Source organism: Acinetobacter legionensis, from assembly GCF_048552295.1.
Taxonomy (GTDB): domain Bacteria; phylum Pseudomonadota; class Gammaproteobacteria; order Pseudomonadales; family Moraxellaceae; genus Acinetobacter.
The window spans coordinates 1-46,456 of record NZ_JBIMCW010000032.1 but is presented as its reverse complement, the minus strand read 5'-3'; the positions used below and the strand labels follow the sequence as shown (position 1 = coordinate 46,456).

Genomic DNA, 46,456 nt, shown 5'->3' with positions numbered 1-46,456 from the left:
CTCAATTCGAAATCTTAACAACTTAATCAAGTGCCTGATTTATCAGAAGTTTTATTTAACATCACCGCCGATGGATGTGCATTCTACAGCATTCCATAACCAACACAACCCCTTTTTTTAATTATTTTTCATTTTATCTATCACTTGCTTATTTATTCTTCTAAAACAGCACTTTTTCTTTAAAAATCTGCTTTTTTGCATAAAAACACAGCAATAAAAAAACCAATACCCCCATCGTACATTTGCTAAAACAACTAAAACGCCCTCTTGTATGCCCTTAGCATTGTTATAAATGCAATTTAATAGAGATACGGCGATTAAAATCTATATAAGGAGATAGATCACTTTTATCATTGAATAGAAGCATCGAACGATTCCCGATAAAGAGATCAATATCTTGTCCTAACTCAAACAATACTTAGACTCGCTAAAACCAACGCGATAAAACTCACTCTATAAAACCAACTCTATAAAATCGGGTTCTATAAAACCAAGCTCTATTTGTATTTGGATGTATGTCTATATCAGTCGAGTACAATCTATGAATCCCCCTCCCCCCATTAAATAATTTTCCTAAAGTGAATTGGGGTTGGCACCTTGCTCTAGATAAGCCAAGATCATCAAAGTTAATTCTTTTTTTAGCTGCTGTTCTGAAATTAGAAAATTATTATGACTGACATAACGCATCATGGTAAAAAGCGTACTATTGATAATCACAAAGGATTTATTTTTAAGTACTTCAAAACTCCAATGATTAAAAAAACGGCTAAACACATACAATCCCACTTCATAGAAATGCTTTTCTAACACTTTTGCTGCTTCTGAGTCGTTATAGCCATGCCAATGTTTAAGCACTTCAATAAAAAAACCGCCATCGGCTTTCATCATGTCAAAACCGAATTGAAGACTAAGTGGAATGATTTCTTCTAAGCTCAATCCTTCTTGGCTAATTGCAATCTGTTTCAACGCAAGCCCCAGTTGCTCACTTTTACGACTTAAAAGCTCCTGAATAATTTCTTCTTTATTGCCAAAATACTGATAGATAGAACCGACACTGACACCTGATTTTTCTGAAATTTTGGGTGTAGTGACGTTGATTAAGCCATATTCAGCAACACATAATTGAGTTGCTTCTAAGATACTATCTACGACATTCCGAGCACGTTGTTGTTGTGGTTGTTTTCTCATCTTGCGGTTCACTCCAAAATGCGAATTGAATGCGAATAATTATTCATATTAGAGTTTGACTAAACAATAATCAGGTCGTGCTCAAAATGCAAACATTAATTAAGCCACAACGCCTTGCCTCATTTGAGACCATGGCACAAACAAATATGAAGTCTAAGCTTTTTTATTATTTTACAGACCAGCAGTTACAACCCAGTTATGACGAATATCTTTCACTCAATCGTGCCTTACAGACTGGTGATATCGCGATGGACAAAGTTATGAATTGGGTGATGACCAATCCGAGACAAAATAGAAAACTTTTTGAAACAGCCTTGTATCAAGGTTTGGATAAACTTCCCAATGAAATCCCTGAATTAACTGATTTTTTTAAAATGGTTGAACAAGCACCGACTTGGCTTGATCCAGCTAAAATTGAAACGGCGATCAAATTTACTCATCGTTTAGGGACAAATAGCACTTTTATTCTACGTGATGTGGCTTTAATGACGGGTTATCAATACCCTGGTTTTAATCAACCGTTAATTATGACGGGTGCTTTACATAAATATGCTGGAAAACGCTTAGCTGAAACCCACAAATGGTGGCTTGATGTCAATCAACAAGATAGCTTCTCTCGTTTTAACAATGGTTTTACTTCAACCATTTATGTGCGTTTTATTCATTCGTTGGTACGCCATCAACTCAATAAATCCAAAGACTGGGATAACGATATTTGGGGAGCACCGATCAATCAATATGATCAAGCCATGACCAACATTGCATTTAGTGCGGTGTTACTTCTCGGTGTCAGAGCCATTGGCATTTTTCCAAGCAAGACCGAATCAGAAGCCATCATGCATTTTTGGAAATATACGGGCTGGTTAATGGGAGTAGATGAAAAATGGCTAGTCAGCAAAGAGTCTGACGCATGGAAACTACTGCAATGGATGAATTATGCCCACCCTAAGGCCGATGAAAGTAGCAAAGCTTTAGCCATCAGCTTATCCAAAGAGCCTTTTGAACGACACTACAAACACTTCAATTCCTTTTTGCAAAAAAAGGCCTATCAAAATCATTTGGATATTACCCAGTTTTTTATTCGGCAACGTAAAATGAAAAACCTAGGACTCAAGCCACGTACTTTGGCTTGGTATCCGCTTTATTTAATTGCAAAAAATACCCTGCTCTACCGTAGTGCTAAGCATATCGACAAACTGGATCAATATTTACAACAGAATGGTCGTGCAGAACAAGAATATGCACTCAAACTTTATCAAAATGCCGGGAAACAATTAGCAAGTATGCATCAGTAAGATCTACCCAGCAAACGCACTTCATCATCAAATAGAAACACTCGAAAAAATAAGGGGAAGCCAATTGGCCTCCCCTTGTTTCACATTACATGACTTCGCGTCACATTACCCATTGATCAATGAGAATGCGTTGCTTCAGAAGCCGAATGATCCATGTTTGGCATACTTTCATGACTCATCTTAGACATATCATGTTGCTGAGCTGCATTCTGTTTTTGGCTTGGCATATAGTCAGGCTCGTTGGTAATCGCCAAATAGAAGATTCCCATAAAAATACAGCTTAAAATAATTGCGATTATCAGCAATTTCCATCCCCAAAACGATTTTTCAGGTGACAACTTATTACTGTCATTACTCATAGAACATCCTCATATTTCTGTAAAAATTCAGTTTTAAATCAATTAAAATTTCATACTAATACGAGCCCAATAATTACGCCCTGTATTATTAAATTGTTGAGTACCGACTTGACCATCCGCACCTACACCCAATTTGTTTAAATGCTCGGTATAGGTTTTATCTAAGACATTGTCGACACCAACAGCAAGATTTAGATCTTTTTGAATGTTATATGACGCATTCAATGCCAAGGTGGTAAAGCTTTTACTTTCACCAGTGTCATAACCCACGATATTACCTTGATTTAAGCTAATACGATCTTGTTTCGCCACTGCACGCCATAATAAACCTAAAGAATATTTATCTTGAACATAACGTAAATTCAAACGACCTTCTAAAGGTGCAATTTGCGGTAATGGTTTATGTGTATCGGTATTTTCGCCCCATGCATACATTGCACTTAAATCCGCTTGGATCGCATCAGTAAATTGATAACCGATCCCTACTTCAGCACCCGCGATAGTTGCATCGACATTTTTTGCCCCAGCACTGAATGAAGAACCGTGATCATGCCCACCCATTCCAGCTTTTGGATGATTATGATAACTTAATAAAATAAAGTCATTAATCAACCCTGCATATGCTGATGTCCATACACTCAATGCATCATGTTGGTATTGATAACCGAGATCCAACTGTAAAGTTTTTTCAGTGTTTAGATCATTAAACGTCGGTTTAGACATACCAGTATTACCATGTGCAGTACTGAATAGCTCCCAATAATCAGGAACACGCTCCACATAACCCAAACCAATATAAGATTTGGCATTATGCTCAGGATATTGATTTTCTAAACGAATAAATGCACTTGGCAAAGTTTCTTTACGTTGATCATTCAGTTTTAAGGCATCAATTTTAACTTGATCGATACGTGCACCTGTCACCAACTTATAAGCATCATTGAATTGATAGGTCATTTCTCCGAAAGCACCATAAGATTGGAAGCGCATATCCTCTCTAAATGCAACATTCATGGATGGCATGGTGGGTGATGACATACTGCCACCATGTTTGTTCAGCTGAGAATCCACCCCAGTAATTAAACTGAGCTTGTCCCATTCACTGGTCATGGCTAAACGACTATTTAAAGTACGGCGTGTCACCTGCATTGCCATTGGATTCGACACCATTTGATGTGTATTCATATCATGTGTCATTGGTGGTGTACGTAAACTAAAGTTATCCATAATATGGTCGTTATAACTATAGTTCACTTGCCCTTCGAGCTTTTTAATCACAGGGCTTAAATTCTTCTTTTCAACACGTAAGCCTAGGCTTTCACGTGCAAATTGAGAACCATCCATGGTTCGGCCTGCGTATTCAGCCTCACCATCAGCTTTACCACCCGTCAGTTCAACCCATGTATCTTCATCGGGTGTCCAGCCTAAGGCTAAATCGGTATTCCAGCGCTCCCAAGAAGAAGGCACTTTATGACCATCACCATCCTCATAGCTGTTTGACTCAGAACGATTGGCATTGATACGCATATATTTTTTACTGTCACCTACAGCAGCTTCAATGTTGTGATCCAAACGTCCAAAAGAACCGACTAAAACACTGGCTTGACCTTGATAATTTTTATCATCTGTTAAGGTTGGTTTTTGACGTTCAAAAATCACCGTGGCTGCTGAACCTGTATTGGCATATTGGACTGTCTGAGGTCCTTTTACCACCGAAATACGGTCAAAACTTTCAGGTTGAATATACGACGTAGGTGCATCCATGCGTGCTGGGCATGCACCTAAATTTTCGGTACCATCCGTTAAAATTTTAATCCGTGAACCAAACATGCCGCGGAATGTGACATCTCCATTGGTTCCACCGCTTTTAATCGAATTAAAGCCTGCAATACTTTGCAAATAATCAGCACCATCTGTGGCAGGTACAGGTTGAATCGGCTGTTTTGGATCAGCATGAATAATCAAACCATTGGCATCATTATTTAACTGTGCTGTAACCACGATTGGAGCAAGTTGAGATGCATGTTCCTGATCGTGTGCAAACGTCGCTGTAGAATAACAAGCAACACAAACCGCAGCCGCTAAAGGCTGTAAAAAGAATTGAGGTTGAGCCATTTTCTTTCTCTTAAATCATAAATTAAACAAGGCTGGAGTCAATGAAGACCCTAAAAATTAAGTTTTTGATTTATGCAAAAAGTGGCGGGGCTCGCCCTTGGGGAAGTAAAAACAAACGTTGCAATACAAAATAGACATGTCGAAATGCTTTTTGAAATGCAACCAGTCGCACTTGAATACGATCTAATATTTCTTTGACTTCAAGTTCAGGAGGTAAAACCAGATTGCCATAGACTGTACAGTATTGGCACTGGTGACCCGCATCATGATGATGTGAACTTGGTTGCTCTGGCGCTGCATGTTCAGCATGGGCCAATAGATGGTCATGACTGGCAGCTTCATGTGCAGAAGATGCAGATTGATGTTGATGATGGGTGCTATGTTGATGCTTTTCGTAGAAATGACTTTGTACTAAAGCTTGAGTAATAGTTTCACAGACCGGCGCAATTTGATATTGCTTCGGTAGCAAAGGCTGTAAAAATACAGCAATCTGTAAAAAAACTGCGGTAAAACCGAGCAGTAAACCTATTCTCAACAAAACGTTCGTCTCAACATTTTCGAGCCAGAGTATAACAAAGCCCAAACAAAATTGGGCTTTGTATTGCAGGAAAATTTTAAAAGTTTTTAAAATTCAACTGACTCAGATCAACGTTTTGCTGGAACTTTTTGCTTTTCACGCTGACGAACCACTTTTTCCACTTTTTCACGCGCACGTTGACGCTTTAAAGGGGATAAGTAATCCACAAATAATTTACCGTTTAAGTGATCCATTTCATGTTGAATACATACCGCCAATAGATCATCCGCTTCGACTTCAAAAGCTTGACCTTCAAGGTTAATTGCTTCAATTTTAACTCGTGACGGACGCTCAACTTTATCGTATATTTGAGGAACAGAAAGACAGCCTTCCTCATAAGATAAGGTTTCTTCTGTAAGCGGTGTTATTTTGGGGTTAATGAACACCATAGGTTGGTCTTTGTCTTCAGACAGATCCATTACGATAAGCTGAATATGCTGATCGACCTGTGTAGCAGCCAGACCAATACCTGGCGCTTCATACATGGTTTCAAACATGTCTGCTGCTAACTGGCGAATTTCATCAGTTACCACATCGACAGGTTTTGCAATGGTGCGTAAACGGGGATCAGGAAAACTTAAAATAGGTAATAAGGCCATACTGTACCCTCTGTTGCTATGCCATTGATCTTAAAACTAAATGAAGAATATGCTTCATTAAAAAAATGTGTGTAATATGCGTATTATAACGCATATAGAGACATAATTTTAGGAATTATGATAATGAAAAAGGTTTTAACTGGCATAACGAACTTTCATGCCAAGGGGTTCAAGAAACAATTACTTGCTGTGACACTATGTTTAAGTGCAGGATTCACTTACATGGAAATCACACACGCAAGTCCAAACACCAATCCGCCCGCACTTAAATCCAGTGCACCCAATGTCTATGTGGTGAAACGTGGGGATACTTTATGGGATATTGCAGGGAAATTTTTAAGCAAGCCTTGGCGCTGGCCTGAAATCTGGGCAAGCAATAAGCATGTTAAAAATCCACATTGGATTTATCCTGGCGATAAATTATTGTTGTGTACTTTAGATGGTCGCCCACTGATTGGTGTAGATGAAGGTGATGGTTGTGATGGAATTATTCGTCGTCATCAAGGTGGGACATCTTTACGCCCTCAAATACGCGTTGAATCCTTAAATAATGCGATTTCAGTGATTCCATTATCAGATATTCAACCATGGTTAGAACACAGTATTGTGGTCAATCCTGAATCTTTACAGAACATCCCTTATACCATCGGCGCTGCTGATAATCGTGTGATTACGGGTGCAGGACAAACCGTTTATGCGCGTGGAAATGGCTTAGTCGTGGGTCAACGTTATGGGATCTATCGTGAAGGCAAACCTTATACTTTCCTCAATGCTGAAGGCAAAAAGTTTAATGCGGGCATGGAGTTAACTGAGGTTGCTTCTGCAACTGCGGCGGCTGGTGAAAATGATGTCACCACCCTTGAGTTAACCAAAAGTTATAATGCTGAAGTGCGTAAAGGCGACTATGTCCTACCAAGCTATGATGCCGAATTGCCAAGTTTGTTCTATCCAACCACCACCAATGAAGTCACCAATGGCGGTAAAGTGGTTCGTGTACAAGGTTCAATTGGTACAGCAGCGCAATATAGTGTAGTCACCATTGACCGTGGGAGCTTACAAGGTGCTAAACCTGGACAGGTCTTTAGTATTTACCAACAAGGTGAAACAGTCCGTGACCCAAAAACCAAAGAGTCTGTGAAATTACCAAGTCAAAAAATTGGTACGCTGATGATCTTTAAGAGTTTTGATCACCTCAGCTATGCCTATATTTTGGAAAGTAATTTACCAATTAAAATGGGTGCTGAAATTAAACCGCCTGCAATTGCAGATAACTAAGTTTTTCATGATGTGATTTAAATATGTTGAAGCAGATATCCAATGACCAATATGATGCCATCAGACTTTGGTATTTGGTTCAACATTCGCTCAGCGCTTTTCGTAAATTAGAAACACACTTTGGTTCTATCACAAAAGCGCTGCAAGCTGAAAATTTAAACCGCTGGTCTGAAGCCAAAATTCATAAAAACCATCTTGAAAGAGCCAGTGAATTTTTCACTGCGCTTGGGCAATCCAAATTTCAAGTTTGCTTCGATAAAATTCAACAACATACAGATTTTATTCTTTTAGATACCGACCCTCATTATCCTCAACAACTGTTACCTTATCCTGATCATCCGCCAATTCTATTTGGTAAAGGTGCATTTCAGAATCTAAGTCAACCGCAAATCGCCATCGTGGGTAGCCGAAAGCCTAGTCCGCATGGCAAACAAGTGGCTTATGATTTTGCTTACTATTTGAGTGAAAAGGGCTTTTTTATTACCAGTGGCCTAGCACTGGGAATTGATGCCGCTGCACATATGGGTGGGCTAAAACACCATCGAACCATCGCGGTGATCGGCACAGGCTTAGATCTGGTTTATCCTAGTCAAAATAAACAGTTACAAGAACAAATTTTGCAGCATGCAGGAACAATCCTGACTGAATACCTACCAGAAACTCAGCCTATTCAGCGCAATTTTCCCTATCGAAATCGAATCGTGAGTGGTTTGAGCTTAGGTGTTGTTGTCGCAGAAGCACAACTGGGTAGTGGTTCACTGATTACGGCGCAAGCTGCCGCAGAACAAGGTAAAGTGATTTTTGCAATTCCAGGGCATATTTATGGAGAGCATCATCAAGGATGTCATCAGCTCATTCGTGAAGGGGCCATTCTGGTTGATCATCCAGAACAAATTGTTGAAGATTTAGCACTTCCCACCCAATGGCATTGTGCACAACAGTCTGAATCACGTTCCCCAATGCCAGAAATTCCCGAGCATTTATTTAAGCTGTATCAGTTACTGGATTGGATTGGGCAAGACTTAGATACGCTTGCTCAAAACGCAAATTTAGACATTGCACAACTCACAAGCGATCTTATGGAATTAGAACTTTTGGGTTACTGTATTCAACAATCTGGGCTGTACTTACGTTGCCGAGTCAGTTATTAAGGTTCACAATAGTAGCTTATTCCACGAAATGGCAAGGTAAACATAGATGATTACAACCTCAGTTGCTGAAGCTGCACAAATTCTTCAACAAGGTAAAGTCTTGGCTTATCCAACAGAGGCAGTATGGGGTTTAGGCTGCGATCCGTTCAATGAACAGGCTTTTTTAGAAATTTTAAGGCTTAAACAACGCCCTATAGAGAAAGGCGTGATTTTATTGGCAGGACAACTCTCACAAGTTGAGCATCTATTAACAGAAATTGACCCTATTATTCGTGAACAAATCATTCAATCATGGACGCAACGCTCTAGAACAGAACGGGCAACAACTTGGCTACTTCCAGCTGATGATAAAATTCCACAATGGATTAAAGGCCAACATGCTCAGGTTGCAGTTCGTGTAACCAACCACCCTTTGTGCATTGCCTTATGTAATGCCTTTAATGGTTTTATTGTGTCGACCAGTGCAAATTCGGCAGGTTTAGAACCGGCAAGATCTTTACAACAAGCCAGTCAATATTTTGGTTCTGAATTGAATTATTTAAATGGTGATCTTGGTTTAAGTCGCGAGCCAAGCAAAATCATTGACGCATCTACAGCACAAGTGATTCGCGCTTAAGCACTTTAAAATATTCAATCAATCATGAACTTAAATATTGCCAATAAAAAGGCAAAAAAAAACTCAGCCACATATAGGGTTGGCTGAGTATAAAAAAGGATGCGTTAAACACATCCAGAGGGTATGAAAAATTCAGTGTAGAACAATTTAATTAAGAAATTCTTAATTCGCTACGATGAAAATATTATCCTATAAATTTTTTTTGAATACAAATATATTCTTCTGAACAAGATCTGTTCATTTAAGTGAATTGCAAATAACTGGAATTTCAATAATAAAACTAAGTGTTTAAATTTGTTTTACTATTTGCATTTTTAACAGGTAAATCACTAATTCAAAAACAAATTTTGCTCAGATTTAATACTTTAAAAGGGTAAAAAATAAGTTTTTAAATGAACATTTTTCACCCAAAATACTTTGAATTTTAACTCAATAATGTACTTTTTTTGACACTAAGTGACTTTTTTTGTGCCAATGCAATTCCCACTAAAATGACAATACCACCGATGGTATGCGACATCGTCCAAGCCTCATGCAGCCAGAAGTAGGCAATGATTGCAGTAAATACTGGCATTAAATTCATAAAAATGCTGGTTCGATTTGGACCTAGATATTGTACAGCCATCATCCACAATAAAGGCGCAACAAGAGAAGGTAATATACCCGCATATAAAACGCTGGCGACATTGCCTTGGTTAATCGCATCAATGCCATAATAAAGCACAAACGGTAAATGGTAGACCAAGGTCAACGCAATTTGCACATAGAGGCTCAGCAGTAATGGAACTTTCAATTGCCATTTTTTTAGAAAGACCCCATAAAAAGCATAAAAGAACACGGCCAAGACCATGATCAAATCACCAGAGTGCCCTGCCAATTGAGTCAAGTTGCTAAAATCCCCTCGGCCAATCACATACAGCAAACCGAGAAAAGACAAGATACTGCCGACAACAGCGAAGCGATTGGGAATTTCACGTAAAATAAGGATCGAAACAAAAATGGTAAATACCGGAATAAAGGCGTTGATAATGCCCATATTGGTTGCTGTGGTGTAATGCGCTGCACTATAGGCCAAGCCTTGATACAAGAACATACCAAAAGCACTCAGCACCACAAATTGCATAAAATGTTGTTTAACCAAATGACGTTGCTTCCACACTTGGGGCAACATAAATGGAGTCAAAATAATAAATGCCACTAACCAGCGATAAAAGCTAATACTGACAGGTGAAATATAATCCGAAACATAACGTGTAACTGCAATATTCATTGACCAAATCAATACTGCAATGATCGGTAAACTGATTGCCCACCACATGGGTTTTGAATTGCTATACATAATTTTGACTGTCGAATAGGATCTGAAAATGATTATCGATGAAGTCGGAATAAATTTAAATATGGCATTTCAGACATCTATAGGGCTTTTCAGACAAATGCTATTTTATGCGTTTTTAAAATTAGAATAATTCCCAAGTTTTGATTGCTAAAGTCACCACACTTTGTAACTGTTCAGCACTAACCCCATCACGGGCTTGCATGGTTAAACCTTGGATCACCGTTGAATAATAATCTGTCATCGCTTGAATATTGGCGTGTGGGTTTAAGTCACCTTCTTTGACACCCTGTTGCAAACGTTGGTAGATATTTTCTTTGACTTGTTGTCTTTTGAGCAAAAGATCATGCTGAATCGGTGCATGTTCTTGTGAACAATTCATGGTTGCGGTCACCAACATACAACCTGTCGGTTTATTCTGTTGAACCAGTTTTTTGAGGTTTTCATACAAATAAATTTCAATAGCGATTTTTGCTGTTTTGGCTTGTTGAAAAATAACTTCCAAAGGACATGCCTCATGCTTTAAGTAGTATTCCAAACAGGCATGAAACAGCTGTGATTTATCACCAAAACTACTGTAGATACTGGGTGCAGTAAGATTTAAGGCTTTGGTTAAATCGCTCATCGATGTGGATTCATAGCCATATTCCCAGAACAACAACATGGCTTTTTGTAGCGCTTGTTGTTCATCAAAACATTTAGGACGACCACGCCCACGCTTAGGTGCTTGTTTTTCAGCGACTAAAGCATGTTTTTCAGAATCAGCCATAACTTTCACATATATTTTTATAACGAACATTATTAAATTAATTGACAACACAAAATTAATCAAATATTTTATTTTTATAACGATCGTTAATGAATTAAAAAATACCTCCATATGCTTTCGCTTTACAGCAGGAATATATCTTCATGAATATGATGCAATCAGAAGTTTCTGAACCACAGCCCTCTGAGATTCCCCCCAGTAGCCAAGGGAGCTGGTTGGCGCTATTAACCGTTGCAATTACTGCTTTTGCTTTGGTCACCAGTGAGTTTCTCCCAATCGGTGTACTCAACAATATTTCCAGTGATTTGCATGTATCTGTTGGTACAGCAGGTTTGATGATCACCCTCCCAGGCATCATGGCCGCCATAGCAGCACCACTCCTTCCGGTTCTAGTCAAAAATTTAGATCGGCGTTACTTACTTCTGGCACTGTCTGCAACGATGGTGTTTGCCAATGCCATCACTGCAATTGCATCAACTTTTGAAATTTTATTGCTGAGCCGTTTCATTCTTGGATTTGCGATTGGTGGATTCTGGGCGACTGCGATTGCCTTAAGTGGTCGTTTAGCACCAACCCATTTACCTATTGCGAAAGCAACAGCAACTGTCATGGCTGGGGTAACTTTAGCCACTGTTCTTGGTGTACCGATTGGGACATGGTTAAGTGATGCATACGGCTGGCGAACATCATTTGGAATTACCTCCGCCATCGGCTTCGTTGTTTTACTATTGGGAATTAAATTTATCCCGAGTTTAAAACCAGAGTCTGCCATTCATTTTAAAGACTTACCTGCATTGCTAAGAATCAGTAAAGCCAGACAAGGTTTGATTATTATTTTGTTGATTGGTTTAGCTCATTTTTCATCATATAGCTATCTGACCCCGTTCTTTAAAAATTCAGCAGGCTTTGACAGTGCTACCATCAGTTCACTACTGTTATTATTTGGTATCGCAGGTATTTTTGGGAATGCTTTTGCTGGTTATAGCGGTAATTTGAATGTGCGCTATACCTTTGCATTCGTTGCCATCTGTTTTGCGGTTGTATTCTTTGGCTTTCCTCTATTTGCCATTCATCCATCAGGCGCCTTCATTCTTACAGCGCTTTGGGGTTTTGCATTTGGTGCATTTCCAACCACTGCCAATATTTGGATGTTCTTACACGCCCCTCAAGCCGTAGAAAAAGGCATGCCCTTATTTGTTGGTTTCTTCCAAGTGATGATTGCAACAGGTGCTTTAATCGGTGGCTATGTTGTTGACCATTTTAATGCCAACATTTTATTGTATAGTGTACTGAGTTTTATTCTTTTGGCCTTTATTTCAATCTTCACGTTGAGTCGTGGATTAAATAATCCCAAAGCTGAAAACACTGCCATCCAATGTGAGAGTTAAGTCTTTTCAACTATGTATTCAGCGCTGATTTCTGTAGAAGAATTTTTCTACCAAAAGCATGATGTAGTGACACCCCATTCAAATTTATGGGGTGATTTTAATTTGAGTTTAAATGGGACTTTAGAACTCAATGTCGCAGAACAAACCTATCTGTCTCCACCAAGTTATGGTTTGTGGATTCCACCGCAAACCGAACATTGTTGTACAGCTGTGGATGATCAACTGACGCATTACATCTGTATCCGTATTCATCCTCAGCTTTGTCAAAGCTTATCCCAAAGCACAAAGACTTTAAGTATTCGCCCCTTTTTACGTCATACCATTGAAGAAGTTTTAGAGCAGCAGAAACAAGGGATTCCATCATCTCCCTATTATCAACACTTATTAGAACTGTTGGTCGATCAAATCCAAAATAGTGTGTGTTATGAGCATTATTTACCGCAAACCAACCACCCCACACTCAAGCCTATTCTTGAGCATTTGTCGGATACAACACGCTTTCCCCAAAGCCTTCAAGAAATACTCGATACTTTCCAAATTACTGAACGGCACGCACTTAGACTTAGCCAAGAGCACCTTAAACTTTCGCTGTCTGAATGGCGTAATCGCGCCAAGATTATTTATGCAATTTCATTGATCCAACAAGGCATTTCAATTAAAAAAATTAGCTTAGATCTCGGCTATCAACACACGTCTAGCTTCATTGAGTTTTTTAAACGTTATACCCATCAAACCCCAGCACAAATGCGAAATCTTTAAGATTAGGACATTTTTCAAACAATCTATTTCCACTTTATTGATAAGTTTATATACAAAAATACTATGGAAAATTGCCTTAAAATTGTGCATTTTGCATCTTATGCTCTAGATTAAGCATATAACTTTTTGAATTTGTATATATTACCGTCAAATTCATAAGAATTTTAAATAATGAAGGGTTCGAATAAATGAAAAAATTACTACTAGCTACACTATGTGCTTCAGCGTTTGCTTTAACTGCATGTGATAAAAAACCAGCTGATTCAGCTTCAGGAACTGAGAGCAAACCTGCTGCAGCTGCGGTTTCTTTAAGTACCAACAATACTGCTGATATCAAAAGCGATTTAACTGCACTTCAAACAATGTCTACAGCGAAAGCTAAAGAAGCATTGAACTTCCAAACAGAAGTGATGCAAGCTGCACAAAAGGGTGATAAAGATGCACTGAAAGGTGTTGTCGATAAAATGAAAACTTATGTGGACGGTTTCAACAAAGATCTTGATGGTTTAGCACTTAAAAGTACTGAAGTTGCATCTGTACGTGACAAAATGAAAGAGTCAAATAACCTAGGCGTTGAAATGTCTGAAGCTGGTTTAGCGACTTCACCAGATCCACAAAAAATCATGGAACTACAAAAGAAAGGTACTGAGTTACAACAAAGCCTGTTAACTGAAATGCAAGCACTTCAAGCCAAAGCAAACGCTGCACCATAATCGATTAAATTTGATGCAGTTTTTAAAAGCAGATCCCATGATCTGCTTTTTTTATTACACTTATATACAAATGTAACTTGCTGAAATCTTGGAATATCGCTAAAACATTAGACATATTTCTAATCACTGTCTTTTGATTTTTAAGGATACCCCTATGAGCAATTCCGTTTATGACATCCCAGTCAATACCATCAAAGGTGACGCGACAACCTTGAATCAATATCAAGGTAAAGTTCTTTTAATCGTTAACGTTGCATCTAAATGTGGCCTTACTCCACAATATGAAGGTTTAGAAAAACTATATACTGAAAAGAAAGATCAAGGTTTAGAAATCCTCGGCTTTCCGGCAAATAACTTTCTTGCGCAAGAGCCTGGAACAAATGATGAAATCGAGCAATTTTGCTCTTTAACTTACAATGTCGACTTCCCACTTTTTGCTAAAATTTCAGTTGCAGGTGATGATAAGCATCCACTTTATGACAGCTTAATTCATGCAATCCCTGAGCGTATTGGTGAAGGCCCTTGGTGGAAAGACTTAGTCGATTATGGCCTAACACCAAACCCAAAACCTGAAGTCCTTTGGAACTTTGAAAAATTCTTAATCGGTAAAAATGGTGAAATCGTGGCACGTTTTGCACCAGATATCACTGCTGATGATCCACGAATTACATCTGCGATTGAAGCTGAATTAGCAAAATAGATTGAGCATTAAAAGCACTATGCTTTAAATAAATTTTTATATTTTGCAGTTTTGATCGAAAATTTTATATTTTCGATCAAAATCCCTCTAGCTTTATTCACAATTTAAAATTTCAACCATCTTCAATAGCGTGCTAAAAATGCATTCTTTTTTGCTTTTGCTTGAGTAGAAATGAATCTCTAAAGTTACAGACTGTATGCCCTTTGCAACAATCCTCAATCTCTACACTTTTGCAAATTATAGTGAATTCATAACCGATTAAATTACTTTTGGACAACGATGAAAAAGCTTTTACAAGGTGCGGTTTTGCCTTTTGTTATTTTTATTTCTGGCATGTTACTGCTAGGCTGTAATCAAGCCGCTGAACAATCACGTCAACAAGATGGCGCTCAAGCGATTGAAACTGCGCAAATGAGTGAAAATACATCCGACTCAAATAATAATAATCAATCAACAGCAAAAAGCACTGAGGATTTAAAACAAGGCAATATGTTTTATATCGCACGTGATGTTGCCAACGTACAGCTGAAAACTGGTGATTATGTTGAAAAATTACAGCAGACCCAAGCTAATTTACAACAAGCCATACAATCACAAAATCAAGCTGAGCTGCAACAATCTGTCAAAACATTGACTCGTGAACTACAAGGCTTTAACACAACATTGATTTCATTAGATTTAAAAAGCCAAGAGATTGATGGTATCCGCCAACAAGTGCTACAAGCCAATAAGCAAGTGCTTAACTCAGCACTGTTAAACGGTGATTTAGACATTTCAAAAGTTGATTTTAAGAAAATCGAACAACAAATGAATACCATCCAATTAGATATGCTTAAACTCGCAGGCATGATGATTCCTGGATCAAATACAGAGCAAGCCACTGAACAGCGTTAATTAGATTTGAACAGATCAGCCTTGGCTTGGCTTAGCGACATTACATGATCGATCTTGTCCTAGCGCGCGTTTAGCATCTAACTTAAAACGAGCTTGAGCAGACTTATAACTTGCGGGTAAAAATAGCGTTAAACGGGTTTTATTCTTTCCAATGGATTCCACCAAGGTTTTTGATAAATACGCCCCACCCTCTGTACGGGTAAACAAGGTTCCCATTTCTAAATCTCGTTCTAGTCGATTGTCGGTAAAGACAAAATCTTTTTCGCCAGTAAAGGCAACACATTGCCCATAGGCCACTTTCAAATTTTTAAATGCGACAACATAATCGATATCTAATTCTGTTTCTAAACCATTTGCCACTGAATTTGCCACCAAACTTGCTTCAGTGGGTGCATTTGGTGTAGTGACAAATTGACTTTGACATGCTGAAACAGCACTCAGTAGAAGTATTGAAAATAAATACCGACATTGAACTAATTTTTTCATTTTAAGTTTATTGGTTTTCTACAACAATGAATGGATTGTAGCAAAGTTCATGAACATGATTTAATAGCAGATTAAGCGTATTTTTGTAGTGTTTCATGCAACTGATTTTATTCACAGGCGTACAAGCTTCGGGTAAATCTACTTTTTATCAACAGTATTTTTACCATACACATCTACGTATCAATCTCGATATGCTAAAAACACGCCATCGTGAAAAGATACTGTTTGAAGCAGCTATAGCCTCTAAAACCAAAATCGTGATAGATAACACCAACATAAGCAAAGCCGATCGAGCCCGTTATATTCAACTTGCCAAAACTGCTGGCTTCGAGATCATTTCATATTATTTTGAAACGGATCTAGACAGCACTTTACAGCGTAATGCACAACGTGAGGGTAAAGCCAATATTGCTGAAAAAGGCGTTAAAGCCACCTTTTATAAATTAGAAGTCCCTAATTGTTCAGAAGGTTTTGATGCGCTGTTTAAAGTAAATATGATAGAAAATAATGGCTTTTCAATTACTCTCATAATTGAATAAAAAATTTAATCTTGAGCCAACCGCCATGTTTTAAATGCGGTTTGCATCTGTTGTTGTATTTCTTTAGGTACCTTACGAGCGGCTATATTGGAAAAATCTCCACGATAGGTTTCAGCCACAATTGAATTTGCCAAATCTTCGATCGCAATTCGACCTTTGTTCTGATACGCCAGAATTTCTACTTCGGTTAAATAAATATCCCAACATGAAACAACAGAACTCATATCTACGGCTATACTGAGATAGTAGTCATCTTGCGTTTGATACAGTTCCCAAAATTGCGCTTGTTGGTCAATGAGGTGCATTGTCTTCTATATATCCTTTTTTATTGTTTAGATTATGCTAAAACTAGTCAGTGATGAAATATAACTTTAGCATGAGAACAACGAAGAAGTTTAACCATGAGATTTGATGATCTAGATACACGATTACGTGTTTATGAAACAGCTTATGATTTCTGTGTACCACCAGAACAATATATCGTTGTGCGTTTGGATGGACGTGGCTTTACCAAACTCACCAAAGATATTTGGAAATTTGAAGCGCCCTTTGACCTTCGTTTTAGGGACTTGATGGTCGAAACAACAGCTCACTTAATGCAATGTGGTTTTAATATTATTTATGGCTATACACAAAGCGATGAAATCTCCTTACTGTTTCATTTAAAAGATGACAGCTTTAATCGTAAAACACGAAAAATTATTTCTATTTTAGCCGCAGAAGCCAGTGCAAAATTCAGTGTATTACATGGTGAGATGGCAACTTTTGATGCTCGAATTTGTATACTGCCCAATGCAAAAACTGTTGAAGATTATTTTCGTTGGCGTCATGAAGATGCTCATCGCAACGCACTCAATGCACATTGCTATTGGATGTTGCGCAAGGAAGGAGAAAATGTAAAAAATGCAACCGACCAAGTAAAAGGATTATCTCGCCAAGAGAAGCATGATTTACTCTTTAGCCGTGACATTAACTTCAATGAATTGCCATCATGGCAAAAGCGTGGCACAGGTTTATATTGGACAGAAATTGAAAAAAGTGGTTTTAATCCGAAAACTAAACAGTCGACAGTATCAACTCGTCGACACATTTTTAAAGACTATGAATTACCTTTGGGAGAGGATTATAGTCAATTTATACAAACACAATTTTTATTGGACACTCCCCAAGGATAAGTTTCTAGCATGATGAGTTGTTATAAATTTGAATCATCCATACATTAATTGCATAAAAAAACCACCCTCGCGGGTGGTTTTTCAATCTCAAACTGCGTCTTATAGCGCGCGGTTTTTGATTTTGCGGATGGTTTCCAACTGAGCAGCAGTTTCTGCAAGAGCAGCCAAAGCAGCAGCAGAGTCCAAATCGCTTTTTTGATTTGCAAGCAATTGTTCAGCATTTTTACGTGCTTCAAGAATTGCAGCTTCATCTAAGTTGTCAGCACGAACTGCAGTATCTGCAAGCACAGTAACAACATGCGGTTGAACTTCTAGAACACCACCAGATACATAGATTAACTCTTCTGTACCGTTTTCAAGCAGAACGCGAATTGCGCCCGGCTTGAGCAAAGTGACTAACGGAGCGTGACCAGGCATGATACCCAATTCACCGCCAGCACCTTTTGCGATAAGCATTGTCACAGTGCCTGAGTACAAAGACTCTTTAACACTTACAACATCACATTGCATAGTCGACATGTGAATCTCCTAAATTAGAGTTGCTAATTAAAGCTTCTCGGCTTTAGCGATCACTTCGTCAATACCACCAACCATATAGAACGCTTGTTCTGGGATGTGATCGTATTCACCAGCTAGAAGACCTTTAAAGCCACGAATTGTTTCTTTAAGTGGTACAAGTTTACCAGGAGCACCAGTAAACACTTCAGCTACGTGGAACGGTTGAGAGAAGAAACGTTGGATTTTACGCGCACGGTAAACAATCAACTTATCTTCTTCTGCTAACTCGTCCATACCCAAGATTGCGATGATGTCTTTAAGCTCTTTATAACGTTGCAATACGTTCTGTACAGAACGTGCAATTTCATAATGCTCAGCACCAACAACAAGTGGATCTAACTGACGTGAAGTAGAGTCAAGTGGATCGATCGCTGGGTAAATACCAGAAGATGCGATGTCACGGCTCAATACTACAGTTGCATCTAAGTGAGCAAATGTAGTTGCAGGCGATGGATCTGTTAAGTCATCGGCAGGTACATATACCGCTTGGATAGATGTAATCGAACCAGACTTAGTCGATGTAATACGTTCTTGAAGAACACCCATCTCTTCTGCAAGCGTTGGTTGGTAACCTACTGCAGATGGCATACGACCTAAAAGAGCAGATACTTCAGTACCAGCCAATGTGTAACGGTAAATGTTGTCAACGAACAACAATACGTCACGGCCTTTACCGTTTTCATCTTTCTCATCACGGAAGTATTCAGCCATGGTCAAACCAGTTAACGCTACGCGTAAACGGTTACCCGGTGGCTCATTCATCTGACCGTAGACCATTGCTACTTTGTCAAGAACGTTAGAATCTTTCATCTCGTGGTAGAAGTCATTACCTTCACGAGTACGCTCACCAACACCAGCAAACACAGATAAACCTGAGTGAGCTTTCGCGATGTTGTTGATCAATTCCATCATGTTTACAGTTTTACCAACACCGGCACCACCGAATAAACCAACTTTACCACCTTTAGCAAACGGGCAAAGTAAGTCAATGACTTTAATACCAGTTTCTAAAAGGTCAGTAGAAGCAGCTTGTTCAGCATAAGAAGGTGCTTGACGGTGAATCGGCAAACGCGCTTCAGTCGCAACTGGACCAGCTTCGTCGATTGGGCGACCAAGAACGTCCATGATACGACCTAAACATGCAGTACCTACAGGTACAGAAATAGGTGCACCAGTATTAGATACGTTTAGACCACGTTTAAGACCTTCTGTAGATCCCATTGCGATGGTACGAACTACACCATCACCAAGTTGTTGCTGAACTTCTAAAGTAGTTTCAGTACCGTCAACTTGGAGAGCGTCATAGATCTTAGGAACGCTATTGCGTTCAAACTCGACGTCGATAACCGCGCCGATGATCTGAATGATACGACCGCTACTCATTGCTGTCTCCTCAATTCAAAATAATGTTAAACGGCAGCGGCACCACCAACGATCTCAGAAATTTCCTGAGTAATCGCGGCTTGACGCAGCTTGTTATAAATGAGTTGTAGGCTCTTGATAAGATCACCTGCGTTGTCAGTTGCAGCTTTCATTGCAACCATACGAGCAGACTGCTCACATGCGATGTTTTCAATCACACCTTGATAAACCATAGACTCAATGTAACGAACCAATAAACCATTTAAAAGCTCTTCAGCTTCTGGTTCATATAGATAATCCCAACCATATTGACGGTTAAGATCCTCGTCCGTATCAGCCGCAGCTAATGGAACAAGTTGTTCGATTTTTTGGTTTTGAGTCATGGCATTGACAAAGCCGTTTGACACAAGATAAATACGATCTAACTCGCCTTTATCAAATGCATCTAACATCACCTGTACAGAACCAGTTAACTGTTCAAGACTTGGAGCATCACCTACTTGCGTAGTTGCGCCAAGTACTTTACCGCCGTAGTTTTTAAAAAACGAAACCGCTTTTTGACCAATTAAAGCAAATTGAACTTCAATTGACTGCTCTTGTTGCTGTTGTACGTGTTTTACCACTTTTTTGAACAAGTTAATGTTCAAACCACCAGCAAGACCACGATCTGAAGAAACAATGATATAGCCAACGCGTTTTACAGGGCGTTCAACCATATAGCGATGTTTGTATTCAGGATTCGCTTGGACCAAATGAGCAATTACACGGTGCATATTTTCGGCATACGGACGGCCCTGAGCCATGCGCTCTTGCGCACGACGCATCTTAGAAGCTGCTACCATTTGCATCGCGCGAGTAATCTTTTGCGTGCTCTTGATACTAGCTACTTTGGCGCGAATTTCTTTTAAATTTGCCATACGCTTAACCTAGTATTCGAAAGCCCTTTCGAGCTTCCGAAGGTTGATCCGTGAACCAAACCATAACTAACAACAACATACATTGAAATTAGTAAGTTTGAGTCGCTTTAAAGCTTTCAATACCTGCTTTGATTGCAGCTTCGATGTCTTTGTCGTAGTTACCAGTTTCATCGATGTTTTGCATTAACGCAGCATGTTCTGAACGGAAGTAAGAAATTAACGCAGTATCAAAGTCTACGATTTTCTTCACTTCAACGTCAGCCATATAGCCTTCGTTAGATGCATAAATTGAAACAGCTTGGTCAGCAATTGAATATGGAGCATATTGTTTTTGCTTCATTAATTCAGTTACACGTTGACCATGTTCAAGTTGCTTACGAGTTGCTTCATCAAGGTCAGAAGCGAACTGAGCAAATGCTGCCAATTCACGGTATTGCGCCAAAGCAGTACGGATACCACCAGACAATTTTTTGATGATCTTCGTTTGAGCAGAACCACCAACACGCGATACAGAGATACCCGCGTTCACAGCAGGACGAATACCTGCGTTGAATAATGATGTTTCTAAGAAGATCTGACCATCAGTAATCGAAATTACGTTTGTCGGTACGAATGCAGATACGTCACCCGCTTGAGTTTCAATAATTGGCAATGCAGTTAATGAACCAGTTTGGCCTTTAACTTCACCATTAGTGAATTTCTCAACATAGTCAGCAGATACACGAGAAGCACGTTCAAGTAGACGTGAATGAAGATAGAACACGTCACCTGGGTAAGCTTCACGACCTGGTGGACGACGAAGAAGCAATGAAATTTGACGGTAAGCAACAGCTTGTTTAGACAAGTCATCATAAATGATAAGTGCGTCTTCACCGCGGTCACGGAAGTACTCGCCCATTGTACAACCAGCATATGGAGCAAGATACTGCATTGCTGCAGGATCAGCTGCAGCAGCTGCTACAACAGTTGTGTACGCCATAGCGCCAGTTTCTTCAAGCTTACGTACTACGTTTGCAATTGTTGATTGTTTTTGACCAATCGCAACGTATACACACTTAATGCCTGATTGTTTTTGAGCAATGATCGCATCGATCGCCATTGCTGTTTTACCAGTTTGACGGTCACCGATGATCAACTCACGCTGACCACGACCAACAGGGATCATTGTATCTACTGATTTATAACCAGTTTGTACAGGTTGATCCACTGATTGACGCCAAATTACACCTGGTGCTACTTTTTCAACAGCATCAGTAAGTTTTGCATCAATAGGGCCTTTACCATCAATCGGGTTACCCAAAGCATCTACTACACGGCCTAAAAGTTCTGGACCAACCGGAACTTCTAATACACGACCTGTGCAACGAGCTTTTTGACCTTCTTGAAGGCTTAAGTAGTTACCTAAGACAACGGCACCCACTGAATCCTGTTCTAGGTTCAGTGCCATACCAAATAAGCCGCCGTCGAATTCGATCATTTCACCGTACATTGCATCAGCAAGGCCGTGAATACGCACAATACCGTCGGAAACCATAACAATGGTCCCTTCGTTCTTAGCGGTCGCGCTGGTGTCCAGATCGCCGATACGCTGTTTAATGAGCGCACTGATCTCGGATGGATTCAGTTGTTGCATTGCGCTATACCTCAATCTTTTTAAAGTTCAGTCTTCTTTAGACGTAGTTATTTTTAACAATTACGCTAGAAGACGAGTCCGCATTTTTTCAAGCTTGCTAAGCGCAGAATCATCTATCACTTGGTCGCCTGCACGAATAACAACACCAGCAATCAATGCTGGATTTACTTCAACTGTAACTTTCACAGCGCTGTTCAAGCGTTTTTCTAACGCATGAGCCAACTTCTGTTCTTGTACTGAATCCAATGGAAAAGCGGATTCAATCACAACATCTACAGTGTTGTTATTTTGCGATTTGAGTTGCTCAAATTCTGTGTCAATTTCAGGTAACAATGCTAAACGGCCATTGTCTGCAAGAAGTGTCAAAAAGTTTGACACAGCCGCAGTTTGTTCATTACCTAAAACTTTCGCAAAAAGATCAACCTGCTCTGCAGGTGTCAACTCAGGGCGATTTAAATAAGCGGAGAATGCTTCATCTTGCACCGCAGCACTGAGCAGTTGTAATGCATTTGACCAAGCGTCAGTTGCATTTTGCTCAGATGCATAAGCAAATGCTGCTTTAGCGTATGGGCGTGCCAACGTCAAGAATTCAGCCATATTCGCCTCTCTTAAAGTTTAGCAGCCAGCTGATTCAGCATGGCATTATGAGCTTCTGCGTCAACTTGTTGGTTCAGAATTTTCTCTGCACCAGCAACTGCAAGAGCAGCAACTTGTTGACGTAATTCTTCACGAGCAGAATTGATGTCTTGGTCAACAGCATCTTTCGCTTGTTGACGAATACGCTCACCTTCAGCAGATGCTTGAGTACGCGCTTCTTCGACCAATTGTGCCGCACGACGGTTCGCTTGTTCGATCAATTGAGCCGCTTGTGCTTTCGCCGCATCAATTTCTTGCTTAACTTGTGCTTGTGCATCAGCAAGATCAGCTTTCGCTTTCTCTGCAGCATTTAAGCCATCAGCGATTTTACGCTGACGCTCACTAATCGCATTGATTAGTGGTGGCCATACAAACTTCATGCAGAATGCGACAAATATCGCAAATGCAATCGCTTGGCCAAACAATGTGAGGTTGATATTCATTGCAAATTCCTCAAATAGTGAATTTCGGAATTAAGCTGATTAACCTACAAATGGATTAGCGAAGATGAAGAACAAGCCAATACCAACACCGATCATAGGCACAGCATCAAGAAGACCTGCGATTAAGAACATACGAGTTTGAAGTTGTGGAGCCAATTCTGGTTGACGAGCAACAGCTTCAAGGAAACGGCCGCCTAAAAGACCAAAACCAATCGCAGTACCTAAAGCACCAAAAGCGATCAAGATAGCAGATGCAATTGCAACTAGACCTAAAGTGAGTTCCATGATAATTCCTCAGAGGTTAGGTTTATACCAAATTAAAGTAAAAAAATTATACCTAACCACCGGATGACAGTTAGGCAATACCATTAATGTTTTTCGCTTGCCATGCTCAAGTATACGATTGTTAGCATCATGAAAATGAAGGCTTGCAATGTAATAACAAGAATGTGGAAGATAGCCCAAGGCACAGACAACGCCCACTGGATCCAGAAAGGTAACAACGCGATAAGAATGAAGATTAACTCACCCGCATACATGTTACCGAATAATCGGAGTGCCAATGAAATTGGACGTGCAAGGAATGTTACTAATTCTAGAATTAAGTTCACTGGAATCAATAACGCTTTTGCAACTGGGTTACTTGGATTAAATGGGTTAAGTGCCAATTCACCAACGAAACCGCCGATGCCTTTTTCACGAATACTATAGAACAAGATCAACGCAAATACAGACAAAGACATACCAAGGGTAATGTTAGGGTCTGTAGATGGAACAACCTTGAAGTAAACGTGGTGAGGGTCCATACCAAATACGTTTGCACCAATCAATTGAGCTGTATACGGAATCCAGTCAACAGGAATTAAGTCCATCGCATTCATGAGGAAAATCCACACGAAAATGGTCAAGGCTAAAGGCGCAATTAAACGTGATTTACCATGAAACGTATCACGAACACTTGAGTCAACAAACTCGATAATCATTTCGATTGCAGACTGGAACTTGGTAGGAACACCAGAGTTTGCAGCTTTCGCTACGCACCAGAATATCAAACAGAAAATCACACCAAGGCCAATTGACCAACCCATTGAATCCAAGTGGATAGCAGTGAACCCCATCTGTTGAGCTTCTGCACCACTTTCAGCCAATTTCCAAGTACCATCTGGCATTTTGCCATAGGTCATATTGGTCAAGTGATGCTTGATATACTCGGTCGAAGTCAGGGCATGTTCTTCAGCAGCCATAAATCACACCTGGTCAATGTCAAATAATAAATAGAGTTAACGAATATCGCGTGCTGCATGATATCTCGTTAATCCCCAAAAAAATTTTCAATTTCTGCTGCGCTTATACTCGTTTTTGTTGTCGTGCTACCCAAAAAGGTGCAATCCACGACATCGCTTGAACGAGAATAAAACCACAAAACAATGCCACCGGAGATAACGGTTTGACATTGCATAAAATTAAAATGAAACCAACGATCACAATTGCAAATTTGCCCATTAAGCCTCTATACATGTTCGAAAGAACCTGTTTTGAAGCACGTGCCCCTGCTGCTCGAAACGACTGCCAAGAAAAATAACAACTGGCAAGCCAACATATCAGTGCACCTAACGCTGCACTCAGAGCCGCAGTCGAGTCTTTCAAGACCCACGCTACCAAGGCTGAAACAGGAATCATAAACGCTTGCAAATAGACCAAAGCTTTTGCTAATCGTCGGTCAATCAAGCGACTAGTTTGGCTCATTTTTTATCCACTCACAGCATAAATGCTTGACAAGTTTAGCTGATGATCGTTTTTAATCGCAGGCATTATAGAGTTACACCCCTGAACATGCAATCTTTTCCCGACCTTAGTCGTGTTTTTTTCGATATACAGGTTGCTTTGCATATGAACAATTGTTGATTAATTTTTGCATCATTTCCGTGCATTAAGTACGCAAGCTTGTGTTTGTTGAGCCAAAGTCTGCCATGCAACCACAAAATCTTGTTGTTTAGCCAAAGTTTCGTCTACCGCTTGAAATGAAATTTCACCCAATTTTCGGTACTGACTTGGACTTGCGCTGCCTTCTGCCAGCAAGCACATTTTTTTGTAAGGTCTCGTGTCATTTAAAAACTTGATTTGAGTCACAGTCGGCGCAACATGCGGATCATCTGTCATCGCACCTGCAAATTTTAAGTTTAATGAACGTTCTAAATATTGGTAAGCATCATGATAAGCCCAGTATGGACGTGCGCTACCAGCACTGATACTTTTCTGTGAAACACGCAGCATTTCACTGGCAAACTTCTTCGCATTATTCCAATATGCTGCTTTATTTTCTGGATGTTGTTGTGAACGCAAGGCTGCAATAAAGAAACCAATACGCACAGCATTATTTGGATCTAACCACACATGTGTATCAATCGTATCTTTCAGTGCAACACCTTTTGGACTTCTTAAAGGAAGTGCTTGGATAATACCTGAATTGAGTATTGAAATCGCTTTTGCATTCTCGCCTAAAACCTTTTCCAAAGGCGCTTCATGTTCTTTTCCCAGCCAAATCACCAATGAAGCATCCATAATCGTTTTGCGATTATCTGGTGTAAGTTGAACATCATGCCCCGTTTGATTTCCCAAAAGCAAAACAGGCTCTTCTACGCCTTCTGTTATTTCTTTTGCAATCAAATAAATAGGATGAGTTGACACCACTAAAGGCGCTTGAGCCCAAGTGACACTAATAAATAATGCACATAAGCAAAAGGCGATAATGCGATTCATGGGAGTGTATTACCAAAAAAAATTTATGTTATAGTATAACAGAAGTTAAAAAATACCTACGCCATTCGTAAGTTGATAGAGCTTCATGTTAATATTTGCGATTCTCTTCCATTCAAATAACAAGTTTTGAGGTCTGATATGAGCTTATGTTCACACGAGCAGCATGATACTTTGCATGGTGTACACGATCATCTCAATGTAGAAGCTCGTTTATCAGAAGCAGAAAGCCTTTGTGCAACCTCAGGTGCCCGTCTTACCCCTTTGCGTAAAGAAGTACTTGAATTAATTTTGAATGCCTCAGGTCCTGTAGGTGCTTATGATCTTTTAGCCAAGATGAAAGGTGCTGCAGAACGTCCAGCTGCACCGCCTACCGTGTATAGAACCTTAGATTTTCTCTTAGAAAAAGGTTTTATTCATCGTTTAACCTCTATTAATGCTTATATCCCTTGTTGTCACCCACGTGAAGGGCATCAAGCCGCATTTTTAATTTGCACTGAATGTCATACAGTGAAAGAAGCTTCAGCAAAAGGTTTGATTCAAGAATTAAACCACTTAGCAGCGTCAGATCACTTCAATGCACATCACAGTATTATTGAGATTTCAGGAATATGTCAGCAGTGCTCGAACAAAGCGTAAACTCCCCTCTCGTTCAACTGCAACAAATTAATGTCCGAATTGATGATCGTGACATTCTAAAAAATATAGATTTTTCATTACAAGAAAAAGAAATTGTCACGCTTATTGGTCCCAATGGCGCAGGCAAATCAACCCTGATCAAAGTATTATTGGGTATTTTAAAACCCAATGCGGGCAAAATTATCAGCTCAAAAAAAATTAAACTGGCATATGTACCACAAAAATTTAATCCCTCTCATAGTCTGCCTTTAAGAGTTAAAGATCTGCTTGATCTTGAGAAATGTGATAAGACCATTAAAGCTGAAATCATTCGAGATACTGGTATTGCCAAATTAGAGTACGCCAAAGTACAACAACTTTCAGGTGGTGAACGTCAGCGGGTTTTATTGGCGCGTGCTTTATTACGCCAACCCGATATTTTGGTTTTAGATGAACCTATGCAAGGTTTAGATATCCAATCTGAAGCTGAACTGTATGAATATGTGCGTAGCCTGCCACAACGTTATGGTTGCGCCATTTTAATTGTGTCTCATGATTTACAATGGGTCATGCAAGGCACTCAACGAGTTGTCTGTTTAAATAAGCACATTTGCTGTAGTGGTTTACCTGACAGTATTCAGCAGCATCCAGAGTATCAAGCTTTGTTTGGTGATACTTTTGGAAAATACCACGCTTTTTACCAACACCATCATGACCATTGTGCACATGGTGACTCCGCCAAAACTTGTGAACATGGCCCACATCCACACATTCACCCAGAACCGGAAGCTTAAACCATGATGGAATGGTTAGAATTACTGTTACCTGCATGGATTATGGGAACACTTTTAGTGTTTCTAACAGCTCCGCTAGGTTGTTTGATGCTATGGCGCAGAATGTCGTTCTTTGCTGACACGATGGCACATGGTACCTTGCTGGGTGTCGCTTTAGCTGCTGTTTTGAGTTTACCGCTTTGGGTCGGTGTTACCTTTACTGCGATCCTCTTGGTGGCGGTACTTTGGGTTCTACATGACCCGCGTTTACCCAACGACGCCTTACTTGCATTATGTGCTGCGACCTTACTTTGTTCTGGTCTATTGTTAATTCAACATTTACCCGCATTACGTCCTGAATTATTAAGTTATTTATTTGGTGATTTATTAACAATTGAGTGGTCAGACCTACCTATTTTTGCAACTGTGATTATTGTTGCTTTAGCTGTTCTCTACCGTTACTGGCAAGCACAAATTCAAATTGCGATTGATCCTGATATTGCAGTAAGTGAAGGCGTAAACGCCAAATGGCAACGCTTAATTTTTATGTTGTTATTGGCTTTATTCACCGTACTCGCTTTACGTGCCGTCGGTTCGTTATTGATGGGTGCGTTATTGGTCATCCCCGCACTGGCTTCACGTCTTATTTCTCACTCACCGAAACAAATGGTGATGGGGGCGTTTGTGATTGCTCAAATTGGTGTGACTGTGGGGTTATGGTCAAGTGCAGCCCTGAACATCTCTACAGGGCTAAGCATCGTATTAACCATGTCTTTGCTGTTTGCTGTGATTTTCTGTGTAATGAAAGTAAAAAAGATGGCTTGATGGATCAATTCCATCTTTAGCCTCAATCAATATTTAAACCATGCTTTTTAACGAAACATATAATCCATATACAGCAATGACCATCAAAATTAATCCGCAAAGCCCTAATATTTTTGGATAAATTTGACTTTTAGAAAGCTTATTAAACGACAGATAGACCAAAGATAACGTGAGAAAATCTAAAATAATCCATGTCACGACTAAGATAACTAGACTGGTATTTATATCAGCATGAATATGAATAAACTGCGGAAAAAATGATGAAAAGAAAATGATATCTTTAGGATTTGAGATACCCACTAAAAAACCTTTGCTGAGACCACCATCCACAGGCGACAACATCGTATTGAGTTGATGCTCCTGTTGGGATAACACTTCTTTTAGAATTCCATAACCTAGATAGGCAATATAAAGACATCCTAAAACTTTAATGATCAAGAAAAGGGTTTCATTGACACTAAACATGCCTTTTAAAATTAAAATAGAGGCTGTGATAAGTACCAAAGAAGCCAAATTTGTCCCAATAATGGTCAGTAAAGACTGTCGATAGCCGCCTTTTAAACCTGCACTTGCAACCAAGATCATGACTGGACCAGGCGTTGCAATCATGATAATCACACTAATGGCATACAAATAAAATTCTAAATAATTCAAAGCATCCTCGAAACAATGGCTTATTTATATGGTCAAATCTCTAACATATAACTCAGTTAATCGCCTATGTTTTTATTGGTGCACCAGGCTTAATAAGCCAGCGGCACAACTAAACAATACGGCAAAAGTACGGTTCATATATTTTTGTTGTTTTGGTGATTTTAATAGTCTTAACACTTTGGCTGCCAATCCCGTATAACCAGCCATGACAATCAAATCAATGGTAATCATGGTCACCGCCATAATCACATACTGAATCCATTGTGGTTTAGACAAGTCTAGAAATTGTGGTAAAACGGCAAGTAAAAAGACGATAGCTTTTGGATTACTGATATTGACAATAAAGCCATATAAAATCAGCTTGGGAATAGATTTTGTCGGTTGCTCAGTTGGGATATCTATCGACTGTGTTTTCGTCGTCCATTGTATGTAGGCTAAATACAGTAAATATAAAACCCCAAACCATTTCACCACGAAAAAAGCCAGCGGTGTGGTTGCAAACAATACCCCAACACCTGCTGCGACAATCGCAATTTGAACCAACAATGCCAGTTGTAAACCGATTGCATTCCAATAACCACGGCGAAAACCATAATTTAGACCGCTCGACATAGACGCGATCGCACCCGCACCAGGTGAAATACTGATCACCCAGCACGCCAACATATAGGCAAACCAGACTTGATACGACATAACAAAAGGATAGAAAACTTTTAACACGCTATTATAGCGGTTTTAAAACGATACATTTCGATTAATTTAATTGGTAAAAAGTATAAGACTTTACTATTCAGCTGTTGCTTGATCATGCACAATAAGAGGATTGATAAATAAAAATTGAGGAGCCATCACCATATGACAGCCCAATCTGTAATTCTACCTTTACCTTCTAATCATGCTCGTTTCATTGTTTTAAATTTAAAAAATCTGTCTATTGATGGTTTAAAAGAACAACTCAATGCGTTGTTAAGTACACGTGATCGCCTAATCACTCAACATCCTGAAGCCGAAATCAAGACCTCAATCGCTTTTGGTCCTGAACTTTGGGCAAAACTTTATCACACAACTCCTGAAGGGTTTAAGCAGTTAGAACCAATTCAAGGCGCATTTGAGATGCCTGTGGTTCCTGCTGATGTTCTGATTCATATTGCGTCTGCACGTACAGATATTTGCTTTGCGCTTAGCCAATCCTTTTTTGATGGCATCCAAAATCAAGTTGAGGTTCTAGATGAACGGGTGTGCTTCCGTTATCTTGATGGTCGTGACCTGACTGGTTTTATTGATGGTACTGAAAATCCTCAATTCCCTGATGATCGTGCGGAGACTGCGTTATTAGGTGAAGATTCAGGTATTTTTGAAGATGGATCTTTTATTTTTGCACAACGTTATGTACATGAACTTGAAAAGTGGAAACGTTTAAAAGTTGATGCACAGGAAAATGTGATTGGTCGTTCTAAATTAGAAAGTATTGAGATGGACGATGAACACAAACCTGAAAATGCCCATATTGCTCGTGTTGTCATTGAAGATAATGAAGGTGAAGAATTAGAAATCCTACGCCACTCTCTTCCTTATGGCGATGGTCAAGGCGAGCAAGGTCTATTTTTTATTGCCTATACCAAAGACTTAACCCGTATTGATCGTATGCTAGTCAATATGTTTGGTACTCAAGGCGATGGGATTCATGACCGCTTGTTGCACTTTGTAACACCTATGGATGGTGCTTATTTCTTTGCACCGAATGAAGAAGTGTTGGAAGAGATTTTGGAAGATTGATTGAAATCCATTAAATAAGCAGCTTTATAAAGCTGCTTATTAGTTTCAAAGGTTAGGTATCAAATCTCATTGGCATGATTAGCCTTACTTTCATACTATGATTTTGTACTCATGGCAATACCATCGATGCACGATGCTTATTTCTTTATGGCAAATGAAGATATTTTGGAAGACTAAAATAAAAAAACTGACTTCCGTCAGCTTTTCTATTAATGATCTCAAAAATAACTAGAGCTCATTTACGTTAAAATAAAATTTAGCATTTACTTTAAACTAATTAAAAGATGAATCACTGCTTAAAATAGTGCCACTATTACCAATTTTAAAAAATGTTATTTTAACTTTATCTTTCTCAAAACTTTTGACTTTAATATTAAACTTACTATCTATTTCAAAAAAAACTCCTGTACCAAGAAGTTTTGAATGACCAACACCATTTTCGAATACATTTATGAAATAAGTGCTTATTTCGGATGATTCATCATGTTGGGTGATAAATACAATTTTATTATTAAAATTAGGTAACCGTATGATTGAACTATTATTTATTATCTTACCACCATGATTTTCAATATAATTAAAAAGAGAACTTGATATTTTAGAAGCATCAAGGATACTACTTTTATTTATAGTATTACCAGAATTTAAAGGAAGTATAGATGGCTTAAGTTTCGACAAGCTTTCGCTCAGAATATCGGGGGTGTTCTTTATAGCATTATTTTTATAGTCTTCAAATCCGACCCCATTAAAAAAATAGCAATATTTACCATCATCAACCAAATCCCGATAAGCATATTTATATCCATTAATGCAAATTTTACTATCATTTAAACCATAAAAAATTTCCCTTTTTTTCATAATCTTATTATTTTTTTTAACATCAAAATATTGACCATATAATGGAAATACATTTTTTGTTTTAGGATCAAGAACCACCAAAGTTCCATCTGATTGCACATCCAACAATATCTTACTCTTATCAAAATTAGGTTTACTACTAAACCCATTCATATATTTTTTTTTGTAACTCTCTGAACAAAAATCAATTTCACCATAATCAAATTTACATTGATTATTACCATTAATTAACACATTAATTTTACTATCTTTTGCATAACAACCACTAAAAACCAATGTTAAGCTTAATATTAAAGTTTTGGATAGCATTCAAAAATCCTTAGTTATAAATTGCTTTATCAGTTGACATAATTAAATCAAAAGCTTGTTCACTATTTTTACCACTAGCAATTAATTTTACATAATCTGAATTCATTTGTTTAAGTGCACTAATTACACTTTCTGATGAGGTGTGAGCCTTGTTCCCACCAACTCCAGCCCAATAAGATGAGCCTTTTGACAACGGGATCACTACTTTTTTTGCAGTTCTAGTTGTCGCATATGGTATACCAACTGACGCCCAAATTTTGGCTATATGCATACAGGCCTCAGTAATTGTTTTATTATCACCGTGAATAATTGCTCTGTAAATTATTGTTGGTTTTACAAAATGTTCTTTAAACATTCTTTCTTGTAATTCATTTGTTATATTTTCATTCCCAGTAAATTTCATTGATTTCTTTATTCCTGAAAGTGTATCAGGAATAATTTGATATTTCCCCATAGCAAATCTTTTATTGATATTATTTCCACTCAGTTCCCCCAAATCGACCCATTCATCGATAGTTCTTTTTGCAATATCTTCTCGACCACTAGTCCATTTATACTTACCCACAGTGCCTCTGTTAAAAATATTATAATCCCCCCCACTTTCATGTGAAGCAATAACCTTTCCAATTATCCCACCTATACTTGCACCAGATTTTAATTGTTGAGGTGGTGCAACTACTTTTGAAAAAACCCCAGCACAAGAAAGTATTTTTTCATTTGATTTTTGAGCTAATGCAAATACCCCCCCCTTATCAATTTCTGCAATTGAATTTGCAAATAGATCATCATTAAAATATTTTTTACTAAAATAAGTAATATCAAAATGAACCCATGTATTTGCTAAGTCCACCAATTTTCCTGTTTTCCTACTTACTGCTTTATCTGGTTCTAAATAGATTTTATTATCAACCCTTTGAGTAGATGCACCCATATATTTTCCCAAAATACTACTTCGAATATGATTCATATCTGCAGTAGATTTAGTACGAGTACTATTTTTATTAAAATGCAAATCTAAAGCTAACCCCATATGATTAATTGTTGCTCTATTATGTTGTTGATTGTTTATTGTACACCTATACCCAGATCCTATCTTCTGAAAAGTAAATTTTTCATTTTTGTGAACTTTTTCTAAATAAAAAATGACGGCTCGCAAAATATTTAAAACAGACCTATGAATACCTGGATGCTCACCATTTGCTTTTTTTCCATTTCCAAACCCTTTACATTTTCCACAATCACATTTCATTTGTGAAAAATATTTTTTTATATCATATTCTTCTGAAAACTTATCCAGAGCGGCTAATAGCCCTCCACAAATCTTACCTGTGGGTTGAACTCCCATATAATCCTGCTGAAACTGTCGGATGCTTTTTGCAGTTAACTCACTAAATTCATCTGTAGGTAATGCTCCACCAAAACCAGCTAGACGAATATTTACTTCACGGATTAATTCACTATTACCCTTATCAATGCATTGTGGGCTTGTTTTACATAAATTCGATGCATTTGATTTAGGCGTTCCACCATCTTGACTACGGTCATCAACAGTTAAAATTTTTGTAACTGACCCCATAGCACCATTAAATGTTTTTTTACCTTCTTCATATAGGTCATTGGCTTGCTCCAATGCTTTATTACCTAAATCCCCAAGAGTTCCTAAAATTCCGGTATTCGCTTTAGGCTGTTGTGTCGTTTTAGATGGGTTCTTTGAAGTTTGAGGAGGTACTTTGGTTTTTGTTTGAGTAGTTGGTGTCTTTGGCTTTTGTTTAGGTTTATCCTGATGAGAATTACTCCCTGTTGCAGGGATATCAACTGGCAATTTAAGAACTTGTCCAGCAAAAATTTTATCAGGATCATCTATTTTATTTAAACGTTCCAAAGCTCGGACTGTTGTATGATTTTGGGATGCAATAGAACCTAGTGTTTCATTTTTTTTAACTATGTGGGTTTTTCTTTTATATTGACCATTATTTCCCTGTGTAGTGAATGTATTTAAATCTAATAAAACTTTGGGGCTTATGATTTTAACCAGCATTCGATCCTTTGACATTACAAAGGATTGAACTTTACCCATTTTTCCTGTGAACATATTTTTAATGTACACATCTATAATAGTCCCCTTATCTCGGCTGATTTCAACAATACAACCAGCAGAATTTGTTGGACCAGCGGCAATGATTTCTCCACTTCTTTGATTTTTTACTTGGTATTCTAATTTAGAAATAGGATTTCCAAACAAATCAACAATTTTAATTGTAATCAATGATTTTTTAGTGTTTGTCATAGCTTAAACCTTATACTCTTCATTATTATCATTATCTAAACTTGTATTTTCTTGATTAGAATCATCAAGAAAATCTTCTTCATCAAAACCTTCTATAGATAACCCCCACCCATCATCTGTGCCAACAAGTACTTGTACTTTTGAAGGATCCTTTGTACTTATTTTGGCTGTACGCCCATGCTCATCAACTTGCCCAGACACATAAGCATTTGTTTCTGGCATAAAAGCTTTATAACTTAATTGACTAAAATCACTTTCCCAAAACAAATCATAAACATCCAACTTATTGCTATACATCACCGTACTTGGAAGCTGAGGCACCTCATAAGACACCTTCTCACCACTGGTAAACAACTGTTGTCCCGACTTAACCTCAAACTTTCCACCAGTTTTAATAAAGACACCACTACCATTAACCACAAGCTGAGTCCCGCCTGCTTTTAAGTCAATTTCTTTAGAACTGGTCAGCTCAATCTTATCTTCAGTCGCGATCAGTTTAATCACTTTCTTCGCAATGATTTCAATCAAATCATCTTGCGCCTGCACCTTGATCGGACCCTTTGCAGCAAAAGCACTTAAACCTTTCTGCGCTGCAAACAAGCTGATCTTATCTTGTGCATGACCGACAATATTCTTCTGTGCACTCAAATTAATTGAGCCTTGCGCACTTTCAGCAATATCTTGTGAAGCTTGTAAGACAATGTCTTCTGGGGTTGTCAGAGCTATCCCATTGGGTGAAGCCAGTAACATCAATGCCTGACGAAAAATCTTACCTTGCTCTTGTTTGGCACTATCACCACTATTTTCTAAGTCTTTTGTATAACTTTCCATAAAGCCCTGTAAGGAGCCTAAAGCCTGCATCGGATTCACATCCAATTTGCTGCCTTTATTAAAAGTTCCACAAACACTAGTTAAATCAAAATCCTTAATTTCAACATTGGCAATTACCTTACCCACGTCTTTTAAAGCGCTTAATGGTTCTGAATCAAATTTGTCTTTTAAACTGGTTAATTTACCTTTTAAAACATCTGAACCATGTTCTTCAATATTTTCGATAAAACTCTTTAAGTTCTCAATCGACTCTTTGGAATCATTAAAAAAGTCTTTAAATTCATCTACAATATTCTTGGTATCTTTACCAAATTTCTGGATGTCCTCGATAAAATCACCACTGTTTTTCAGTGCTGAAATTGGATCACTCCCCACAGCATTTTTAAATAAACCCACGGTTGCCTGTAAAGCCTGATTTGCACCTTTTAGTTCTAAAGAGTTAATCAGTTTCGGTAAACGATTGACAACATTCAAGGCATCTGTTTGTTGTTTGACTGCTATTTCACTCAGCACTTTCATACTTTCTGCACCTTGATTTAACAAGGACTGCGCTTGTGCTGCTTCTAAGTGGTCTGCAATCGCATTTTCTTGGGCATACGTCGTGATAAGCATGCCTTTGCCTGCACGCATCGCACCATAAGCATCAGTTCTTAACTCAAAACCTTCACCACGCCCATTGCTGGTTTCCTTATCTTTCGGATGGCTTAAGTTCCCAAGGTTAAGTTGTGTTGCTGCATGACTACTTTGTAGCTGCGTGCTGATTTGGCCTGTTGTATCATCAAAGCGGAGTTGGTTAAAACCTGATCCACCCACTTCCGATGAGCGAATACCGCTTAATTTTTTGGTATCAGGCAACTGGCCTTTGATATCAAACATGGTTTGATGACGTTCTGCTTCATGTAAACGTCCCATCACAAATGGACGGTCGACATTGCCATCAAAGAAATCAATAACTACGATTTCACCAATTCGTGGGTGGAATCTTGTGCCATAACCTTCTCCGGCCCAAGAGGTCAATACATCAACCCAAGCTGAGTCTGTATCATTGTCATTCGAGCCTGCACCACCATCATGACTATTGTCATCGGTACGGGTGAAGAGGAAACGAACTTTGATTCGCCCCCATTGATCGACATAAATCGTTTCGCCTTGCGGTCCAACCACTTTGGCACGTTGTGGAAATGCAGAAGGTCTATGCGCTAAAGGGTTATACTCAGGAACGATCGGGATTCTACGACGCACCAAGGACAACTCATTGGCTTGACGCTGGTCTTTAATTAAATGATTCCAGTAATTTAAATTAAGCAGCTTGGATAACTGATCTTGTAACTCTTTAGGTAAGTTATTTTGATTGTAAAAAGTCTTACCTAAGATTAAGAACTCACGATCCGAACCATCATGTTGATCAATTTCAGGGTGTTCTCTTAATTCAAACCAATAGCCAACTTGCGCATCACGCACTGAACTGGTTGCAGTAAAATATTTGGACTGTAATTCTTGGTATTGTGTTAGTTGGGTATTTAATTTATCAACTTGAGCTGAACTGGAAACTGTGGTTTGGTCTTCGCCATTGAGATCACTGGTCCAAGCTGGGCTAATTGTCCAAGCCTGCTCTAAACTTAAAGTTTCATTGTCTTGTTGATCACTATGTTGGTGATTACTTAACTGGCTATCGCCCTGATCTTGTAAAAGGCTATCCGCTTGCCAACGTTGTACTTGTATTGCTGTTGATTGAATTGAACGCTGGGCGATGAGGCTGGTGATCGTGTCAAAGCGTTCTGTTGCATGACTGCGATGGAAACGAATACTTCGTCTAGGCATTGCCTCATATTGCGTATTGTCATCAATGAGACGTAATTTCTGTGCCTGAATCTGCGTTGCCGAAATAGGCACAATTCGTACAGATTCATCAACTAACCAGTTAATACCTTCACTGCGCCACAAGCGAGTTAAAAACTCATAATCCGTTTCATTGGCTTGCATTACAAAAGGACGGATATCGTATTGTTTTTTTAAACCACTACTGTCCAGACTGAGACTGGCAGAAAATAAGGCACTTTTCGCTTGCCACTCTTTAAATAAGATTTCCGATATTTCCAGAACACTTTTGTTCATAAAAACACGGCTATTACGACGCTTATGCCAAAGACTGGTTGCATCTTCAAGCGTTAATTTATAAACGCTTAACGCCCCATCACTCTGCCCTTGGCTTGCCCCTGTTACAATTCCAGTGGTTCGGTACAATTCACCAAAATCGGTGACTTGATCAACTGCAACCTGACACCCGATAAATTGTTTTAAAGCAATATGCGCATTGGTTGAAAGGCAGAGTAATTCTGCCTTTAAGCCTTGGTTGATCTGTTGTTGCCCCTGAATGCATTGCAAGAATACACTGCTGTTTAAGGCTTGATTTGAGAATTGAACGTGGATCGCTCGTGTTTGTAGTCCCAAGCCAAAACTTTCAAGTAAAGTATTAATATTTCTAAGCATTTTATTTTTAAATGTTAAATTTTGTATAATAGTATTATAACTAATGTTCAAAAAATATAAACAGACCTAAATTACTTTTTATAAAAAAACTACAAATAACTAAATAAATAACATGATTACTTAAGGTTATTTTAAGGTTAATAAAAAAGGGCGTATAGCCCTTTCTTTACAACATCCAAAAAACTCTAGAACGGAACACGTTTATAATCACGATATTCTGGTTTCCAGAAGTTCTGTTCAATACTTTCTAGCAATTGCTCATCACTGATCATCGGTGCCACACCATCTTGAATAGCGGCTTTGGCAACTTTAAACGCGATAATTTTAGAGACTTGCTGCAATTCATTTAAATCAGGCAATAAATCTGCGTGGATATCTTGCAACTTCGGTGAACAATCTGCCAAAGCTGAACTTGAAGCCATCAGCATATTGTCCGTAACACGGGTTGCTTGAACTGCTACCACACCCAAACCAATACCAGGGAAGATATAAGAGTTATTGCACTGTGAAATCTGATAGGTTTCACCATGATAATTCACAGGGGTAAATGGGCTACCTGTCGCAATCAATGCTTTACCATCTGTCCATTGAATAATATCAGCTGGCACGGCTTCAACTCGTGAAGTTGGGTTGGATAAAGGCAATACAATCGGATATTCACAGTTTTCAGCCATCGTTTTAATGATTTCTTCTGTAAATAAACCTGGTTGACCGGATACCCCAATCAATACGGTTGGTTTGGCATTTTTCACAACATCAAGCAGTGAAATGATTTCCTCAGCATTGCCCCAATGTGCAACATCTTCAGGTTTCTGCGCAAGCTTACGTTGGAAATCTAATAAGTTTGGCTGATTTTCAGTGATTAAACCAAAACGATCCACCATAAATACTTTGGCACGCGCTTCAGCATCCGTCAGGCCTTCAGCAACCATCTGTGCAATAATTTGTTCTGCAATACCACAACCTGCTGAACCAGCCCCTAAGAAGGTAATTTTCTGGTCTTTGAGCTGTTTACCTGCGGCTCTACTCGCAGCAATTAAAGTACCGACACAAACTGCCGCTGTTCCTTGAATATCGTCATTAAAACAACAAATCTTATCACGGTATTTTTCAAGTAAAGGCATGGCATTTTTTTGCGCAAAATCTTCGAATTGAATCAATGCTTTTGGCCAACGACGTTTAACCGCTGCAATCACTTCATCGACAAATTCATAGTATTCATCCCCACTGACACGAGGTTGCGACCATCCCATATAAATCGGGTCATTCAATAATTGTTGATTATTGGTTCCCACATCTATGGTAATCGGCAATGTATAGGCTGGACTAATACCACCACATGCGGTGTAAAGAGACAGTTTTCCAATTGGAATACCCATGCCGCCAATACCTTGGTCGCCTAAACCAAGAATACGCTCACCATCTGTGATTACAATCACTTTGACGTTTTTACGGTTTACGTTGTGAATGATTTCATCAATGTATTTACGGTCAGGATAGGAAAGAAATACTCCACGATGACGGCGATAAATATCGGAGAAACGCTGACATGCTTCACCCACTGTCGGTGTATAGATAATCGGCATCATCTCACTTAAGTGGTTTTCAATCAGGTGGTAAAACAGCGTTTCATTGGTGTCTTGAATATTTCGTAAATAAATATGCTTATTGATCGCTTCACTGAAAGAACAGAACTGTTGGTATGAACGTTGACTTTGTTCCTCAATACTTTCGATCACATGAGGAATTAAACCGTGTAAGTTAAATTGAGTTCGTTCTTCTTCTGTGAAGGCTGAACCTTTATTTAATAAAGGCAGCTCTAATAAGGCATTACCTGCATAATGAATATATAGAGGATATTTTTTCAGGGTTTCCGTTGGCATTTCCATTCTCATTGAAGCAGACTGCCTGCTTCTATCTTTTGCTAAGCTACAACTTTGGTCTGATATAAGCTTAAGCCTATTTTTGACTAAATGGGTATTTAGATACGTGATAATGATATTCAAAGTATTTTACAGAATGATAAATTATTCTCAGTTTTGCGGATCAAATTCTCTTTTTTAAGCAATTTAATATTTTTCCATAAAATAATGAGCCATGATCCCGCCATTAAAACTGCATATTTGTACGCAATTTTGACCAATCATTGATTTTTTTTCTGTTTAGATTTATTTTGTTTAAAATACGATGAAGCTAAACCAATAACAATGAACACAAAGATCTCTCTACTCCTTCTTAGCACAGTCATTGCATGTACTGGCTGCCAAACTGCAAAAAAAGTCTCTTCTGGTGTTTCTAAAACCACTGAAAAAGTCAAAAATATGGTGGGCTTAGGCGAAACCAAAGTTCCAGAAGTTGATCAACAAGGTGTGGTTGATGTCAGTAAAGCCACCCTTGAAAAACTAGAACAAATGAAGATCAATATGCCCACTGGACAATGGGTCTATATTGAAAATGATCTTCAAGGTATTTACACCTTACAGAACAAATCCAGTGATGGAAACGTCCTATATTTGCGTTTGAATTGTAAGATTCCTTCGCAGAAGTCTGGTTTTACGATTGAAGATAAAGATGGCAAAGAGCTGCTTAAAGCACATGATGCGCAAACCGGTCAAGTTCAATTCTTAATCGACAATAACAACTATGGCAATCCATTTGACTTAGTCAATGCGAAAAAAATGCCGACATTTAAAACAGCACTGAGCAAAGCCAAAGTGATTAAAATCTTTAACAATTCCAAACTTTATACCTTTACAAATGGCCATGCTGAATTGCTTAGCAAGCCTGTCACATGTAAAGAGTAGATCCATTATTTAGGCATATCCACAAATACGGCGGTTAAACGTCGTACTAAGGGTAAAACAATCAGAACCACAGGATATGCCACAGCCCATGATACCATCCATGCAGCAAGCCATTTGGCCCAAAATCCGTTAATCAAACCCACATTGATCAACATATTAATCAATGACACCATGCCACTCATTAAACAAGATAAGAACAACGGCATAATCCATGCTGCAAATTTTGCAGGGAGTTTTGGGATATTGCCAATAATTGTGGGAGGAGTATTTGACATATATCGCTCTAAATTTACCAACAGGACACATTTTATTCTTTTAATGGACCTGAAACAATTAATCCTTCCACATAACATCGGCCACATTTTGCCATTTGATTTGATTGGACAAATTTAAAGGCTGATCATAGAGCTCAGATATCACATTGATTGCATCATCGAGTGAAATAATTGAATTTAAAGGGAGCCAGGTGTCATCACCAACATCAAATAACGCTAAGTTCAGATCTTCATTGCAAGACAACCACGACTCACCTTGTTGGACAGTAGGGATATTTTTATCGTAACGCAAAATCAAGTGAGTCGTATCTACCCACCAAAACAATAAAATGATCTGACCTTGTTTTGGCATATCTAACGCAAGATAACCTGAATTTGAATATTCCAAGTCTGTGGCCTGAATCTTCGCAAACAACTGTATAACTTGTTCTTTTTCTATAATTTCATGATCAATTTGATCTAAAAAACTCACAAACATATTTTTTTATCCTGTGATTAAAGCAGTGTAATCCGTCAAGTCGATATGAAATCTAAACGCCAATACACAGTGAAATTGAGCATACCGACATTTTTCTTATCGAATAAGTTTTATTCTATACAAATGCATTCACCTAAAAGGCGCAAAATTTGCTATATTTAGCGTTTTTCTGCGACATTTATTTCTCTATAGATTATGAATACGGCCATACAAGCAGCTCTTGATCATGCAGTGCAATCCCTACAAGCTGAAGGGACTCTTCCATCTGACTGGAAAAACACGAGTGTTTTAACGCGAACTAAAGACCGAAGCCACGGTGATTTCGCATCAAACATTGCCATGATGGGCGCTAAAGTTGCTGGTATGAAACCACGTGATCTTGCAGAGAAAATTTTGGCAAATTTACCCGAAGTGGTTGATATTGCCAAAGCTGAAATTGCGGGTCCTGGTTTTATCAACTTCTTTTTAAATGCCGATCAACGCTTTACTGTGTTGGATCAGATCCAAGCACAAAAAGAACAATTTGGTAAAACCCAAGCAAATGCAGCCAAGAAAATTCAGGTTGAATTCGTTTCTGCAAACCCAACCTCTAGCCTGCATGTAGGTCATGGTCGTGGTGCTGCATATGGTATGACTGTTGCAAACTTACTTGAAGCAACAGGTGCCAAAGTTGAACGTGAATATTATGTCAATGATGCTGGCCGTCAAATGGACATCCTCGCCACATCAACTTATTTACGTTATTTAGAATTAAGCGGCCAAACTTTAGTTTTCCCTAAAAATGCTTATCAAGGGGATTACGTTAAAGAAATCGCCCAAGGTATCATCGACAAACATGCTGATGCTTATGTACGTAGTGTGGCTGATGTTTACAAAGATGTTCCTGAAGATGTGCAATATGCTGAAGAGCTTGATGCCGATGGCAATAAAGTGGTTATTTCAGGCGATAAAGAAAAGCACATTGATGGCTTAATTCACAACGCACAAGCTTTAGTGGGTGAAGGTTATCGTGTATTCCATCAAGCAGCTTTACATGCCATTTTAGATGACATTAAAGATGACCTTGGTGAGTTTGGCGTAACGTTTAATCACTGGTTTAGTGAAGCATCTTTGGCTGAAAAAATTGATGAAGCCTTACAAACATTAGACCAACGTGGTTTTCTTTATGAAAAAGATGGCAACATTTGGTTTAAATCAACTGAATTTGGTGATGAAAAAGACCGTGTAGTCAAACGTCGTAATGGACAAACCACGTACTTTGCTTCTGACATTGCCTATCATTTAAATAAATTACAACGTGGCTTTACTGACCTTGTTGATATTTGGGGTTCAGACCACCATGGCTATATTGCACGTGTTAAAGCTGCAATTGACGCGATGGGCTATGACTCATCTAAATTGACGGTACTTTTAGTGCAGTTCGTCAGCTTATGGCGTGGTGGTGAGATGGTACAAATGTCATCTCGTTCAGGTCAATTCGTGACATTGCGTGATCTCCGTAAAGAAGTCGGCAATGATGCAGCTCGTTTTTATTATGTGATGCGTAAATCTGAACAGCACATTGATTTCGATTTAGATTTAGCGGTATCTCAAAGCAAAGACAATGCCGTGTATTATATTCAATATGCACATGCTCGTATTTGCCGTATGTTAGAAAAAGCAGCAACAACAAATATTCAATTTGATACTGAAAATGCACGTCAATTTGCTGCAAAATTAGAACTTGATGCTGAAACTGAAATTTTAGCGAAACTCGCGGCTTATCCTGAAGTCCTTATTCGCGCTGCAAATAATTATGAACCACATCAAGTTGGTAATTATTTGAAAGAACTTGCTGCTTTATTCCATGGTTGGTACAACGAGAATAAAGTATTGGGTGATGATGCCGAATTGACTCAAGCCCGTTTATTGCTTTCAGCAAATATCAAACAAGTCTTACATAATGGTCTTGAATTATTGGGTGTATCTGCACCTGAAAGTATGTAAGTCAAGAATTGCTTTACATGTTCTCAAGACTAAGGTCTGGCTCAAAGTAAGCATTGAAGTGTGTAATAAATCATTACTTTACATCGTGTTCAAGCAAAACTATGCTTGAACACGATCTAAGCAATACATAATAAGAGGGTTCCACGTGTTTGGAAAAACGCAACGCGGTGTTTCAGAAAGGCCAACCAAACCTAAACAACCATTGATTCCTAAATGGTTAGGGATGCTTGTCGTCATTTTAATCGTGTTAAGTTTTGGTGTCGCACTGATGCTCTGGAAACCGTGGGCGCCCGTCCAACCCAAAAACGAAATCACGTCTGAGCATTATCAAGAAGATACCAACAAAGACTATCGTTTTTATGATCTGTTACCACAACAACAGGTTACCCCTATTCCTGAACAAGCTGTTCCTGAAAGCAGAAATCAACAACAACCTGTAATTGTTGAAGCACCGTCTCAGTCTGAAAATGTGGATGTCGGTGTAAATGCTGAACGCACAACACCTGTTCAACCTGAATATATTCTTCAAGTTCGTAGTTATGATGATCCTGATGCTGCCGATGCACGTCGTGCTGAAATTATCTTAAATGGTTTATCTGCCGATGTGGTTCAAAGCACAGAAGCTGGAAAAACTTGGTATCGTGTGATTTCAGGCCCTTATGAATCACAAAATGCAGCAGTAATTGCCCAACAAACCTTACAACATAGCGGTATTGACTCTATTGTAGTTAAACGCTGAGCCAATTTTCAGGCATGGCCTGATCAATCAATCATAAAAACAGGATGCTTTGGCATCCTGTTTTATTCTTCAAAATCGTTTTTTAACCTTACTTAGATATGCGGACAAATTGAATACTTTTTACTCAAAAGAAATATAATTCGATAAAAATTTACCCAAATTGATCAAAATTAGAGTAATCTATTTTCCGCAATACATTACCCATGTCGTTGCCGAGATCTCAAAAGTCACCAATACTTTTGATTTGCTGTCCTGTGATTGGCGTGACGATCAAATCCGAAGATTACAGGGCGCTCAGAAATTCACATGGGTAAAAGCCCACACCAATAGGCATTCAGCCAATTTCAAACAATAAAACAGTTCATCTAAACTTCACTGAAAATTCATTCGCCTAAGTATTTCAATTTGAGTACACTCCTATTGAGATCATGAGTTTTTAAATGCAATGAATAATAAAAAACATATTTTATGTGTAGAAGATGATGCTGCTATTCTTATGCCGTTACGTTACGCACTTGAACGAGAAGACTGGCAAGTGACTTGGGCCAATTCAGGTCTGCAAGCCATTGATTTTATTCAACAGCAACCCTTTGATTTTATTATTTTAGATGTCGGATTACCTGATTTAAATGGTTTTGATGTCTGTAAAAAAATTCGTCTCTTTAATCACACACCCTTGCTATTTTTAACCGCACGAGATGACGAAATAGATCGTATTGTGGGCTTAGAAATTGGCGCAGATGACTACTGTACCAAGCCATTTAGTTCGCGTGAAATTGTGTCTCGGATTAAAGCCATTTGGCGCAGAATGGAGATACAGAATCAGTTACAGCACATCTCACAGCCAAATACACAGCTTTCTACAACGCCAGCTAAAGTTTGGCAATGCAATGATGAGGCTTTGCAAATCCATTACTTAGGTACAATACTACAGCTGACTCGCTATGAATATCGCTTACTTAAATTATTGATTCAACGCCCTGAACAAGTGTTTAGCCGTCAACAATTGATGGATCATGTATGGGAACATCCTGAGCATAGTTTAGAAAGAACAGTCGATACTCATATCAAAAGTATTCGCAATAAACTCAAGCAGATCTCTCCTGAGCAAGACCCAATCGAAACCCATCGAGGCTTTGGCTATAGTTTAAAAAGGCAAGGCTAAACCATGTCCATTTTTATTCGTATTTTGTTCTTCTTTGGATTGATCATCTTGTTGGGTTTATGGTTTATGTCTTATACCTTCAATCAACAAGTAAAGCCCAATGTACGACAGGTCGTAGAAGATACTCTTGCGGAAAATGCCAATATTATCGCGATGTTAGTGACTGAAGATGTCTATGAAAATAAAGTCAGTACCATTCAGTTTGATGAAAAAATTCAAAAAGCGCTGAATCGCAAACTCAATGCCACGATCTGGAAACATAATAAAAATGAGATCAATCAACAAATCTATATTACCGACAACAAAGGTATCGTCATTTATGACTCACAAGGTATCGCCACAGGACAAGATTACTCACGATGGAATGATGTTTACCTAACCTTAAAGGGAAAATACGGGGTTCGCTCTACACGCAGTTATGAAAAGGACAGCAATAGCAGCACCATGTTTATTGCAGCACCAATCTATTATCAAGTTGGTCAACAACAGCAATTGATTGGCGTTGTCAGTATTGGAAAGCCCAATATTTCAGTACAGCCTTATATTCAGCGCGCTGAAAATCAACTGATCCGACAAGCCGCTTGGATTACATTACTCAGTCTATTTCTTGCCAGTTTGGTGGCCTATTGGCTAAAACACAGTATTGACCGTGTGCGTAAATACGCGCAGGCACTTGCCCCTGTCAATCAAACCCCCTATTTTCGTTCAGCAAAAGAACTCAATCAAGTTGCTCAAGCCGTTGAAAATATGCGAGAAAAACTCGAAGATCGTGCTTATGTAGAACACTATGTCAATACACTGACCCATGAACTCAAAAGCCCACTTACCGCAATTCAAGCCAGCGCAGAACTACTCAAAGAAGATTTACCATTAAATGATCAACAACAATTTGCCACGCATATTCATGAACAAAGCCAGCGCTTACGTAGCCTGATTGATCGGATGCTCTTATTGACCCGTCTGGAAAAATCTAAACATCAAATTGAAATGCAAAATTTCAATTTATCTGAACTGATTCAACAAACTTTAGACCAGCATGCCAGTCAAATTCAGGCCAAAAAAATCCAGTGTTTACTGGATATTGAAGCCAATTGTATGGTTGGTGCAGATCGATTTTGGATTCAACAAACCCTTGCCAATATTTTAGATAATGCGCTGGATTTTTCTGCAGATTCAGCAAAAATCCTGATTCGGCTTCATCGTCAAACACACCAACAAGTAGAATTACAGGTTTTTAATGAGGGCGAATGGAAGAGGTGGATCAGGAAATTTGAACAACACTTATAAGTGATATTTTGCTCCCCAAATGATGTTATAAACATCAATATATGGAGTATTTTATGGCACG

At 38.7% G+C, this 46,456-nt stretch carries 46 protein-coding genes and 1 pseudogene; 20 read left to right on the top strand and 27 right to left on the bottom strand.

Annotation, left to right across the window (positions count from 1 at the left end; all coding sequences use genetic code 11):
• Positions 1 to 573: 573 nt before the first annotated feature.
• Entirely contained in the window at positions 574 to 1,188 is a 615-nt protein-coding gene (locus ACG916_RS18785; protein ID WP_419330686.1) for a TetR/AcrR family transcriptional regulator, read from the bottom strand.
• 86 nt (positions 1,189 to 1,274) lie between these two features.
• On the opposite strand from ACG916_RS18785, the gene ACG916_RS18780 reads away from it, so the two are divergent.
• Positions 1,275 to 2,483 (top strand): oxygenase MpaB family protein, encoded by a 1,209-nt coding sequence (locus ACG916_RS18780; RefSeq protein ID WP_419330688.1) that lies wholly within the window; start codon positions 1,275 to 1,277, stop codon positions 2,481 to 2,483.
• 116 nt (positions 2,484 to 2,599) lie between these two features.
• Here the strand turns inward: ACG916_RS18780 and ACG916_RS18775 are convergent, their stop codons facing one another.
• The 4 genes from ACG916_RS18775 to def form a co-directional block, all read right to left on the bottom strand.
• Positions 2,600 to 2,842: a hypothetical protein gene (locus ACG916_RS18775; RefSeq protein WP_056518382.1), complete on the bottom strand. Its 243-nt coding sequence runs from the start codon at positions 2,840 to 2,842 to the stop codon at positions 2,600 to 2,602.
• Between the two features lie 42 nt (positions 2,843 to 2,884).
• The gene (locus tag ACG916_RS18770; protein WP_419330689.1) at positions 2,885 to 4,957 is read right to left on the bottom strand and encodes a TonB-dependent copper receptor; all 2,073 of its coding nucleotides are present in this window, start codon (positions 4,955 to 4,957) and stop codon (positions 2,885 to 2,887) included.
• A 70-nt stretch (positions 4,958 to 5,027) separates the two neighbouring features.
• Entirely contained in the window at positions 5,028 to 5,495 is a 468-nt protein-coding gene (locus tag ACG916_RS18765) for a DUF2946 family protein (protein WP_419330691.1), read from the bottom strand.
• Between the two features lie 107 nt (positions 5,496 to 5,602).
• Positions 5,603 to 6,133 (bottom strand): peptide deformylase, encoded by a 531-nt coding sequence (gene def, locus ACG916_RS18760; protein WP_004723400.1) that lies wholly within the window; start codon positions 6,131 to 6,133, stop codon positions 5,603 to 5,605.
• Between the two features lie 123 nt (positions 6,134 to 6,256).
• Here def and ACG916_RS18755 point away from each other — a divergent pair, with 123 nt between their 5' ends.
• From ACG916_RS18755 to tsaC, 3 genes are read left to right on the top strand one after another with little or no spacing between them, the layout of a single operon-like run.
• A complete protein-coding gene (locus ACG916_RS18755) occupies positions 6,257 to 7,408 on the top strand; it encodes a LysM peptidoglycan-binding domain-containing protein (RefSeq protein WP_004823724.1) in 1,152 nt (383 codons plus the stop codon).
• Between the two features lie 23 nt (positions 7,409 to 7,431).
• Positions 7,432 to 8,559 (top strand): DNA-processing protein DprA, encoded by a 1,128-nt coding sequence (gene dprA / locus ACG916_RS18750; protein WP_419330693.1) that lies wholly within the window; start codon positions 7,432 to 7,434, stop codon positions 8,557 to 8,559.
• Between the two features lie 46 nt (positions 8,560 to 8,605).
• Positions 8,606 to 9,175, top strand: a complete 570-nt coding sequence (tsaC, locus tag ACG916_RS18745; protein ID WP_096735350.1) for an L-threonylcarbamoyladenylate synthase type 1 TsaC — start codon at positions 8,606 to 8,608, stop codon at positions 9,173 to 9,175.
• 424 nt (positions 9,176 to 9,599) lie between these two features.
• Here the strand turns inward: tsaC and ACG916_RS18740 are convergent, their stop codons facing one another.
• Positions 9,600 to 10,493, bottom strand: a complete 894-nt coding sequence (locus tag ACG916_RS18740) for a DMT family transporter (protein WP_004823721.1) — start codon at positions 10,491 to 10,493, stop codon at positions 9,600 to 9,602.
• Positions 10,494 to 10,635: 142 nt separating this feature from the next.
• Positions 10,636 to 11,280 carry a TetR/AcrR family transcriptional regulator gene (locus tag ACG916_RS18735; RefSeq protein ID WP_004823720.1) on the bottom strand — a complete coding sequence of 215 codons (645 nt, stop codon included), beginning with the start codon at positions 11,278 to 11,280 and terminating at the stop codon, positions 10,636 to 10,638.
• Positions 11,281 to 11,429: 149 nt separating this feature from the next.
• On the opposite strand from ACG916_RS18735, the gene ACG916_RS18730 reads away from it, so the two are divergent.
• The 5 genes from ACG916_RS18730 (at position 11,430) to ACG916_RS18710 (ending at position 15,734) form a co-directional block, all read left to right on the top strand.
• Complete coding sequence (locus ACG916_RS18730) at positions 11,430 to 12,668, top strand: MFS transporter (protein ID WP_171077806.1); 1,239 nt, start codon at positions 11,430 to 11,432, stop codon at positions 12,666 to 12,668.
• 12 nt (positions 12,669 to 12,680) lie between these two features.
• On the top strand, positions 12,681 to 13,427 hold the full coding sequence (locus tag ACG916_RS18725) for a helix-turn-helix domain-containing protein (RefSeq protein WP_004723409.1): 747 nt from the start codon (positions 12,681 to 12,683) through the stop codon (positions 13,425 to 13,427).
• Between the two features lie 188 nt (positions 13,428 to 13,615).
• Positions 13,616 to 14,140: a PM1805 family lipoprotein gene (locus ACG916_RS18720; protein WP_004823717.1), complete on the top strand. Its 525-nt coding sequence runs from the start codon at positions 13,616 to 13,618 to the stop codon at positions 14,138 to 14,140.
• 154 nt (positions 14,141 to 14,294) lie between these two features.
• Entirely contained in the window at positions 14,295 to 14,840 is a 546-nt protein-coding gene (locus ACG916_RS18715) for a glutathione peroxidase (RefSeq protein ID WP_419330694.1), read from the top strand.
• 279 nt (positions 14,841 to 15,119) lie between these two features.
• Entirely contained in the window at positions 15,120 to 15,734 is a 615-nt protein-coding gene (locus ACG916_RS18710) for a PM1805 family lipoprotein (protein ID WP_419330696.1), read from the top strand.
• A gap of 15 nt (positions 15,735 to 15,749) precedes the next feature.
• On the opposite strand, the gene ACG916_RS18705 is transcribed toward ACG916_RS18710, so the two are convergent.
• Positions 15,750 to 16,220, bottom strand: a complete 471-nt coding sequence (locus ACG916_RS18705; protein WP_419330697.1) for a hypothetical protein — start codon at positions 16,218 to 16,220, stop codon at positions 15,750 to 15,752.
• Positions 16,221 to 16,315: 95 nt separating this feature from the next.
• Between ACG916_RS18705 and ACG916_RS18700 the strand changes: the two genes are divergently transcribed.
• Complete coding sequence (locus ACG916_RS18700; RefSeq protein WP_270386159.1) at positions 16,316 to 16,759, top strand: ATP-binding protein; 444 nt, start codon at positions 16,316 to 16,318, stop codon at positions 16,757 to 16,759.
• 5 nt (positions 16,760 to 16,764) lie between these two features.
• On the opposite strand, the gene ACG916_RS18695 is transcribed toward ACG916_RS18700, so the two are convergent.
• Complete coding sequence (locus ACG916_RS18695; protein ID WP_270386158.1) at positions 16,765 to 17,064, bottom strand: hypothetical protein; 300 nt, start codon at positions 17,062 to 17,064, stop codon at positions 16,765 to 16,767.
• Between the two features lie 96 nt (positions 17,065 to 17,160).
• Between ACG916_RS18695 and ACG916_RS18690 the strand changes: the two genes are divergently transcribed.
• Positions 17,161 to 17,934, top strand: coding sequence for a tRNA(His) guanylyltransferase Thg1 family protein (locus ACG916_RS18690; protein WP_004823707.1), 774 nt, complete (start codon positions 17,161 to 17,163; stop codon positions 17,932 to 17,934).
• 99 nt (positions 17,935 to 18,033) lie between these two features.
• On the opposite strand, the gene ACG916_RS18685 is transcribed toward ACG916_RS18690, so the two are convergent.
• The 10 genes from ACG916_RS18685 to ACG916_RS18640 all read right to left on the bottom strand — a co-directional run bounded on the left by ACG916_RS18685 (position 18,034) and on the right by ACG916_RS18640 (position 26,243).
• Positions 18,034 to 18,453: a F0F1 ATP synthase subunit epsilon gene (locus tag ACG916_RS18685; protein WP_004823705.1), complete on the bottom strand. Its 420-nt coding sequence runs from the start codon at positions 18,451 to 18,453 to the stop codon at positions 18,034 to 18,036.
• A gap of 27 nt (positions 18,454 to 18,480) precedes the next feature.
• Positions 18,481 to 19,875, bottom strand: coding sequence for a F0F1 ATP synthase subunit beta (atpD, locus tag ACG916_RS18680; RefSeq protein ID WP_004723420.1), 1,395 nt, complete (start codon positions 19,873 to 19,875; stop codon positions 18,481 to 18,483).
• A gap of 26 nt (positions 19,876 to 19,901) precedes the next feature.
• Positions 19,902 to 20,771 (bottom strand): F0F1 ATP synthase subunit gamma, encoded by an 870-nt coding sequence (atpG, locus tag ACG916_RS18675; RefSeq protein WP_004723421.1) that lies wholly within the window; start codon positions 20,769 to 20,771, stop codon positions 19,902 to 19,904.
• An 88-nt stretch (positions 20,772 to 20,859) separates the two neighbouring features.
• A complete protein-coding gene (gene atpA / locus ACG916_RS18670) occupies positions 20,860 to 22,404 on the bottom strand; it encodes a F0F1 ATP synthase subunit alpha (protein ID WP_004723422.1) in 1,545 nt (514 codons plus the stop codon).
• Between the two features lie 60 nt (positions 22,405 to 22,464).
• The gene (locus ACG916_RS18665; RefSeq protein ID WP_004823704.1) at positions 22,465 to 23,001 is read right to left on the bottom strand and encodes a F0F1 ATP synthase subunit delta; all 537 of its coding nucleotides are present in this window, start codon (positions 22,999 to 23,001) and stop codon (positions 22,465 to 22,467) included.
• Between the two features lie 11 nt (positions 23,002 to 23,012).
• Positions 23,013 to 23,483, bottom strand: coding sequence for a F0F1 ATP synthase subunit B (locus ACG916_RS18660; protein WP_004723424.1), 471 nt, complete (start codon positions 23,481 to 23,483; stop codon positions 23,013 to 23,015).
• A 39-nt stretch (positions 23,484 to 23,522) separates the two neighbouring features.
• Positions 23,523 to 23,768, bottom strand: a complete 246-nt coding sequence (gene atpE / locus ACG916_RS18655) for a F0F1 ATP synthase subunit C (RefSeq protein WP_000424060.1) — start codon at positions 23,766 to 23,768, stop codon at positions 23,523 to 23,525.
• 83 nt (positions 23,769 to 23,851) lie between these two features.
• Entirely contained in the window at positions 23,852 to 24,727 is an 876-nt protein-coding gene (gene atpB, locus ACG916_RS18650) for a F0F1 ATP synthase subunit A (RefSeq protein ID WP_004723427.1), read from the bottom strand.
• Positions 24,728 to 24,830: 103 nt separating this feature from the next.
• On the bottom strand, positions 24,831 to 25,229 hold the full coding sequence (locus tag ACG916_RS18645; RefSeq protein WP_004723429.1) for an ATP synthase subunit I: 399 nt from the start codon (positions 25,227 to 25,229) through the stop codon (positions 24,831 to 24,833).
• Positions 25,230 to 25,400: 171 nt separating this feature from the next.
• Complete coding sequence (locus ACG916_RS18640; protein ID WP_004823702.1) at positions 25,401 to 26,243, bottom strand: metal ABC transporter solute-binding protein, Zn/Mn family; 843 nt, start codon at positions 26,241 to 26,243, stop codon at positions 25,401 to 25,403.
• Between the two features lie 138 nt (positions 26,244 to 26,381).
• Between ACG916_RS18640 and ACG916_RS18635 the strand changes: the two genes are divergently transcribed.
• Genes ACG916_RS18635 through znuB form a run of 3 tightly spaced genes read left to right on the top strand, consistent with a single transcriptional unit; the run spans position 26,382 to position 28,456 of the window.
• Entirely contained in the window at positions 26,382 to 26,879 is a 498-nt protein-coding gene (locus ACG916_RS18635; RefSeq protein ID WP_004723431.1) for a transcriptional repressor, read from the top strand.
• On the top strand, positions 26,852 to 27,652 hold the full coding sequence (znuC, locus tag ACG916_RS18630) for a zinc ABC transporter ATP-binding protein ZnuC (protein ID WP_004823699.1): 801 nt from the start codon (positions 26,852 to 26,854) through the stop codon (positions 27,650 to 27,652). The genes ACG916_RS18635 and znuC overlap by 28 nt, the downstream gene beginning before the upstream one ends.
• 3 nt (positions 27,653 to 27,655) lie before the next feature.
• A complete protein-coding gene (znuB, locus tag ACG916_RS18625) occupies positions 27,656 to 28,456 on the top strand; it encodes a zinc ABC transporter permease subunit ZnuB (RefSeq protein ID WP_419313327.1) in 801 nt (266 codons plus the stop codon).
• A 33-nt stretch (positions 28,457 to 28,489) separates the two neighbouring features.
• On the opposite strand, the gene ACG916_RS18620 is transcribed toward znuB, so the two are convergent.
• Entirely contained in the window at positions 28,490 to 29,110 is a 621-nt protein-coding gene (locus ACG916_RS18620) for a LysE family translocator (RefSeq protein ID WP_315079072.1), read from the bottom strand.
• A gap of 72 nt (positions 29,111 to 29,182) precedes the next feature.
• On the bottom strand, positions 29,183 to 29,803 hold the full coding sequence (locus ACG916_RS18615) for a LysE family transporter (protein WP_004823696.1): 621 nt from the start codon (positions 29,801 to 29,803) through the stop codon (positions 29,183 to 29,185).
• 162 nt (positions 29,804 to 29,965) lie between these two features.
• Between ACG916_RS18615 and ACG916_RS18610 the strand changes: the two genes are divergently transcribed.
• Positions 29,966 to 30,886: a Dyp-type peroxidase gene (locus ACG916_RS18610; RefSeq protein WP_004823695.1), complete on the top strand. Its 921-nt coding sequence runs from the start codon at positions 29,966 to 29,968 to the stop codon at positions 30,884 to 30,886.
• Positions 30,887 to 31,159: 273 nt separating this feature from the next.
• Here the strand turns inward: ACG916_RS18610 and ACG916_RS18605 are convergent, their stop codons facing one another.
• The 4 genes from ACG916_RS18605 to ACG916_RS18590 all read right to left on the bottom strand — a co-directional run bounded on the left by ACG916_RS18605 (position 31,160) and on the right by ACG916_RS18590 (position 39,544).
• Positions 31,160 to 32,053 carry a hypothetical protein gene (locus ACG916_RS18605; protein WP_419330701.1) on the bottom strand — a complete coding sequence of 298 codons (894 nt, stop codon included), beginning with the start codon at positions 32,051 to 32,053 and terminating at the stop codon, positions 31,160 to 31,162.
• A 10-nt stretch (positions 32,054 to 32,063) separates the two neighbouring features.
• Positions 32,064 to 34,340: a LysM peptidoglycan-binding domain-containing protein gene (locus ACG916_RS18600; RefSeq protein ID WP_419330703.1), complete on the bottom strand. Its 2,277-nt coding sequence runs from the start codon at positions 34,338 to 34,340 to the stop codon at positions 32,064 to 32,066.
• Positions 34,341 to 34,343: 3 nt separating this feature from the next.
• Positions 34,344 to 37,661, bottom strand: a complete 3,318-nt coding sequence (locus ACG916_RS18595; protein WP_419330705.1) for a type VI secretion system Vgr family protein — start codon at positions 37,659 to 37,661, stop codon at positions 34,344 to 34,346.
• Positions 37,662 to 37,846: 185 nt separating this feature from the next.
• Positions 37,847 to 39,544 (bottom strand): NAD-dependent malic enzyme, encoded by a 1,698-nt coding sequence (locus ACG916_RS18590; protein WP_034614981.1) that lies wholly within the window; start codon positions 39,542 to 39,544, stop codon positions 37,847 to 37,849.
• A gap of 324 nt (positions 39,545 to 39,868) precedes the next feature.
• Here ACG916_RS18590 and ACG916_RS18585 point away from each other — a divergent pair, with 324 nt between their 5' ends.
• Positions 39,869 to 40,465, top strand: coding sequence for a YfjT/YkfB family phage-associated protein (locus tag ACG916_RS18585; protein ID WP_034614927.1), 597 nt, complete (start codon positions 39,869 to 39,871; stop codon positions 40,463 to 40,465).
• A gap of 5 nt (positions 40,466 to 40,470) precedes the next feature.
• On the opposite strand, the gene ACG916_RS18580 is transcribed toward ACG916_RS18585, so the two are convergent.
• The gene (locus tag ACG916_RS18580; RefSeq protein ID WP_336953770.1) at positions 40,471 to 40,740 is read right to left on the bottom strand and encodes a DUF2798 domain-containing protein; all 270 of its coding nucleotides are present in this window, start codon (positions 40,738 to 40,740) and stop codon (positions 40,471 to 40,473) included.
• A 58-nt stretch (positions 40,741 to 40,798) separates the two neighbouring features.
• On the bottom strand, positions 40,799 to 41,218 hold the full coding sequence (locus ACG916_RS18575) for a hypothetical protein (RefSeq protein ID WP_004823681.1): 420 nt from the start codon (positions 41,216 to 41,218) through the stop codon (positions 40,799 to 40,801).
• Positions 41,219 to 41,413: 195 nt separating this feature from the next.
• Here ACG916_RS18575 and argS point away from each other — a divergent pair, with 195 nt between their 5' ends.
• From argS to creC, 4 genes and pseudogenes are all read left to right on the top strand, one after another.
• Positions 41,414 to 43,204 carry an arginine--tRNA ligase gene (argS, locus tag ACG916_RS18570; protein ID WP_004723449.1) on the top strand — a complete coding sequence of 597 codons (1,791 nt, stop codon included), beginning with the start codon at positions 41,414 to 41,416 and terminating at the stop codon, positions 43,202 to 43,204.
• Between the two features lie 145 nt (positions 43,205 to 43,349).
• Positions 43,350 to 43,943, top strand: coding sequence for an SPOR domain-containing protein (locus tag ACG916_RS18565; protein ID WP_004723450.1), 594 nt, complete (start codon positions 43,350 to 43,352; stop codon positions 43,941 to 43,943).
• A 445-nt stretch (positions 43,944 to 44,388) separates the two neighbouring features.
• Positions 44,389 to 45,108 carry a two-component system response regulator CreB gene (gene creB, locus ACG916_RS18560; protein ID WP_419330708.1) on the top strand — a complete coding sequence of 240 codons (720 nt, stop codon included), beginning with the start codon at positions 44,389 to 44,391 and terminating at the stop codon, positions 45,106 to 45,108.
• Between the two features lie 3 nt (positions 45,109 to 45,111).
• Positions 45,112 to 46,356: pseudogene (creC, locus tag ACG916_RS18555) on the top strand (two-component system sensor histidine kinase CreC); the annotation flags it as partial.
• Positions 46,357 to 46,456: the final 100 nt, after the last annotated feature.

Coding starts and splice junctions, on each gene's coding strand:
- ACG916_RS18785 (WP_419330686.1), bottom strand. CDS start 1,188: ATGAGAAAACAACCACAACAACAACGTGCTCGGAATGTCGTAGATAGT.
- ACG916_RS18780 (WP_419330688.1), top strand. CDS start 1,275: ATGCAAACATTAATTAAGCCACAACGCCTTGCCTCATTTGAGACCATG.
- ACG916_RS18775 (WP_056518382.1), bottom strand. CDS start 2,842: ATGAGTAATGACAGTAATAAGTTGTCACCTGAAAAATCGTTTTGGGGA.
- ACG916_RS18770 (WP_419330689.1), bottom strand. CDS start 4,957: ATGGCTCAACCTCAATTCTTTTTACAGCCTTTAGCGGCTGCGGTTTGT.
- def (WP_004723400.1), bottom strand. CDS start 6,133: ATGGCCTTATTACCTATTTTAAGTTTTCCTGATCCCCGTTTACGCACC.
- ACG916_RS18755 (WP_004823724.1), top strand. CDS start 6,257: ATGAAAAAGGTTTTAACTGGCATAACGAACTTTCATGCCAAGGGGTTC.
- dprA (WP_419330693.1), top strand. CDS start 7,432: ATGTTGAAGCAGATATCCAATGACCAATATGATGCCATCAGACTTTGG.
- tsaC (WP_096735350.1), top strand. CDS start 8,606: ATGATTACAACCTCAGTTGCTGAAGCTGCACAAATTCTTCAACAAGGT.
- ACG916_RS18740 (WP_004823721.1), bottom strand. CDS start 10,493: ATGTGGTGGGCAATCAGTTTACCGATCATTGCAGTATTGATTTGGTCA.
- ACG916_RS18735 (WP_004823720.1), bottom strand. CDS start 11,280: ATGGCTGATTCTGAAAAACATGCTTTAGTCGCTGAAAAACAAGCACCT.
- ACG916_RS18730 (WP_171077806.1), top strand. CDS start 11,430: ATGATGCAATCAGAAGTTTCTGAACCACAGCCCTCTGAGATTCCCCCC.
- ACG916_RS18725 (WP_004723409.1), top strand. CDS start 12,681: ATGTATTCAGCGCTGATTTCTGTAGAAGAATTTTTCTACCAAAAGCAT.
- ACG916_RS18720 (WP_004823717.1), top strand. CDS start 13,616: ATGAAAAAATTACTACTAGCTACACTATGTGCTTCAGCGTTTGCTTTA.
- ACG916_RS18715 (WP_419330694.1), top strand. CDS start 14,295: ATGAGCAATTCCGTTTATGACATCCCAGTCAATACCATCAAAGGTGAC.
- ACG916_RS18710 (WP_419330696.1), top strand. CDS start 15,120: ATGAAAAAGCTTTTACAAGGTGCGGTTTTGCCTTTTGTTATTTTTATT.
- ACG916_RS18705 (WP_419330697.1), bottom strand. CDS start 16,220: ATGAAAAAATTAGTTCAATGTCGGTATTTATTTTCAATACTTCTACTG.
- ACG916_RS18700 (WP_270386159.1), top strand. CDS start 16,316: ATGCAACTGATTTTATTCACAGGCGTACAAGCTTCGGGTAAATCTACT.
- ACG916_RS18695 (WP_270386158.1), bottom strand. CDS start 17,064: ATGCACCTCATTGACCAACAAGCGCAATTTTGGGAACTGTATCAAACG.
- ACG916_RS18690 (WP_004823707.1), top strand. CDS start 17,161: ATGAGATTTGATGATCTAGATACACGATTACGTGTTTATGAAACAGCT.
- ACG916_RS18685 (WP_004823705.1), bottom strand. CDS start 18,453: ATGTCGACTATGCAATGTGATGTTGTAAGTGTTAAAGAGTCTTTGTAC.
- atpD (WP_004723420.1), bottom strand. CDS start 19,875: ATGAGTAGCGGTCGTATCATTCAGATCATCGGCGCGGTTATCGACGTC.
- atpG (WP_004723421.1), bottom strand. CDS start 20,771: ATGGCAAATTTAAAAGAAATTCGCGCCAAAGTAGCTAGTATCAAGAGC.
- atpA (WP_004723422.1), bottom strand. CDS start 22,404: ATGCAACAACTGAATCCATCCGAGATCAGTGCGCTCATTAAACAGCGT.
- ACG916_RS18665 (WP_004823704.1), bottom strand. CDS start 23,001: ATGGCTGAATTCTTGACGTTGGCACGCCCATACGCTAAAGCAGCATTT.
- ACG916_RS18660 (WP_004723424.1), bottom strand. CDS start 23,483: ATGAATATCAACCTCACATTGTTTGGCCAAGCGATTGCATTTGCGATA.
- atpE (WP_000424060.1), bottom strand. CDS start 23,768: ATGGAACTCACTTTAGGTCTAGTTGCAATTGCATCTGCTATCTTGATC.
- atpB (WP_004723427.1), bottom strand. CDS start 24,727: ATGGCTGCTGAAGAACATGCCCTGACTTCGACCGAGTATATCAAGCAT.
- ACG916_RS18645 (WP_004723429.1), bottom strand. CDS start 25,229: ATGAGCCAAACTAGTCGCTTGATTGACCGACGATTAGCAAAAGCTTTG.
- ACG916_RS18640 (WP_004823702.1), bottom strand. CDS start 26,243: ATGAATCGCATTATCGCCTTTTGCTTATGTGCATTATTTATTAGTGTC.
- ACG916_RS18635 (WP_004723431.1), top strand. CDS start 26,382: ATGAGCTTATGTTCACACGAGCAGCATGATACTTTGCATGGTGTACAC.
- znuC (WP_004823699.1), top strand. CDS start 26,852: ATGTCAGCAGTGCTCGAACAAAGCGTAAACTCCCCTCTCGTTCAACTG.
- znuB (WP_419313327.1), top strand. CDS start 27,656: ATGATGGAATGGTTAGAATTACTGTTACCTGCATGGATTATGGGAACA.
- ACG916_RS18615 (WP_004823696.1), bottom strand. CDS start 29,803: ATGTCGTATCAAGTCTGGTTTGCCTATATGTTGGCGTGCTGGGTGATC.
- ACG916_RS18610 (WP_004823695.1), top strand. CDS start 29,966: ATGACAGCCCAATCTGTAATTCTACCTTTACCTTCTAATCATGCTCGT.
- ACG916_RS18605 (WP_419330701.1), bottom strand. CDS start 32,053: ATGCTATCCAAAACTTTAATATTAAGCTTAACATTGGTTTTTAGTGGT.
- ACG916_RS18600 (WP_419330703.1), bottom strand. CDS start 34,340: ATGACAAACACTAAAAAATCATTGATTACAATTAAAATTGTTGATTTG.
- ACG916_RS18595 (WP_419330705.1), bottom strand. CDS start 37,661: ATGCTTAGAAATATTAATACTTTACTTGAAAGTTTTGGCTTGGGACTA.
- ACG916_RS18590 (WP_034614981.1), bottom strand. CDS start 39,544: ATGCCAACGGAAACCCTGAAAAAATATCCTCTATATATTCATTATGCA.
- ACG916_RS18585 (WP_034614927.1), top strand. CDS start 39,869: ATGAACACAAAGATCTCTCTACTCCTTCTTAGCACAGTCATTGCATGT.
- ACG916_RS18580 (WP_336953770.1), bottom strand. CDS start 40,740: ATGTCAAATACTCCTCCCACAATTATTGGCAATATCCCAAAACTCCCT.
- ACG916_RS18575 (WP_004823681.1), bottom strand. CDS start 41,218: ATGTTTGTGAGTTTTTTAGATCAAATTGATCATGAAATTATAGAAAAA.
- argS (WP_004723449.1), top strand. CDS start 41,414: ATGAATACGGCCATACAAGCAGCTCTTGATCATGCAGTGCAATCCCTA.
- creB (WP_419330708.1), top strand. CDS start 44,389: ATGAATAATAAAAAACATATTTTATGTGTAGAAGATGATGCTGCTATT.